The 54,966-nt window shown below is 74.5% G+C and carries 53 protein-coding genes and 1 pseudogene; 26 read left to right on the top strand and 28 right to left on the bottom strand.

Annotated features, from left to right (window positions below; all coding sequences use genetic code 11):
- Positions 1–293, bottom strand: a pseudogene (acnA, locus tag BM051_RS26275) (aconitate hydratase); the annotation flags it as partial.
- A 326-nt stretch (positions 294–619) separates the two neighbouring features.
- Here acnA and BM051_RS26280 point away from each other — a divergent pair.
- Positions 620–1,975: a dihydrolipoyl dehydrogenase family protein gene (locus BM051_RS26280; protein ID WP_092536125.1), complete on the top strand. Its 1,356-nt coding sequence runs from the start codon at positions 620–622 to the stop codon at positions 1,973–1,975.
- Positions 1,976–2,071: 96 nt separating this feature from the next.
- Entirely contained in the window at positions 2,072–2,464 is a 393-nt protein-coding gene (locus tag BM051_RS26285; RefSeq protein ID WP_092536128.1) for a YybH family protein, read from the top strand.
- A gap of 321 nt (positions 2,465–2,785) precedes the next feature.
- Here BM051_RS26285 and BM051_RS26290 read toward each other — a convergent pair whose 3' ends face one another.
- Together BM051_RS26290 and BM051_RS26295 are read right to left on the bottom strand one after the other, a co-directional pair.
- Positions 2,786–3,454: a response regulator gene (locus tag BM051_RS26290; RefSeq protein WP_092536131.1), complete on the bottom strand. Its 669-nt coding sequence runs from the start codon at positions 3,452–3,454 to the stop codon at positions 2,786–2,788.
- Positions 3,451–4,602, bottom strand: coding sequence for a sensor histidine kinase (locus tag BM051_RS26295; RefSeq protein ID WP_092536134.1), 1,152 nt, complete (start codon positions 4,600–4,602; stop codon positions 3,451–3,453). Before BM051_RS26295 ends, BM051_RS26290 begins: the two co-directional genes overlap by 4 nt.
- A 190-nt stretch (positions 4,603–4,792) precedes the next feature.
- On the opposite strand from BM051_RS26295, the gene BM051_RS26300 reads away from it, so the two are divergent.
- The 5 genes from BM051_RS26300 to BM051_RS26320 all read left to right on the top strand — a co-directional run bounded on the left by BM051_RS26300 (position 4,793) and on the right by BM051_RS26320 (position 10,170).
- Positions 4,793–5,431, top strand: a complete 639-nt coding sequence (locus BM051_RS26300) for a YHS domain-containing protein (protein ID WP_092536137.1) — start codon at positions 4,793–4,795, stop codon at positions 5,429–5,431.
- A gap of 732 nt (positions 5,432–6,163) precedes the next feature.
- A complete protein-coding gene (locus BM051_RS26305; protein WP_092536140.1) occupies positions 6,164–7,558 on the top strand; it encodes an MFS transporter in 1,395 nt (464 codons plus the stop codon).
- Positions 7,559–7,685: 127 nt separating this feature from the next.
- Positions 7,686–8,273, top strand: coding sequence for an NADPH-dependent FMN reductase (locus BM051_RS26310; RefSeq protein ID WP_092536143.1), 588 nt, complete (start codon positions 7,686–7,688; stop codon positions 8,271–8,273).
- A gap of 20 nt (positions 8,274–8,293) precedes the next feature.
- Positions 8,294–9,313, top strand: coding sequence for an ATP-binding cassette domain-containing protein (locus BM051_RS26315; RefSeq protein WP_092536146.1), 1,020 nt, complete (start codon positions 8,294–8,296; stop codon positions 9,311–9,313).
- A complete protein-coding gene (locus BM051_RS26320; RefSeq protein ID WP_092536149.1) occupies positions 9,310–10,170 on the top strand; it encodes an ABC transporter permease in 861 nt (286 codons plus the stop codon). Before BM051_RS26315 ends, BM051_RS26320 begins: the two co-directional genes overlap by 4 nt.
- Positions 10,171–10,213: 43 nt before the next feature.
- Here the strand turns inward: BM051_RS26320 and BM051_RS26325 are convergent, their stop codons facing one another.
- The gene (locus BM051_RS26325) at positions 10,214–13,447 is read right to left on the bottom strand and encodes an ATP-binding protein (RefSeq protein WP_092536152.1); all 3,234 of its coding nucleotides are present in this window, start codon (positions 13,445–13,447) and stop codon (positions 10,214–10,216) included.
- Between the two features lie 165 nt (positions 13,448–13,612).
- On the opposite strand from BM051_RS26325, the gene BM051_RS26330 reads away from it, so the two are divergent.
- Positions 13,613–13,816, top strand: a complete 204-nt coding sequence (locus BM051_RS26330; protein ID WP_092536155.1) for a hypothetical protein — start codon at positions 13,613–13,615, stop codon at positions 13,814–13,816.
- A 137-nt stretch (positions 13,817–13,953) separates the two neighbouring features.
- Here BM051_RS26330 and BM051_RS26335 read toward each other — a convergent pair whose 3' ends face one another.
- On the bottom strand, positions 13,954–14,574 hold the full coding sequence (locus BM051_RS26335; RefSeq protein WP_092536420.1) for a TetR/AcrR family transcriptional regulator: 621 nt from the start codon (positions 14,572–14,574) through the stop codon (positions 13,954–13,956).
- Between the two features lie 164 nt (positions 14,575–14,738).
- Here BM051_RS26335 and surE point away from each other — a divergent pair, with 164 nt between their 5' ends.
- The 5 genes from surE (at position 14,739) to BM051_RS26355 (ending at position 18,969) form a co-directional block, all read left to right on the top strand.
- The gene (gene surE / locus BM051_RS26340) at positions 14,739–15,671 is read left to right on the top strand and encodes a 5'/3'-nucleotidase SurE (protein WP_166677859.1); all 933 of its coding nucleotides are present in this window, start codon (positions 14,739–14,741) and stop codon (positions 15,669–15,671) included.
- Positions 15,672–15,737: 66 nt separating this feature from the next.
- The gene (locus BM051_RS26345; protein ID WP_092536161.1) at positions 15,738–16,613 is read left to right on the top strand and encodes a LysR family transcriptional regulator; all 876 of its coding nucleotides are present in this window, start codon (positions 15,738–15,740) and stop codon (positions 16,611–16,613) included.
- Between the two features lie 86 nt (positions 16,614–16,699).
- On the top strand, positions 16,700–18,292 hold the full coding sequence (locus BM051_RS30130; RefSeq protein WP_243859853.1) for a carboxylesterase/lipase family protein: 1,593 nt from the start codon (positions 16,700–16,702) through the stop codon (positions 18,290–18,292).
- Between the two features lie 2 nt (positions 18,293–18,294).
- A complete protein-coding gene (locus tag BM051_RS30135) occupies positions 18,295–18,708 on the top strand; it encodes a Clp protease N-terminal domain-containing protein (protein ID WP_341770879.1) in 414 nt (137 codons plus the stop codon).
- Positions 18,709–18,777: 69 nt separating this feature from the next.
- Positions 18,778–18,969 (top strand): PspC domain-containing protein, encoded by a 192-nt coding sequence (locus BM051_RS26355; protein WP_092536167.1) that lies wholly within the window; start codon positions 18,778–18,780, stop codon positions 18,967–18,969.
- A gap of 65 nt (positions 18,970–19,034) precedes the next feature.
- On the opposite strand, the gene BM051_RS26360 is transcribed toward BM051_RS26355, so the two are convergent.
- Both BM051_RS26360 and BM051_RS26365 read right to left on the bottom strand, forming a co-directional pair.
- Positions 19,035–19,550, bottom strand: a complete 516-nt coding sequence (locus BM051_RS26360; RefSeq protein WP_092536170.1) for a lytic polysaccharide monooxygenase auxiliary activity family 9 protein — start codon at positions 19,548–19,550, stop codon at positions 19,035–19,037.
- 414 nt (positions 19,551–19,964) lie between these two features.
- Positions 19,965–20,360 carry a winged helix-turn-helix transcriptional regulator gene (locus tag BM051_RS26365; RefSeq protein ID WP_092536173.1) on the bottom strand — a complete coding sequence of 132 codons (396 nt, stop codon included), beginning with the start codon at positions 20,358–20,360 and terminating at the stop codon, positions 19,965–19,967.
- A gap of 856 nt (positions 20,361–21,216) precedes the next feature.
- Between BM051_RS26365 and BM051_RS29275 the strand changes: the two genes are divergently transcribed.
- Positions 21,217–21,375 (top strand): hypothetical protein, encoded by a 159-nt coding sequence (locus BM051_RS29275; RefSeq protein ID WP_166677860.1) that lies wholly within the window; start codon positions 21,217–21,219, stop codon positions 21,373–21,375.
- An 835-nt stretch (positions 21,376–22,210) separates the two neighbouring features.
- Here BM051_RS29275 and BM051_RS26375 read toward each other — a convergent pair.
- The 14 genes from BM051_RS26375 to BM051_RS26440 are packed head-to-tail and all read right to left on the bottom strand — an operon-like array spanning position 22,211 to position 36,029.
- Positions 22,211–23,230: a methyltransferase gene (locus BM051_RS26375; protein ID WP_243859855.1), complete on the bottom strand. Its 1,020-nt coding sequence runs from the start codon at positions 23,228–23,230 to the stop codon at positions 22,211–22,213.
- A complete protein-coding gene (locus tag BM051_RS26380) occupies positions 23,227–23,760 on the bottom strand; it encodes a cupin domain-containing protein (protein WP_092536179.1) in 534 nt (177 codons plus the stop codon). The genes BM051_RS26375 and BM051_RS26380 overlap by 4 nt, the downstream gene beginning before the upstream one ends.
- Before the next feature lie 21 nt (positions 23,761–23,781).
- Complete coding sequence (locus tag BM051_RS26385) at positions 23,782–25,023, bottom strand: beta-ketoacyl synthase N-terminal-like domain-containing protein (protein ID WP_243859856.1); 1,242 nt, start codon at positions 25,021–25,023, stop codon at positions 23,782–23,784.
- Entirely contained in the window at positions 25,023–26,708 is a 1,686-nt protein-coding gene (locus BM051_RS26390) for a polyketide synthase (protein ID WP_092536185.1), read from the bottom strand. Before BM051_RS26390 ends, BM051_RS26385 begins: the two co-directional genes overlap by 1 nt.
- Positions 26,705–27,463, bottom strand: a complete 759-nt coding sequence (locus BM051_RS26395) for a polyketide synthase (protein ID WP_092536188.1) — start codon at positions 27,461–27,463, stop codon at positions 26,705–26,707. The genes BM051_RS26390 and BM051_RS26395 overlap by 4 nt, the downstream gene beginning before the upstream one ends.
- Positions 27,460–28,203 (bottom strand): enoyl-CoA hydratase/isomerase family protein, encoded by a 744-nt coding sequence (locus BM051_RS26400; protein ID WP_092536191.1) that lies wholly within the window; start codon positions 28,201–28,203, stop codon positions 27,460–27,462. Before BM051_RS26400 ends, BM051_RS26395 begins: the two co-directional genes overlap by 4 nt.
- The gene (locus BM051_RS26405) at positions 28,200–29,432 is read right to left on the bottom strand and encodes a hydroxymethylglutaryl-CoA synthase family protein (protein ID WP_092536194.1); all 1,233 of its coding nucleotides are present in this window, start codon (positions 29,430–29,432) and stop codon (positions 28,200–28,202) included. The genes BM051_RS26400 and BM051_RS26405 overlap by 4 nt, the downstream gene beginning before the upstream one ends.
- Positions 29,429–29,704, bottom strand: a complete 276-nt coding sequence (locus BM051_RS26410) for a phosphopantetheine-binding protein (RefSeq protein ID WP_092536197.1) — start codon at positions 29,702–29,704, stop codon at positions 29,429–29,431. The genes BM051_RS26405 and BM051_RS26410 overlap by 4 nt, the downstream gene beginning before the upstream one ends.
- A complete protein-coding gene (locus BM051_RS26415; protein WP_092536200.1) occupies positions 29,701–29,994 on the bottom strand; it encodes an acyl carrier protein in 294 nt (97 codons plus the stop codon). Before BM051_RS26415 ends, BM051_RS26410 begins: the two co-directional genes overlap by 4 nt.
- Positions 29,984–31,057 (bottom strand): 3-oxoacyl-ACP synthase III family protein, encoded by a 1,074-nt coding sequence (locus BM051_RS26420; protein ID WP_092536203.1) that lies wholly within the window; start codon positions 31,055–31,057, stop codon positions 29,984–29,986. The genes BM051_RS26415 and BM051_RS26420 overlap by 11 nt, the downstream gene beginning before the upstream one ends.
- The gene (locus BM051_RS26425) at positions 31,054–31,710 is read right to left on the bottom strand and encodes an SRPBCC family protein (protein WP_092536206.1); all 657 of its coding nucleotides are present in this window, start codon (positions 31,708–31,710) and stop codon (positions 31,054–31,056) included. Before BM051_RS26425 ends, BM051_RS26420 begins: the two co-directional genes overlap by 4 nt.
- A gap of 2 nt (positions 31,711–31,712) precedes the next feature.
- Positions 31,713–33,470: a thiamine pyrophosphate-binding protein gene (locus BM051_RS26430; protein ID WP_092536209.1), complete on the bottom strand. Its 1,758-nt coding sequence runs from the start codon at positions 33,468–33,470 to the stop codon at positions 31,713–31,715.
- Positions 33,460–34,644, bottom strand: a complete 1,185-nt coding sequence (locus BM051_RS26435; protein WP_092536212.1) for an aminotransferase class I/II-fold pyridoxal phosphate-dependent enzyme — start codon at positions 34,642–34,644, stop codon at positions 33,460–33,462. Before BM051_RS26435 ends, BM051_RS26430 begins: the two co-directional genes overlap by 11 nt.
- Positions 34,641–36,029, bottom strand: a complete 1,389-nt coding sequence (locus tag BM051_RS26440) for a coproporphyrinogen-III oxidase family protein (protein ID WP_243859857.1) — start codon at positions 36,027–36,029, stop codon at positions 34,641–34,643. The genes BM051_RS26435 and BM051_RS26440 overlap by 4 nt, the downstream gene beginning before the upstream one ends.
- Positions 36,030–36,670: 641 nt before the next feature.
- Between BM051_RS26440 and BM051_RS26445 the strand changes: the two genes are divergently transcribed.
- Together BM051_RS26445 and BM051_RS26450 are read left to right on the top strand one after the other, a co-directional pair.
- Positions 36,671–37,990 (top strand): cytochrome P450, encoded by a 1,320-nt coding sequence (locus tag BM051_RS26445; protein WP_092536217.1) that lies wholly within the window; start codon positions 36,671–36,673, stop codon positions 37,988–37,990.
- A gap of 40 nt (positions 37,991–38,030) precedes the next feature.
- A complete protein-coding gene (locus BM051_RS26450; RefSeq protein ID WP_092536220.1) occupies positions 38,031–39,377 on the top strand; it encodes an FAD-dependent oxidoreductase in 1,347 nt (448 codons plus the stop codon).
- Here the strand turns inward: BM051_RS26450 and BM051_RS26455 are convergent.
- The 3 genes from BM051_RS26455 to BM051_RS26465 all read right to left on the bottom strand — a co-directional run bounded on the left by BM051_RS26455 (position 39,374) and on the right by BM051_RS26465 (position 42,997).
- Positions 39,374–40,600, bottom strand: a complete 1,227-nt coding sequence (locus BM051_RS26455; RefSeq protein ID WP_092536223.1) for an MFS transporter — start codon at positions 40,598–40,600, stop codon at positions 39,374–39,376. The two genes, BM051_RS26450 and BM051_RS26455, sit on opposite strands and share 4 nt — an antisense overlap.
- 679 nt (positions 40,601–41,279) lie before the next feature.
- On the bottom strand, positions 41,280–42,299 hold the full coding sequence (locus BM051_RS26460) for a polysaccharide deacetylase family protein (RefSeq protein WP_243859858.1): 1,020 nt from the start codon (positions 42,297–42,299) through the stop codon (positions 41,280–41,282).
- Between the two features lie 284 nt (positions 42,300–42,583).
- Positions 42,584–42,997, bottom strand: a complete 414-nt coding sequence (locus BM051_RS26465) for a nuclear transport factor 2 family protein (protein ID WP_092536226.1) — start codon at positions 42,995–42,997, stop codon at positions 42,584–42,586.
- A gap of 89 nt (positions 42,998–43,086) precedes the next feature.
- Between BM051_RS26465 and BM051_RS26470 the strand changes: the two genes are divergently transcribed.
- Positions 43,087–43,527, top strand: a complete 441-nt coding sequence (locus BM051_RS26470; RefSeq protein ID WP_092536229.1) for a MarR family winged helix-turn-helix transcriptional regulator — start codon at positions 43,087–43,089, stop codon at positions 43,525–43,527.
- A gap of 186 nt (positions 43,528–43,713) precedes the next feature.
- Here BM051_RS26470 and BM051_RS26475 read toward each other — a convergent pair whose 3' ends face one another.
- Positions 43,714–44,379, bottom strand: a complete 666-nt coding sequence (locus BM051_RS26475; protein ID WP_092536232.1) for an ArsR/SmtB family transcription factor — start codon at positions 44,377–44,379, stop codon at positions 43,714–43,716.
- A 73-nt stretch (positions 44,380–44,452) separates the two neighbouring features.
- On the opposite strand from BM051_RS26475, the gene BM051_RS26480 reads away from it, so the two are divergent.
- From BM051_RS26480 to BM051_RS26495, 4 genes are all read left to right on the top strand, one after another.
- Positions 44,453–45,814, top strand: a complete 1,362-nt coding sequence (locus tag BM051_RS26480; RefSeq protein WP_092536429.1) for a rhodanese-like domain-containing protein — start codon at positions 44,453–44,455, stop codon at positions 45,812–45,814.
- Positions 45,811–47,076 carry an MFS transporter gene (locus BM051_RS26485; protein WP_092536234.1) on the top strand — a complete coding sequence of 422 codons (1,266 nt, stop codon included), beginning with the start codon at positions 45,811–45,813 and terminating at the stop codon, positions 47,074–47,076. Before BM051_RS26480 ends, BM051_RS26485 begins: the two co-directional genes overlap by 4 nt.
- Complete coding sequence (locus BM051_RS26490; RefSeq protein WP_092536237.1) at positions 47,073–48,209, top strand: cysteine desulfurase family protein; 1,137 nt, start codon at positions 47,073–47,075, stop codon at positions 48,207–48,209. Before BM051_RS26485 ends, BM051_RS26490 begins: the two co-directional genes overlap by 4 nt.
- 118 nt (positions 48,210–48,327) lie before the next feature.
- On the top strand, positions 48,328–49,167 hold the full coding sequence (locus tag BM051_RS26495) for an SAM-dependent methyltransferase (protein WP_092536240.1): 840 nt from the start codon (positions 48,328–48,330) through the stop codon (positions 49,165–49,167).
- On the opposite strand, the gene BM051_RS26500 is transcribed toward BM051_RS26495, so the two are convergent.
- Positions 49,157–49,453, bottom strand: a complete 297-nt coding sequence (locus BM051_RS26500; RefSeq protein ID WP_134046384.1) for an SNARE-associated domain-containing protein — start codon at positions 49,451–49,453, stop codon at positions 49,157–49,159. The genes BM051_RS26495 and BM051_RS26500 overlap by 11 nt on opposite strands.
- Positions 49,454–49,544: 91 nt before the next feature.
- Positions 49,545–50,156 carry a class I SAM-dependent methyltransferase gene (locus BM051_RS26505; protein ID WP_092536247.1) on the bottom strand — a complete coding sequence of 204 codons (612 nt, stop codon included), beginning with the start codon at positions 50,154–50,156 and terminating at the stop codon, positions 49,545–49,547.
- A 128-nt stretch (positions 50,157–50,284) separates the two neighbouring features.
- On the opposite strand from BM051_RS26505, the gene BM051_RS26510 reads away from it, so the two are divergent.
- Together BM051_RS26510 and BM051_RS26515 are read left to right on the top strand one after the other, a co-directional pair.
- The gene (locus BM051_RS26510; protein WP_092536250.1) at positions 50,285–51,460 is read left to right on the top strand and encodes a sensor histidine kinase; all 1,176 of its coding nucleotides are present in this window, start codon (positions 50,285–50,287) and stop codon (positions 51,458–51,460) included.
- On the top strand, positions 51,457–52,095 hold the full coding sequence (locus BM051_RS26515; protein WP_092536253.1) for a response regulator transcription factor: 639 nt from the start codon (positions 51,457–51,459) through the stop codon (positions 52,093–52,095). The genes BM051_RS26510 and BM051_RS26515 overlap by 4 nt, the downstream gene beginning before the upstream one ends.
- A 6-nt stretch (positions 52,096–52,101) precedes the next feature.
- Here the strand turns inward: BM051_RS26515 and BM051_RS26520 are convergent, their stop codons facing one another.
- The gene (locus BM051_RS26520) at positions 52,102–52,881 is read right to left on the bottom strand and encodes a putative protein N(5)-glutamine methyltransferase (protein WP_092536256.1); all 780 of its coding nucleotides are present in this window, start codon (positions 52,879–52,881) and stop codon (positions 52,102–52,104) included.
- Positions 52,882–53,093: 212 nt separating this feature from the next.
- Here BM051_RS26520 and BM051_RS29280 point away from each other — a divergent pair, with 212 nt between their 5' ends.
- From BM051_RS29280 to BM051_RS26530, 3 genes are all read left to right on the top strand, one after another.
- Positions 53,094–53,258, top strand: a complete 165-nt coding sequence (locus tag BM051_RS29280) for a hypothetical protein (protein WP_166677861.1) — start codon at positions 53,094–53,096, stop codon at positions 53,256–53,258.
- Positions 53,255–53,971 (top strand): YwaF family protein, encoded by a 717-nt coding sequence (locus BM051_RS26525; protein ID WP_092536259.1) that lies wholly within the window; start codon positions 53,255–53,257, stop codon positions 53,969–53,971. The genes BM051_RS29280 and BM051_RS26525 overlap by 4 nt, the downstream gene beginning before the upstream one ends.
- A gap of 191 nt (positions 53,972–54,162) precedes the next feature.
- The gene (locus tag BM051_RS26530) at positions 54,163–54,576 is read left to right on the top strand and encodes a hypothetical protein (protein WP_092536262.1); all 414 of its coding nucleotides are present in this window, start codon (positions 54,163–54,165) and stop codon (positions 54,574–54,576) included.
- Positions 54,577–54,966 lie beyond the last annotated feature (390 nt).

A 54,966-nucleotide genomic window follows, 5' to 3' on the forward strand; every position in this document is an offset into this window, starting at 1 on the left:
TCCACCACGCACGGCACCCCGGTGAAGTCCTGCATGATCACCCGCGCCGGGGTGAACTGGATCTCCACCGACGGATCCGCCGCCGGATCCCACCCCGCCAGCGCCCGCACGTGCTCGGCGGTGATGTTCACCCCGTCCTCGGTCCGCAGCAGGTTCTCCAGCAGGATCTTCAAGCTGTACGGAAGCCGCTCCGACCCCGCCACCCGATCCAACCGGAACACCTCGTACGAGGCCTCACCAACCCGCAGCACATCCCGCGCGCCAAAGCTGTCCTTACTGGCAGGTGCAGTCACGTCTCACTCCATCGGGCGACTCGGAGGGCACCGAACAGAGAGGGCGTACCCGGAATCGGCGGAGCTCATGCGTCCCGACCGGCCGTGGACCCACCGGCTGAACGCGCGGCACATCACCGAGGACGACATCCTCACGGCCGCCCGGTCCCGCCAGGGGCTCGCGCGGATGGACCAGGTCCGCTTCGCGGTGCTGGAGACCTCCGGGTCGACGGCATCGTCCCGGCGACGACCGGGAAGACCGGGTAGTCCGCCCCGCTCCGGATGCCCGGGACCGGCCTCGCCGGGAGAATGGGCCGGACCGGCTGGCGGCAGGGAGGGGACTTGCGATGCCAGAGAGCGTGGACGTGGTGGTGGTCGGGATGGGTCCCGGCGGTGAGGCGCTCGCCGGGCGCCTCGCGGAGGCCGGGCTGTCGGTGGTGGCGGTCGAGTCGCGGCTGGTGGGCGGCGAGTGCCCGTACTACGGGTGCGTGCCGAGCAAGATGATGATCCGGGCGGCGAACGCGCTCGCCGAGGCCCGCCGGGTGCCGGCGCTGGCCGGGGACGGCAGCGTGGCGCCGGACTTCGGGCCGGTCGCGCGGCGGATCAGGGCGGAGGCCACCGACGACTGGAACGACCAGGTGGCGGCGGACCGTTTCACCGGCACGGGCGGGCGGCTGGTCCGCGGCACGGCCATGCTCACCGGCCCCCGCACGGTACGGGCGGGCGAGCAGGAGTTCACCGCACGCAGGGCGGTCGTGCTGAACAGCGGCACCGAGCCCGCGGTCCCGCCGATCCCGGGGCTGGCCGGCACCCCGTTCTGGACCAACCGGGAGGCGGTGGCGGCCGAGGAGGCGCCGCGATCGCTGGTCGTGCTCGGCGCCGGGGCGATCGGCCTCGAGCTGGCCCAGGCGTTCGCCCGGTTCGGCACGCGGGTGGCGGTGGTCGAGGCCGCCGACCGGGTCCTGCCGCCGGAGGAGCCGGAGGCCGGCGACACCCTCGCCGGGGTGCTCACCGGGGAGGGGCTCGCGCTGCACACCGGGGCCCGCGCCGAGCGGGTGGACCACGACGGCACCGGGTTCACGGTGGCGTTGCCCGACCGGGAGTTACGGGCCGAGCGGCTGCTGGTGGCGACCGGGCGGCGCACCGACCTCGCCGGGTTGGGGCTGGCCCGCATCGGGGTCGACACCGACCGGCCGTTCGTCGAGCCGGACGAGCGGATGCGCGTGGCCGACGGCGTGTACGCGATCGGTGACATGACCGGCAAGGGGGGCTTCACCCACGTGTCGATGTACCAGGCCGCGATCGCCGCCAGGGACATCCTCGGTGAGCCGGGGCCGCCGGCGGAGTACCACGCCGTGCCGCGAGTGACGTTCACCGATCCGGAGGTCGGCGCGGTCGGGCTGACCGAGGCGCAGGCCAGGGACCGCGGGCTCACCGTGCGCACCGCGGCGGTGACCGTGCCGACCTCGGCCCGCGGCTGGATCCACGGGCCCGGCAACGAGGGGTTGATCAAGCTGGTCGAGGACGCCGAGCGGGGCGTGCTGGTCGGCGCCACCGCGGTCGGGCCACACGGCGGCGAGGTGCTCTCCGCGCTGGCCGTGGCCGTGCACGCCGAGGTCCCGACCGAGCGGCTGCGCGCGATGATCTACGCCTACCCCACCTTCCACCGCGCGATCGAGGACGCGCTCGGCCGGCTCCACTGAGTCCGCCGGTGGAGGGACCGGCCCGGATCAGCGGCTGCCCCGATCACGTGGCCCGCTGTGCTCGGCGTCACGCGGTCGGGTTAGGCTGTGGAAGTCATGACGACAGTGCATGACTCTCTCGCCGAGCACATCGCTCGGTTCACCGCCGCCTTCAACACCGGCGACGCCGCCGCCCTCGACCAGCTGTACGACGAGGCCGGCGTGCTCGTCCCGTTCCCCGGCCACCTCGTCACCGGCCCGCGCCGGGCCAGCGCCTACGAGCCGCTGCTCGCCCTGGGCCTGCCGATGCGCGCCGAGCTGCGACACGCCTACGTGGCCGGCGAGGTGGCGCTGATCGTGGTGGACTGGTCGATCCGCGGCACCGCGCGGGACGGCACCGCGCACGACATGGCCGGCACGGCGGCCGACGTGGTGCGCCGCACCCCCGACGGGCAGTGGCGCTACCTGGTCGACAACCCCTTCGGCACCGCGGCCCCACCCACCCCGTGACCCTGCGCCGAGATCGGTGCCGCCGTCACCGAAGCCGGCGCCACCTCGCGCAAATGCCCACTGTCCATTGTGTCCGAACGTCGGAGATCGGGACGGGAGTGGGAGCCCTCGTGCGGCGCTCCCACTCCCGTCCGAGGTGCGGCGTACTCAGTCGGCTCAGGTGCAGGTGGACCCGTTCAGGGGGTGAAGCCCGCCGGCCGGTGTGACGTGCGAACCGGTGAGTGGGCGGCTTCATCCTGAGGCTGGGAGCGCTCGCAGGTACGTGAGGCGTCGGTGCGATGTCAAGGAGCCGGGATGCCGCCGCGACGAGCCGGACGCTGGTCAGCTCGCCGGCCCGCGCGGGGTGACCAGGCCGCTCTCGTAGGCGAACACCACGAGCTGGGCGCGGTCGCGGGCGCCCAGCTTGCCCATCGCCCGGCTCACGTGCGTCTTCGCGGTGGTTGGGCTGATCACCATGTGCGCGGCGATCTCGTCGTTGGACAGGCCCCGTGCCACCAGCGCCACCACCTCGCGTTCCCGCCGGGTCAGCACGTCCAGCCCCGGTACCGGCTCCGCCCGCGGCGCCCGCGCGACGAACTCGCCGATCAGCCTGCGGGTGATGGTGGGGGAGAGCAGCGCGTCCCCGCGGGCCGCGACCCGGACCGCCTGCACCATGTCCGCCGGCTCGATGTCTTTCACCAGGAACCCGGTGGCGCCGGCCCGGAGCGCGGCGAAGACGTACTCGTCGAGCCCGTAGTTGGTCAGGATCACCACGCGCACGCCGGCGAGGTCGGGGTCGGTGGCGATCCGCCGGGTGGTGTCGATGCCGTCGAGCACGGGCATCTGGATGTCGACCAGCGCCACGTCCGGCCGGTGCCGCGCGGCCAACTCGACACCGGCTCGCCCGTCCGCGGCCTCGCCGATCACCTCGATGTCGTCCTCGGCGTCGAGCAGCGCGCGGAACCCACCGCGGATGAGTGGCTGGTCGTCGACGAGCAGCACGCGGATCACGACGAGGCCCCGAGCGGCAGCTCGGCGTGCACGGTGAACCCGCCGTCCTGGCGGGCGCCGGTGTACAACCGCCCGCCGAGCGCGGCGACTCGCTCACGCATGCCGGTCAACCCGGTGCCCGGGGCCGCGACCGAGCCCGGGGTCGCGGCCCCGTCGTCGTCCACCCGCACCGTCAGGGTGTCCGCGCCGTAGCCGAGGCACACCGTCGCCGTCGCCGACCCGGCGTGCCGGCCGACGTTGGTGAGTGCCTCCTGCACGATCCGGTACGCGGCCCGGTCCACCTCGTCGGGCAGCGGCCGGGGCTCGCCGTCGACGGTCACGGTGGCCGGTACCCCGGCGGCGACGGAGCGCCGGACGAGGTCGGCCAGCCGGCCTAGCCCGGCGAGTGTTGCCCGGTCGGCGGGATCGCGCAGGACCTCCAGCGTGGCGCGCAGCTCCCTGGTCGCCTCGGTCGCAGCCTCCCGCACCGCGAGCAGCGCCTCGGGCACCTCGGCGCCGCGCTTGCGGGCCAGGTGCACCGCCACCCCCGCCTGCACCTTGATCACCGAGATGCTGGAGGTGAGCGAGTCGTGCAGCTCCCGCGCGATTCGCAGCCGCTCCTCCCCGGCGCGGCGCAGCGCGACCTCCTCCCTGGTGCGCTCGGCCTCCGCGGCGCGACGCTCGACCTGCTCGAGGTAGGCCCTGCGGTGCCGGGTGACGGCGCCGGCCACGGCGGCCACGACGAACCAGCCGACCGGCAGGATGGCGTCCTGGACGGCCTTCGCGTCGAGCGTGCCGCCCGCGGCGGCCAGGTTACCGGCCACCGCGAGCACGGTGAGCGCCAGCACCACGGCGATCGCCAGCGCCCGGTGGCCGGCGGCGACGGCGGTGTAGATCGCGACCAGCACCGGCACCGTCGCGATCGGACCCGGCTCCACGCGGACGGTGTAGCCGAGGACGCAGACCAGGCTGACCAGCAGCACGATTCGGGGCGCCCGCCGGCGCGCGGCCAGCACGAGACCGCCGGCCAGCGCCAGGCCGCTGTCGAGGGCGAGGTCGAGCGGTGCGCGCGGCCCGGCGGCGAGCACTCCGTCGAGGAGCACGAGGGCGGCGACACCGCCGGCCAGCGCGAGGTCCCCGTACCGGCGCCACCCCACCCCGAACCGCATAACGGGAACCCTAACCGGGTGACCGGCGGATGTCGTTCTCCGCTTGGCGTACTTCCCCGGAAGTAGTCGCCGGTGGCCCTGCGCCGCCGGGACCAACGCCCACTGCCTTCGCCGAGACGACGACATCCCACGGCGCGGCGAGCAGGATTCGACGGCGAGGAATCGGACGACGGGAGAGGAAACGAACGCCATGATGTTCATCGAGGTCTTCGCCGTGCGCGGCGCACTGGACGACGAGCGGCGCCGGCGCATCGGCGAGCGGCTGGTGACCGACCTGATGCCGGACACCGGTGACGCGCCGGCCGAGGTGATGGAGGCCGGCCGGTCGATCACGCAGGTCGTGTTTCACGAGCCGGTGGACTGGTACGTCGGCGGCGCGCGGGCCGATGCCTCCGCGCCGCGCTACCTGGTGCGGGCCAGCGTGCCCGAGGACTGGCGGGAGCAGATGGGCGAGCACCTCGTCAGGGTGTTCACCGCGGTGCTCGCCGACGTGGACGACGACCCCGACCGGCTGTACCGGCAGCCGGACGCGTGGATCCACGTGGTCGGCGTGCCCGAGGGCGGGTGCGGGGTGCGCGGCGAGGTGGTCGGCTCGCTCGACATCGTCAAGATGATCACCAGGTCGTACCGGGACTCGCCGGACCGGTTCGACCGGGAGGTGCCGCCGGGCCGCGGTCTCGACCCGGTGTGCGGCATGGTCGTCCCGTTGGAGCACGCGGTCGTCACCCGGGAGCACGAGGGCACCACGTATGCCTTCTGCAGCAAGGGCTGCGCCGACGTCTTCGCCGAGGAGACCGGGGTTACGGAGACCAGGAACGCCACGGTGTGAGGGAGCTCCGGCCCGCCACCTCCGACCTTCCCGCGGTGGTCCGCGCCAGATCCGGTCTGGCGGACCACCGCGGCTCGTCTGCGCCCCAGGGGTGACGCCACGACGAGCCGAGGAGGCCGATGCCACTGAACCCAACCACCCGCCACCGCGGATCGGGCCGCACGGCGGCGAGATCCTCTCCACGCTGGCCGTGGCCGTGCACGCCGAGGGCCCGAGCCGCCCACCAACCGGCGGCCATGTCCGCCCTCCTCGTCCGCGGCGGAGCCGGCCCGCTGCCGTCGCCGACCATCGCGGCTGGTGCACCGTCTCAGCCGGTCGGTTCAGCACCATGACCCGAACGTCGGCACGCCCGGGAGTGCTGGGGCAGCAAAAGATGCGCTGTACGGGTGATAGTCGCGGTGGGCCGCGTTTTCGCCGCCGCCGATCGGTAAACCTGGGGAACGCCGGGGATCTGCTGGGGAGAAGGCATGGGAATCCACGCCAGGCCGGTCCGCGTCCTGCTGGCTGACGACGAGGAGGTGGTCAGACGGGGATTCAAGTCCCTTGTGGACGTCGAACCCGGGATGGTGGTGGTCGGTGAGGCGGCGCACCAGGCGGAGGCCCTCGCCCTGTGCGCCACACTGCGTCCGGCCCTCGTCGTCGTCGAGATCACCATCGCCGACCACGGGATCGGCGACCTGGTCGCCGCCCTGCGCCAGCCGGTCGTGCCGGTGGCGAGCGCGGGGTGGTGGGGTGACCGAACGCGGAGGACGGCCGGCGCAGCGTCTGGTTCACCTGCTGGCCGGCGTCCAGTTGCTGGTGATGCTCACCGTGAACGTCCCGATCGTCGCCGTCCCGGTGATCCAGCGGCAGATGGGCGTGGCGCCGGTGCACAGCCAGTTCATCGTGACCACCTACGCCCTGGTGTGGGGCGCCCTGCTGCTGCTCGCCGGGCGGGTGGCCGATCTCGCCGGCCGGCGCCGTCCGCTGCTCGCCGGCCTGCTCCTGCTCGCCGCCGGCAGCGGCCTCGGGGCGGCCGCGCCGGCCACCCCGGTGTTGGTGGCCGCCAGGGCGATGCAGGGCGGTGGCGCCGCGCTGGCCGGCACCGCCGCGTTGTCGCTGCTGGTGACGCTCTTGCCGGACGGGCCGGCGCGGCGCCGCGCCTTCGCGCTGTTCGGCCAGATGACGGCGGTGGGCTCGGTGGCGGGGCTCGTGCTCGGCGGCGCGCTGACGGATCTGGTCGGCTGGCGCGCGATCTTCCTTCCCTCGCTGCTGCTGGCCGGCGCGCTGATCGGCGGGGCCGCCCGGTGGGTACCCCCGGATGCCAGGTCGTTCTCCTGGCCCGAGTTCGACCTCCCCGGCGCGGCCACCGCCTCGGCCGGCATCGGCCTCCTCGTGTTCGCGATCAGCCGGGCCGAGCAGTCCACGGAGAAGGCCCTGGCGGGTGGCGCCGTGGCGGCGGCGCTGCTGGCCGCGTTCGCGCTGCTCGAACGGCGCGCCGCGCACCCGCTGCTCCCGCTGTCGCTGGTGACCAGGCGGAACACCGTAGCAGCGCTGGTCGCGACGGTGCTCATCTGGAGCTCCTTCGCCTCACTGTTCTTCCACCTCGCGTTCCTGCTGCAGCGGGCGCTGCACTACACCCCGCTGCAGAGTGCGTTGGCCTACCTGCCGGTCACGGTCGCGACCGCGCTGTCCGGGCGGGTCGCCGCCGCCGGCCGGTTGAGCCCTCACCTGGGCCTGGTCACCCTCGGCGGTGGCCTCGCCATCGCCGCCGGCTCGGCCACGGTGAGCGCGGCCGGCGCCGGAGGCGGCTTCCTGTGGCCGGTGCTGCCCGGGCTCGTGCTCGCCGGAACCGGTCTCGGCCTGGCCATCGTCGCCATTCAGATTCTCGTGTTCCGCGGCGCCGCCGAACGTTCCAGCGGTGTGCTCGCCGGGCTGTTGACCACCGCCCAGGAGACGGCCTCCGCGGTGGGTACCACGGTGTTCGCCACGCTGGCGGTGGCCATCGGCGGGCTCGGCGGCATCACCACCACGCTGTTCTGGGGTGCCGCCGCCGCGCTGGCCGGTGGGCTGCTCGGCGCCCTGCTGGCGCCGCGGCAGGGTAGCCGGTCCCTGCCGGCCCGCCCGTCGGGCGAGAGCCAGCCCTGAGTCGCCGGCTCGCGTCCGCCACCGCCGACCTTCCCCGCGCGGTGGTCCGCCAGATCCGATCTGGCGGACCACCGCGGCTCGTCTGGCGCCCCAGGGGTGACGCCACGACGAGCCGAGAGGAGGGCCGATGCGGGCGAACCCGATCGACCCCGCGCCACTGCGGGTGGCGGTGATCGTCGGCAGCACCCGGGAGGGCCGGGTCGGGCCGAGCATCGCCGGCTGGCTCACCGAGCGGGCGGCGCGGCGGACCGACGTCGATCCGAGCGTCGTGGACCTCGTCGACTTCGCCTTCCCGGCGCGGCTGCCGGGCACGCCGACGCCGGCGATGACCGCGTTCACCGCGCGGATCGCCGCCGCCGACGCGTTCGTGGTCGTCACACCGGAGTACAACCGCAGCTTCCCCGCCTCGCTGAAGCAGGCCATCGACTACGGCTACGACGAGTGGCGGGCCAAGCCGGTCGGGTTCGTCGCCTACGGCTGCCGCTCCGGCGGCCTGTTCGCCGTGGAGCAGCTGCGCGGCGTCTTCACCGAGCTGCACACGGTGACGATGCGCGACGCCGTGTGCCTGCACCTGCTCGACGGCACCGTCGACGACCGGTGCCGGCCCCGCGACGGCGGGGACGTGCACCGGTCCGTCATCGCCATGCTCGACCAGCTCGTCTGGTGGGGCCGCGCGCTGCGGGCGGCGCGCGCCATTCATCCCTACGTCTCCTAGCGACCGAAAGGACACCCCGAATGAACCACCGCACCCCCGACCTAGCGATCGAGACGTCGGGTCTGGTCAAGACGTTCGGCAGCACCCGTGCCGTGGACGGCGTCGACCTCAGGGTGCCCGCGGGCACCGTGTACGGCGTGCTCGGCCCCAACGGCGCCGGCAAGACCACCGCCGTCAGGGTGCTCGCCACCCTCCTTCGCCCCGACGGCGGCGAGGCCAGGGTCTTCGGGCACGACGTGCTGCGGGAGGCCGACGCCGTGCGCGGCCGGGTCAGCCTCACCGGCCAGTACGCCTCCCTCGACGAGGACCTCACCGGCACGGAGAACCTCGTCCTGCTCGCCCGGCTCATCGGCCACCGCAAACCGGCGGCGCGCCGGCGCGCCGAGCAGCTGCTGGAGGCCTTCGGGCTGAGTGAGGCCGGCGGGCGCCAGGTCAAGACCTACTCCGGCGGGATGCGCCGGCGGATCGACATCGCCGCCAGCATTCTCAAGACCCCGGACCTGCTCTTCCTCGACGAGCCCACCACCGGGCTGGACCCGCGCAGTCGCAGCCAGGTGTGGGACATCGTGCGGCTCATCGTGGCCCAGGGCACCACCGTCCTGCTGACCACCCAGTACCTGGACGAGGCCGACCACCTCGCGTCCCGGATCGCGGTGATCGACCACGGCAAGGTGATCGCCGAGGGCACGCCCGGCGAGCTGAAGTCGAGCGTGGGCGCCGGGTCCGTCCAGGTCCGGTTGCGCGATTCGGCTCAGCGGCCCGAGGCCGAGCGAGTGCTCGCCCGCGTCCTCGGCGACGGCTCCGGCGCGGTGCAGCGCGACCCCGACCCGGTGCGGCTGACCGCCAGGGTCGGCGGCGAGCAGACCGGTCACGAGGCGGCCGAGCTGGCGGCCCGCGCGCTCACCGAGCTGACCAGGGCGGGCGTCGCCGTCGACGACTTCTCCCTCGGGCAGCCCAGCCTGGACGAGGTGTTCCTCGCCCTCACCGACTCCCCGGCCACGACCCACGACAGTGACGACACGAAGGAGGTTGCGGCGTGACCACCGCGACGACGACCCAGGACAGCCGCGTCCCCGCGGCGCCCTACGTTCCCACGGCCGAGAGCCTCGACGCCGTGCTGGCGGCGGGGGAGCAGCCGCCGCGGCCCAGCGCTCTCGCCGCCTCGGTGGCCTTCGGCTGGCGGGCCGTGCTGAAGATCAAGCACGTCCCCGAGCAACTGTTCGACGTCACCGCGTTCCCGATCATGATGACGTTGATGTTCACCTACCTGTTCGGTGGCGCGCTCGCCTCCTCCCCGGAGCAGTACCTGCAGTACCTGCTGCCCGGGGTCCTGGTGATGAGCGTCGTGATGATCACCATGTACACCGGCATGGGGGTGAACACCGACATCGCGAAGGGTGTGTTCGACCGGTTCCGCACGCTGCCCATCTGGCGGCCCGCGGCGCTGGTCGGGGCGCTGCTCGGGGACATGCTGCGGTACATGATCGCCTCGGCGGTGATCCTGACCCTGGGCCTGATCCTCGGGTTCCGGCCGGGCGGTGGGCTGGCCGGGGTGCTCGCCGGCGTCGGCCTGCTGCTGCTGTTCTCGTTCGCGTTCTCCTGGATCTGGACGATGTTCGGGCTGCTGCTGCGCACCGAGAAGTCGGTGATGGGGGTCAGCATGCTCGTGCTGTTCCCGATGACGTTCCTCAGCAACGTCTTCGTCGACCCCGGCACCATGCCCGGCTGGTTGCAGTCCTTCGTGGACGTCAACCCGATCGCCCACCTCGTGGCCGCGGTGCGCGGGGTGATGGCCGGGACCCCGGACGCCGGTGAGATCACCTGGACGCTGGTGTCCGGCGGGATCCTGCTGGTGGTCTTCGGAACGCTGACCATGCGGCTCTACAACCGGAAGTGACGCCGGCTCCGGGGGGGTCTCTGGGGGTCGGGGTCTCCTGGCGTCACCGGCGCCAGGAGACCCCGCCGTCCGGGGCGTAGCGGCAGCTCGCCCCGGTGGAGACGCTGGCCCGCAGGTGCTCGGCCAACTCGGGGTGCCGCTCGTCCAGGCGGCGCAGGACGTCCCTGATCCGGGCGGTGACCGCCTTGCGGGCCCGCTCCGCCTCGTCGCCGAGGCGGCGGGGTCGCCCGCCCAGCCCGGCGGCGGTGCGCAGCTCGTCCAGCAGCGCAGCGCGCTCCCGGTCCAGCTCGGCGGCCCGATCGTCGGCGCCCCGTTCCACCGCCCGGTCGATCTCGTCGTCGAGCACCGCGAGCCGGCGCCGGTACCGCGCCTTCGCCTCGTCGTCGAGCACGGCGTCGCCGCCCATCCGGCGGGCGGCGACGACGACCTCGCCGCCCGCGGGGTCGAGCAGCCGCACGGCGGGGATGTCCTCGCCGGGGTGGCCGAGGAGGGTGTGCAGGTCGCGCAGCCCCTTGGCGTCGGGCAGGTGCACGGTGCGGCCGGCCCAGGTGAGTGTCCACACGCCACCGCTGAACCGGAACTCGGTGGCGGGAGCGGCTTCGGCCGTGGTGCTCGTCAACGGTGAGTCCGTATCGGACGACAGCCGGGAGACCCGTTCGGTGACGTGTCGCAGGTCGAGCGCGGCGGCGTCCCGCTCCACCGCGGCCAGCAGCGTCCTGGCGCGGGCGAGGTCGCCGTCCGCGGCGCGGCCGAGCAGCGCCTCCACCAGCCCCAGCCTGGCCTCGACCGACCACGGCCGCGCGCCGAGCCGGTCGGCCGACCGGTACGCCTCGGTGAACCGGTCGACCGCGGAGTCCCACCGGTGCTCGCCGGCGTCGAGTCGCGCCAGCCAGAGCATCACCGGTCCACTGATGTCGCACCCGTACAGCGAGACCATCCACTGGCCGGCGTACGGCTCCAGTGCGGTCCGGGCCCGCCGGCGCAGGTCGGCGTCGGCGGCGGCGGCCGCGACCTGGGCCTGGAACCGCAGCCACAGCGGTTGGAACGGGCCGGGGAACGGCCGGTCGCCGGGCGGCGCCGCGGCGAGGTGCCGCAGCGCGGTGTCCGCGTCGCCGCGCTGCGCGGCGGTGATGCCCTCGATCAGTGCGGGGAACGGGTAGTGGCGCTGGTCGGGGGAGCGGTGCAGCTCGGCCAGCTCGGCGAACCGGCCCTGCTGCAGCAGCCGGGCCCAGCGCAGGTGGTGCCGGACGAACGCGAAGTGCATGTCGTCGGCATCGTCGGGCACCTCCTCCTCCCCGCGGGCCAGCAGGGTGGCCGCCTCGGCGAACTCTCCGCGGAAGGCGGCGATGATGGACTGGTCGAGCAACGCGGCGAAGCGCATGCGGGTCTGCGCGCTGCGCTCGGTGAGCGCGACGAACGCGCGCAGCTGGTCGGCGTAGGCCGGGTCGCCCAGCTCGAGCAGCGCCACCCAGCGCAGCGAGGTGGCGAACTGCTCCATCTCCGCGTCGCCGGTGCGCCGGCCGATGTCGGCCAGCTCCCGGGTGAGGTCCACCCGCTCGGCCGCCGACCCGAGCCCCCAGATGGTGTCGTGCAGGGTCCACAGGCTGAAGCCGAGCGCCTCGTCGTCGCCGCCCTGCCGGGCGAGCAGGCCCAGGTGGACGGTCAGGTCGCGGGCGAGCTGGTCGAGTGACCGGCCGCCGTCCGGGGTGGGGGCGTCGGGCAGCAGCGCGCGGTAGGCCTCGGTGACCAGCTCGGCCTTCAGCGCGGAGTGGTCCTCGCGGTTCCCGGTGCCGTGCACGGTCAGCGCCACCCTGGCGAGCAGCTCCGGCTCGCCGGCGGCCCGGGCCACCCCCACCGCGTGGGTGAGCACGGTCCACGCCTCGTCCTTCGCCTCGAGGTGGTGGTACAGCTCGTGGGCGAGGCCGAGCGCGGCGAGCACCCTCCGGCGTGGCTCGGTCGGGCCCGCCAGGTCGAGCGCGCGCCGGTAGTGGCCGACCGCCTCGTCGAACGCCATCCTGGCGCCGGCGTCGCGGGCGGCCGCCGTCAGGAGGTCGGCGGCCCTGCCGGGCTCGAGGTCCGGGCCGGCGAGGTAGGCGTGCCGGGCCAGCTCGCCGGGGAAGAGGCGGTCGGCCAGGTCCGGCGCGGTGTCCGTGGCACGGATGACGGCGGCGTGCCGGCCGCGCCGCTCGGCCTCGTCGAGGGTCTCGTACAGCGTCTCGCGGACGAGGTCGTGCGCGAAGGAGAACCAGCCGCCGCCGTCGGCCACCACCAGCCGGGCGGCCACCGCCTGGTCGAGCAGGCGGTCCACCTGGGCGACCGGCGAGGTCACCGTGACCGCGAGGACCTGGCGGTGGAACCGCCCGCCGAGCACGGCCGCCGCCGTGAGCAGCCGGGCGACCGCGGCGGGCAGCAGGGACAGCCGGCGCCGCACGGCGTCGCGCACGCCCGGCGCGACCGCGGTGACCGGCCCGCCGCTGTGCCACAGCCGGGCGGTCTGCTCGACGAAGAAGGGGTTGCCCCCGGTGCGGCGATGGACCTCGGCCACGAGGTCCGGGTCCGGCTCGGTGCCGACGGTGCGGGTGATCAGCCGGCCGACCTCGTCCGGGCCGAGCCCGGTGAGGGTCACCGTCCGCGCCTTCGCCAGCAGCGGGAGCACGAGCGGGCGCAGCGGGTGGTCGGCCGCCTCGACCTCCGCGTCGCGGTAGGTGCCGATCAGCAGCAGCCGCTCGAACCAGGTGTGCTGGGCGACGAACTCCAGCAGCTTGAGCGAGGCGGGGTCGGCCCAGTGCAGGTCGTCGAGCACGACCATCACCGGCCGGCGCTGCGCCAGCGACACCAGCGCCGTGGTGACCGCGTCGAAGAGCCGGAAGCCCCCGACGGCGTCCACGCCGTCGGGGTGGACCGTCTCACCGAGCAGCACCCCGAGCGCGCCGTCGGTGGACCGCTCGACGGCGGCCCACTCGGCCGGGTCGGCGGCCCGCCGCAGCCCCCTGGCGACCTGCATCCAGGGCCAGTAGCCCGGCGCGCTGTCGGAGTCCCAGCAGGATCCGCTCAGCACCAGCGCGCCGCGCCGGCGCGCGTCGTCCGCGGTGCCGGTGACCAGCGCCGTCTTGCCGATGCCGGCCTCGCCGGTGACCAGCACGAGCCCGCCGTGGCTGTCCACCACGCGGTCGAGCTCGGCGCGCAGGACGGCAACCGGATGGTCCCGGCCGATGAGGCTCGGGGTCACCTCGGGCCGGGTGAGGTCGGTGCGGGGTTGGGCGAGGTCGGCACACATGACAGGGGAGAACGTACCGAGTGCCGGCGACGAAACGGGGCGCCTCGGCGGGGTTCCGGGCCGGCGAACACCCTCTGTTCGTCGCGAACTACGGAGGGGTTGCGGTTTCGCCACGTCCACGTATTCGCGATGCCGGCATCCGCACGAAGGCGCACACTCGAAAGGATGAACGCGAACACGATCCTCGTGGTGGTGGGGCTCGCCGGCGTCTACCTGCTGACCGTGGCGATGTGGCCGTACCGGGCGTGTGGCGGCTGCCAGGGCGGCAAGGTGCGGTCGCCGTCCGGCCGGCACTGGCGCCCGTGCCGCCGTTGCGGTGGCACCGGCCGCCGGCGCCGCTGGGGCGCGCACCTGATCGGCCGCAGGTAGCGACAGCCGGCCGCGGCACCCGTGTGCCTGTGTCCGCGGTCCGTGCACGGGTGCCCGCGCCGCACGACGCGAACACGTGGTCACGGAGCGCGGACACGTGGTCATGGAGCGCGGACACAGCGGTATGCGTGTCGGCGCTACCCCGGTTGCCGCGACGGCGGGGTGAACAGCCGGTCCAGGTGGTAGCGCAGCACCGCCTCCGCGGCCTCGGGCGTGCGCTGGCCCACCAGCACGCTGGTGCCGAGGCCGTGGTTGAGCGCCAGCAGCCGGGCAGCCTCGGTCGCCGGGTCGGCCCCGGCGACCAGCTCGCCGGCGGCGCCGGCCCGCCGCAGCGCGTCCGCGACCTGCCGCTCCACCCGGTTCGGCCCCTCCACGAAGGGCTGCGCGGCCAGCTCGGGATCGGTCATCGCCAGCACCGCGTAGGAGGTCCACACCAGGTGGAAGGCGCGCCGCTCGCCGTCGGCCGGGAGCGCCTCGGCCAGCAGCGCCTCGACGAACGCGCGCGCCGGCGGCGGGTCCGGCAGCCGGGCCAGCCGCGCCAGCCACCGCTCGTGGCCGCGCCGCTCGAGGTGCCGCAGCGCCGCGTGCATCAGCTGGCCCTTGCTCTCGAAGTAGTACTGCACCAGCCGGAGCGACACCCCGGCCTCGGCGGCCACCGCCCGCATGGTCACCGCGGGCAACCCCTCGCGCGCGGCCAGCCGGACGAGCGCGTCGGCGATCCGCGCGCGGCGCTGGTCGTGGTCGACCGTTCTCGGCACCACACCTCCCGGGACTGTCGTGGCACAGCTGTACCACATCCGTCTCCCGCGGGCAGCGGACGTCATGCCGATCCGGCATGACGGCCAGGCCGAACCGGACTTGGACACGGCGCCGCCGGCGGGTTGCGATGGGAGGGCCCCTGCTTCCTCCCCCTGGAGTTCCCATGACCTCGCGCTGGACATCGTCCGTGCCCGCGCTGGCGGCGGCCGTCCTCGCCGCCGGCGTCCTCACCGGCCCCGCCGTGGCCGCCACGCCCGTGGCCGGGCCGTCCGGAGCCGACGCCGCCCTCGACATCCTGCTCACCAACGACGACGGCTACCGGGCCCCGACGCTCGCCGCGCTCCGGCGGGCGCTGACCGCCGCCGGCCACCGGGTCACCGTCGTGGCACCGTGCGACGACCAGTCCGGCATCGGGACGAAGCAGGTGTCGAACTACCCCCGCGGCGTGCCCACCCCGGCGAACACCATCACCGCCACCCAGCCGGCCCCCGACGTGTGGGCGGTGTGCGCCTCGCCGGGCGACGCGGTGCTGTTCGGCGTGCGCAACGTCCTGCCCGCTCCACCCGACCTCGTGGTCTCCGGCGTCAACCCCGGCCAGAACGCCGGCGCCGTGACCAACCACTCGGGCACGGTCGGGGCGACGATCATGGCCGGCGAGCTGGGTATTCCGGCGGTCGCGGTGAGCGTCGAGATCGACCCGACCACCGACCCGCCGGCGGTCGGCTCGGTGCCCGACGCGGCCGCCTACACGGTCCGGCTGGTCGAGCGGCTGCGGGTGACCGCGGCCGGCCGGCCGTTGCTGCCCCGCCACGTGACCCTCAACGTCAACTACCCGGTCGCCGCCGAGCCGAGGGGAACACTGGTGACCAGGACCGGCCGGCTCGCGTTCGTCCGCCCGAGCTTCGTGCCCACCGACCTCTGCGCCGACTGCTACCTCGTGCGGCCGGAGCTCGACCTCGGCCCGGACCCGGTGCCGTGGTCGGACAACAACGCCCTCGCCACCGACCACATCGCGGTGACGCCGCTCGACGGCGACTGGACCGCCGCCGAGGAGGTCCGGTCGAACCTGCGGCACCGGCTGGCCGCGCTGCGGTGATCCACAGGTGATCCACAGTGGACAACGCTGCTGGTTCCGCGGCCCGGCGCCGGCTATCGTCCGGGGATGACGCTCCAGCAGCTGCGGTACCTGGTCGCCGTCGCCGACCACGGCACCATCACCGCGGCGGCGGCGGCCCTGTACGTGGCGCAGCCCGCGCTGTCCCGTGCCGTGCACGCGCTGGAGCGGGAGCTCGGCGTCACCCTGCTCACCCGGACGGGACGGGGAACCGCGCTCACCGCGGAGGGGCGCCGCGTCGTCCGGCTCGCCAGGAGCGCGCTGGACGTGGTGGACCGGATCGCCGGCGGCGCCCACGGCGAGCGGGAAGGGAAGCCCGCGACGCTGCGGGTCGTCGCCACCCCGACGCTGGCCGCCCACCTGGTCGGCGAGCTGGTGCCCGCCTTCACCCGGCGTCATCCGGGAACGCGGGTCGAGGTGCTCGGTCGGGACCCCCGGGAGCGGGTGGTGGGCGCCCTGCGTGACGGCGACGCCGAGCTCGGCCTCGTCGACCTGCCGGTGGACGGCGGGGTCACCACACACCACCTCGGCGAGCACGAGGTGGTGCTCGCCTCGCCGCCGGGCACCGACCTGCCCGACCCGGTGCCGCTCGACCGGCTGGACGGCCTGCCTCTCGTCGTCCCACGGCGGGGCAGCCCGCGGCGCGGGGAACTGGAGGAGCTGTTCGGCATGCTCGGGGTGCGGCCGGCGTCGGCGGTGGAGACCGACGAGCGGGCCGCCTGGGTGACCGTTGTCCTCGCCGGCGGGGCCTCGCTGCTGTGGTACCGCGACATCGCCGCCCGCGCCTTCGGGCCGCGCGCGGAGATCCGTTCCCTGCGGCCCCGGCTGACCCGCGCGGTCGGCCTCGTGCATCCCCGCCGGCCGCTGGCGCCGGCCGCGCGCGCCTTCGTCGCACTCACCGAGACCCGGTGGCCGGCGGCGTGAAACCGGTTCCCGCGGCCGACGCGTTCTGGTAGGGAGGGGAGGAGTCCGGGCCCGCCGCACGTCCTTACCTCGCTCGGGAGGCGGAGATGAGACGTCCGAAGGCAGTCCTGTTCCTCGCGGTCGTGGTGGTGGCCGCGCTCGCCGGCGCCGTGCCGGGGGCCGCGAAGCCCGCCCCGGCTGGCCCGATCGCGGTCACCGACCGGGGCCTGGTGCGGGGCGCGGTGGACGACGGGGTGCGCCGCTTCCAGGGCATCCCCTACGCCGCGGCACCCGTCGGTGAGCTGCGCTGGCGGTCACCGCGGCCGGCGCGGCCGTGGCCGGGGGTGTACGACGCGACCCGGCCGCGCAGCCAGTGCGCGCAGCCGGCCTCGCCCGTCGGCGGCGTGCCGAGCTACGTCGAGGACTGCCTCTACCTCAACGTCACCACACCGAAGCGGCCGCGCCGGCCGCTGCCGGTGATGGTGTGGCTGCACGGCGGCAGCAACGTCAGCGGTGCCGGGCACATTTACGACGCGGGGACGCTGGCGAGCCAGGGCGACGTGGTGGTGGTGACGGTCAACTACCGGCTCGGGGTGTTCGGCTGGCTGGCGCACCCGGCGTTCGAGTCCGGTGCCGACCGGGCCCGGCAGGCGGGCAACTACGGACTGCTGGACCAGCAGGCCGCCCTGCGCTGGGTGCGGCACAACGCCGTCTTCTTCGGCGGCGACCCGCGCAACGTGACGTTGTTCGGCGAGTCCGCGGGTGCGTTGGACAGCTGCGCGCACCTGGTGTCCCCGGCCGCGGCGGGCCTGTTCCACAAGGCGATCCCGCAGAGCTACAGCTGCACCGACCCGTTCCGCACGGAGGAGGCCGCCCAGGCCGAGGCGGCACGGTTCGCCACCGCGCTCGGCTGTGCTGGTGAACCAGGGGCCGCCGACTGTCTGCGGGACCTGCCCGCCCGCACGTTGGTCGACCGCTTCCAGTCGGCGGGGATGAGCGCGGTCCCGGTCGCCGGTGGCGACGATCTGCTGCCGCGGCAGCCCCGGGAGGCCATCGAGCGCGGCCAGATCCACCGGGTGCCCGTGATGCACGGCAACACCCTCGACGAGATGCGGCTGTTCATCCCGCTCCAGTTCCCGGAACCGATCTCGGCGGAGCAGTACGCGGCGGTCGTCCGGGAGGACTTCGGCGCGGCCGCGGAGGAGGTGCTCGCCCGCTACCCGGCGGAGGCGTATCCGTCCCCGCGGATCGCGCTGGCCACGGTGTACAGCGACAACGGAACGCCGTTGTCGACGTGCCAGCACCTGGACGCCTATCGGGCGCTCGCCGCGGCCGGGGTGCCCGTGCACGCCTACCAGTTCGCCGACCGGACCGCGTCACCGCTGGTCGACGTGCCCGGTTACGAGGAGGGCGCCGAGCACGGCACCGAGCTGAACTACCTGTGGCCCAACTTGCTCGGCCCACTCGACGGGGCGCAGCGGCGGCTGTCGGACGCCATGGTCGGGTACTGGACGTCGTTCGCGCACACCGGCACCCCGGCGGCGCCGGGCGCCCCCGACTGGCCACGGTTCCGCGACTCCGGCGACGTCCTCTCCCTGGACATCGGCTCCGGCGGGATTCGGCCGACCGACGTCGCGCGCCAGAGCCACTGCGCGTTCTGGGCGGACCTGAACCGAACCGAATCGTCCACTTTTGGTTGACGGTGCGCGCCCGGAAGGCGGTGCTCGCCGCGCAGGAGGAGGCCCGCGCCGCCGGCAACGCCGAGATCGAGCCCGCGCACCTGGTGCTGGGGTTGCTCAGCGAGCCGGAGGCGCTGGGCGCGCGGGCGCTCGTCGCCCAGGGCGTGGACCTGGCGGCCGTGCGGTCGGCCGCCACCGCCGCGCTCCCACCCGCGGCGGGCGAGGTGCCGGGGCTGGTCCCGTACACCGCGCGGTCCCGCAAGGTGCTGGAGCTGACCTTCCGCGAGGCGTTGCGGCTCGGCCACGACTACGTCGGCACCGAGCACGTCCTGCTCGCGCTGCTGGAGTTCGAGAACGGCGACGGCGTGCTCGCCGGTCTCGGTGTCGACAAGTCGGCCGCGGAGGAGCACATCGCCGCCGCGCTCGCCAACCGCTGAGCCAAAATCCGGGACACCTCCGGGTGGTCCCCGATGCGGCTGGGCCGTAGCCCGGGGATCGTGGAGGTCATGAGTACGACGACGTTGAGCCGGCCGCGGGACGGCCGGATGATCGCCGGGGTGTGCGCCGGGCTGGCCGACCGGATGGGCTGGAAGCGGCGGAACGTCCGGCTGCTGTTCGTGGTGTCCTGCCTGCTGCCCGGCCCGCAGTTCCTGATCTACCTGGTGCTGTGGGTGGTCCTCCCGGACCGTGGTTACTGAGTGGCCACGGTGGCCCGAAGGGGGAGCGGCCGGGTGCCCGTGGCGCGCGGGCACCCGGCGTTTCCCTAGCCGACCTGGAGGTCGACGCAGGCGTAGAACGCGTTGGGCGTGTCGGCGATGTTCCAGATGGCCAGCACCTTCTGCCGGCCGCTCACGCCGCCGAGGTTGACCTGGTGGGAGACGGTGGGCGGCGGTTGGGTGTTGCCGCCGCTGAACACCGCGATCCGCTGGTTGCCCAGGTAGTACTCGTAGTTGCTGGTGCGGTGCCGGGCGGTGAAGGTCCAGGTGAAGGTCACCGTCCTGCCGACCCGGGTGGCCCGCCAGCCCTTGTTGTCGTCGTCGAGCTCGGCGAACCGGGCGTTGCCGCCGCTACAGCTGCGCAGCCCCTTCGGCCCTTCGACGCTCTGTGGCTCCCACTTGATCTGGCCGCAGGACACCCATCCCTGGGCGCACTGGGCCTGCCGGCTCGGCGGGGAGGACACGTAGCCGTGCGCGTTGGCCACACCCGGCAGGGCGGTGGCGATCAGCGGAGCGATGCCCACCCCGACCGCCGCGGCGACCAGCTTGCGCTTTCCCTTCATGGCAACTCCTTGTGGGTACGTCCCGTTCCCACGTGGACGGCCAGGAGCCCACCGCAGGGGGAGAACGGGAGGCGGAGGGCGGCGGCGACCCTTCCGGAACACGGACCACCGGCACCCGCCGCGAGTGCCGAACCTGACCGGCTCGGCCGGCGAAGGAGAACATCGTCGGGCATGACTCCCCCTTGCCGCACTCGAGTGGGCGAGCGAGGGGCGCTCGCCGCTTCGGCTGCGATTCCGGGTACCGATGTGGTCTAGACCATAATCCGATCGGGTGGAATCGTCAATCCAACGAAAGTTGGGGCGCGTGCCGGTCCGGGTCAGCGGATGTCTGACGCCTTTTGTCCTGAGTGGACTATCGGGCGATAGCGCCTCCTCCTCGCTGGCGCCCGGCGGGCTGCTGTGTCGCGAGCTCGCTCACGTCGCGGCGCCCGGTCCGGCCTCCACGTCGACGTCCGCGGCGTGCAGGCGCTCGCCGCAGCGCGCGCAGCGCAGCTCGGCGTGGGTCAGCTCGCCGCAGGCGCGGTGCCGCAGCAGCACGGGCGGGCCGGCCTCGCCGGCGGTCCAGCGGTCGCCCCACGTGGTGATCGCCATCAGCACGTCGCACAGCTCGAGGCCCTTCCGGGTGAGGACGTACTCGTAGCGGGGCGGCCGGGTGGTGTAGGCCGTGCGCTCCAGCACGCCGTGCGCCACCAGCCAGCGGAGCCGCTCGGTGAGCACCTTCCGGGAGATGCCGAGATCGCGCTGGAGGTCGTCGAAGCGACGGATGCCGACCCAGACGTCGCGGTTGGCTGTCCCGAGCAGTCGCCACAGTCATGATCAGTGGAACGTTCGCGATGTTCTGGTTCGCCTCCAAAACAGAGTCCAGTTCTGGGCCATAAAGGTCAGCTCCGCTTCCCTGGTCCGCAATAACTGCTGCCCAGGCAACCGGATTAGCGTGGATATGGTTCATTAGCTCCGCCGCGAGCTCAAACTCTCAGAACCGGCTACTACAACCCGAGTCCGGCCCGCTTCACTTAATGGACCCGACGAAGCAGGAGCCCAACCCCTACACCTATGCCGACAATGATCCCATCAACAACAGCGACCCCACCGGAGCAAGCTTCTTCGAACAAGAGCCAAATAGGGACATATTTGCCACAACCACGTTCACGGTCGCGGTCGCGGTCGCGGTCGCGGTAACAATTTTAGGGGCTGCGTTGCCGGGAGTGGGATGGGGCTTCGCTCTTGGTGGCCTCTCTGCTGCGGTAAGTGTAGCTGCCTGGCAGGAGGACGCTTAACTTGAGAACAAGACATCGGATATGGATGGTTGTTTGGTTCATGGCTTCGGCGGCCTGCTTTGCCTTGGCGGCCGTAGTTGAGAGCGAGGTGACCAGGCTGGTTCTCCTAGTGTCTGGCCCGGCTGCGGCGACCGTTGCCCTTCTCGTGTACAAGCGGAATATCGATTGGGATCCGTAGTGGATGGGACCGCCTGATTTGAAACGTTCAATTGAAATGCGTGCGATACTGGGCGGAGGAAGTCGATCAGAAGTTCGCACGCCGCGCTCAGCGCTGGAGCGTTCGGCACGGTGGGGGGCGGATTCCGTTTCCTGGGGTCTCTGAGGAAGTGTCGATGCCCACCTCTCGGTCTCGTCGGGAGCGGCGCCGCCGCTGGCTCTACTGTGTCGCTTTGCCGTGCTATCTGCTCGCGCTGTCGCTGGCTCTCCTCTACGGGGAGCGAGTACGCTGGCTGGTCATCGCGCTCGGGCCGCTCGGTGCGTTGTTGCTCGTCGAGCTCGCCCGAGAGTTCGTGGGCGCCAGGAGGCGAGCGAAGAACGGTAGGGGGTGACCAGGTCCCTGGGACGGCACGAGCGCGAGTTCATGCCGACACCCCGGGTACTGCTGATCAGCGGAGTCATCCGGATACGGAGGGCCTGTCACGTGTCGAGGTGGTGAGAAGGTTGGCTGAGCGGAAGAAGAGATGGTACCGCGGTCCAGTCAATCGCTCGTTGCGCAGCAGGCTCTCGCTCCTGGTGGCTACCCTGCTTGCGCTCGGCGTGATGCTCGCTGGATCGCTAGGTGTGATGGCGACTCCTTTGGTGCTGATGGTGAGCGCAATTATCGTACTTTTGGGAATAACTCTGTCCGTCTATTTCGATAGGTTCGCGAAGTGAGATCGGCGTGGTGGTGATGTTGGTGTCGGCATGGTTTTCACCCTGACTCGGGCGCCGGTGCCACAGCCCGAGTCGGGGTCGCTTCAACCAAGGGAAGCCACTGGATGTCGAAACGAGCAATGGTTGGGTTGGGAGTACTGCACGCTGGTTTGCTGTTGGTTGCCCTGGCCGTGGCGGCGCTTCTTCGAGAGCGACTTCCGTGGTTGTTGAACTTCGTCGCCGTTTGGGGCACGTTTCTGGTCGGTCGGTATGAACTACGTCTATTTGGTGTATCGACGCGGGTCCGATCGGGACGAGTAGAGAGAGAAGTAGGGTAACCACCGGGTGCCGCCGCCACCAAACCCGATGTGGGTCGTTGGTTCGATCGTCGTGAGGTGAGGCGAGCGCGACAGGTGATGCGAGTTGGTGGTGCGGGCATGCGCTCGTGCGCCACCCGACGCGGACGCTCCCATCCGACTTCACGACTCCAGCAGGCACCGGAGAAGGAGGTGACGAGGCCCGCGGGAGCCGCTAGGCCGGCACGGCCTCGACGACGCTCAGCGGGCACGCGGTCGGCGTCACGCCGGTGCAGCGCAGCCCGGCCGCGGACAGCAGCGCCGCGTACTCGGCCTCGGTGCGCTCCCGCCCGCCGAGCACGACGAGCAGCGTGAAGTCCATCGCCTTGCCCGGATGGTCCCCGTCGCCGGCGGGGAGCACCCGCTCCACCAGCAGCAGCCGGCCGCCGGGCGGCATCGCGGCCCGGCAGATGCGCAGGATGTCCACCGCCGCGTCGTCCGGCCAGTCGTGGACGATCGACTTGAGCAGGTAGACGTCGCCGCCCCCGGGCACCTCCCGGAAGAAGTCCCCGCCGGTGAACGTCAGCCGGTCCGCCACGCCCTCGGCCGCCGCGTGGGTGCGCGCCGCCTCGGCCAGGTGCGGGCGGTCGAGCACCACACCGGTGACCCCGGGGTGCCGCCGCAGCACCGCGCCGAGCAGGGTGCCGCTGCCCCCGCCCACGTCGACCACGTGCCGTGCCCCACCGAGGTCGACCGCGTCCAGCAGCGCGGCCGTCTCCAGCCGGCTGGCGTCGGCCATCGCCGCGTGGAACAGCGTCGCCTGGTCCGGATGCTCCTGCAGGTACTCGAACAGCGGCGCCCCGTAGGTCCGCGGGAACGCCGGCTCCCCCGTTCGCAGGCTGTGCAGCGCGTCGGCGTAGACCGGCAGGAACAACCGCGCCGACAGCAGCGTCGCCTTCACCGAGTGCGGATGGTCACCGCGCAGCGGCCCGCCCTCCGTAGTCAGCGCGAACCGGCGCGGTGCCACCTCGGTGAGCACCCCGCACCCGGCCAGCAGCCGCAGCAGGCGGTACAGCGCCCCCGGATGCGTCGCCGTCGCCGCGGCGAGGTCGTCGGCCGTACGGTCACCGTCGCCCAGCAGGTCTGCGACGTCGAGCTCCGCGGCCAGCTGGAGGGCCCGCGCCCGAACGAACCCGTCGTGCAGTTGCCCCAGCAACGCCACGCCAGCCGAACCCGCCACGCTCTCCGCCGTCACCTCCCGGCCCTCCCCGAGCCCGGGTGACCGGTGCCGCCAGGGCCGCCGGGACCCGCCATGCCCGGCGGCGGCGCGATGGTCATCCCGTACTCCGGGGCCAGCTCCACCGCCGCGCGCAGCCGCTCCGGTGTCATCGGCGGCGGCGCCGACCCCGGCTCGGCCGGCGTGCCGGCCCGGACGAAGTACTCGTCCATCCCGCCGGGAACGTAGGTGGTCACCGTCCGGCCCACCTCGTCGCCCACGTTGCGCACGGCGTGCACCGTGCCCCTGGGGATGAACACGACGTCGCCCGGCCCGGCCACGACCTCCCGGTCCCCGAGCTGGAACGCCAGCCGGCCGGCGAGCACGTGCACGGTCTCGTCCTCGTTGCCGTGGGCGTGCGGCGGCGGTCCCTCGCCGGGCGGCACGGTGATCTCCAGCATGCTGGTCGCGCCACCGCTGTCCCGGCCGGTCAGCTTCACGGTGTGCAGGCTGTCGCCGATCCACACCGCCGGGCCGTCGCCCGCCGGAAGGTGTCGAGGTTCGGTCATGACTCACTCCTCAGTAGGGACTCATTCGGACGTGCGAAGGACGAGCGCGGCGTTGATGCCGCTGAACGCGACGCTGTGCGAGACCGCGACCCGCGGGGTCGCGGCGCACCCGGCCGGGCCGACCAGGCCCAGCCCGGGGTCGAGCGGGTCGCGCAGCCCCGGGGTGCCGTGCACGAACCCGCCGCGCAGCTGCAGCACGGTCGCCACCAGCTCGACCAGCCCGGCCGCGCTCAGGCAGTGCCCGGTGACCGGCTTGGTCGAGTTCACCAGCGGCCGCCCGGACCGACCGAACACCTCGGCCAGCGCCGCCGCCTCGGCCGCGTCACCCTCGACCGAGCCGGTGCCGTGCGCGTTGACGTAGTCGACCTCGCCCGGCGCGACACCGGCGGCGAACAGCGCGGCGCGCAGGGCCGCGGCCTGGCCGGCGGGGTCGGGCCGGGTGCCGCGCCGCGCGTCCAGCCGCTGCCCGCCGCCCGCGACGGCGGCCAGCGCCGGCACCCCGCGGCGCCGCGCCCGCTCCGGCCGTTCCAGCACCACCGCGGCGGCGCCCTGCCCGGGAACGAACCCGCGCCGGGCCCGGTCGAACGGCCGGCACAGCGACGCCGGGTCCACCCCGCCGGCGGACCGGGCCATGGCGCCGCTGTCGGCGAAGGCCCGGCGTTCCGCGGCGGACAGCTCACACACCGGGGCGACCACCAGGCAGGCGGGCAGCGCGCCGGCCGCGACCAGCCGGGCGGCGAGCAGCGCGGCCACCGTGCCGCTGGCCGACGCGGCGCCGGCCGTCCAGCCCTCCGCGGCCACGCCGGTGGCCTCACTGACCGTGCCGACGGCGTCGGTGTCCAGGTGGGTGAGCGCGTGCGAGGGCCGCACGCTGGCCGGCCGCTCGGCGAAGGCGCGCAGCACGCCGGCGTGGTAGTCCAGCGCGAGGTTGTTGCCGGCCACCACGAGTCCCGTCTCCGCCAGATCGGAGGCGGTGAGCCGGGCGTGCCGGACCGCGGCGACGCCGACGCAGGCGGCGGTCCGGGCGGGCAGCGCGGCCCTGCGGGTGGCCGCGCGCAGCCGGGTGGCCGCGGCCGGGTCGCCGGCAAGGTGGCGGGCCGACCACCCGGCGACGGAGAAGTCCGGCAGCCACGCGCCCACCGGGGGACCGGTGAAGCCGGACCGGCCGGCGCGTAGCGCGGCGGTGAACCCCGCCAGGTCGTCGGCCACGGCGGTGAGCACGCTCGCGCCGGTGATCACCACCTCGTCCCGCCGGGCGGCCATCAGTGCCGTCCCGGGGCGAAGCCCCACGCGGTGCGGCGGAAGGGGTAACCGGGCAGCACCACCCGTCGCGGTGGCGGGTCCCACCATCGCCGCCAGTCGACCTCCGCGCCGTCCAGCCACGCGGCGCACTCGGCGGGTGGCTCCGGGTCGGCCGGCGCGCGCAGCCCCCGCCGCAACTCGGCCAGCGACCCGGCCGGGACGATCCGCCGGCGGGGCAGGTGCTCCCGGCCGGTCTGCAGCGTCCAGGCGATGCCGGGGAAGTCGTTCGGGTCGGCCGTGTCGAGGGCCTCGGCGAGCCGGGCCGCGACCCTGGCGAGCCCGGCGGCGTCGGGCGCGCTGATCGGCACCGGCAGTGTCGCCGCCACGGGGCGCCCGGGGTCGGCCGCCGCGGGCGCCTCCTCCAGCACGACGTGCCCGTTGGAGCCACCGAGCCCGAACGAGCTGACGCCCACCACGCGCGGCGTCCCGGTCGCCGGCCACTCCACCGGTGCCGCCGCCGGGTCCGGCGGCTTCTCCCGCACGTCCAGGTCGGCGTCCATGGCGAGCACGCCCGCGCTGGCCGGGATCCGCCCGTGCCGCAGGATCAGCACGGCCTTGGCCAGGCTCGCCGCACCGGCCGCGCCCTCCAGGTGGCCGAGCACCGATTTGACCGACCCGATCCACAGTCGCCCCTCCGGCCCGGCGAAGCGGGCCGGCGGGCCACCCGGCCACTCCGCGCAGAGCCGGCGCAGGCCGTCGAGCTCGCGACCGTCCAGTTTGGTCCCGGGCGCGTGCGCCTCCAGGTAGCCCAGCGCGGCCGGCTCGAGGCCGGCCCGCGCCAGCGCCCCGCGCAGCAGCCTGGCCTGCGCGGCCGCGTCGGTCTGCACCGGCCCGCCGCCGCGGCCGTCGTGGTTGACCACCGCGCCGCGGACCACGGCGAGCACCGGGTCGCCGGCGGCGAGCGCGTCGGCCAGCCGGCGGAGCACGAAGCACAGCGCGCCCTCCCCGCGCACGTAGCCGTCGGCGTCCGGGGCGAACGGCCGGCACCGGCCGGTGGGGGACAGGGCGCCGAGGTGAGCCAGCGCGCCGGAGAGCCACCCGTCGACGCACACGTTCACCGCCCCGACCAGCGCGGTGTCCACCGCGCCCTCCCGCAGGCTGCCCGCGGCCAGCGCGAGTGCGGTCAGCCCGCTGGAGCACGCGGTGTCCACGGCCAGGCTCGGGCCACGGAGGTCGTAGTGGTAGGACAGCCGGTTGGCCAGGTAGGTGTCCACCGCGCCGACCATCGAGTACCGGTCCACGGTGCCGGTGCGCACCATCGCGTCGCGGAAGTCGCTGGTCGCCGACGCGACGAACACGCCGACCTCCCGGCCGGCCAGGTCGCTCGGCGGGATGCCCGCGCACTCGAAGGCGTGCCACGAGGTCTCCAGCAGCAGCCGCTGCTGCGGGTCCAGCCACGCGGCCAGCCGCGGCTTGACCGCGAAGAACTCCGCGTCGAAGGAGTCCACATCGGACAGAAGGGCGGCGGTGCGCCCGCCGGGGCCGACGGTCTCCCCGGCGTAGCCGGCCAGCCGCTCCTCGGGCACCGGCCCGAACATAGGCCGCCCCGCGGACAGGGTCCGCCACAGCTCGGCGAGGTCGGCGCCGCCGGGCACCCGGCAGGCCATGCCCACCAGCGCGAGTGGTTCGGTCGGGGGTGTGGTCATCGGGCGATCTCCTCCGCGTCGCCGTACCGCCGCCGCACCAGGCGGTGGAACTCCGCCGAGTGCCAGGACCGCTCGTGCGGCCCGGACTCCGCGGCGATGGCCGCGTCGCTGCGGGCCAGGGTCTGGGTGGCCAGCTGTTGCTTGAGCAGCTCCACTGTGGACCGGGGCGCGCGGGCGATGCCGCGGGCGAGGTCCAGCGCCTCGGGCAGCACCCGGTCGTGCCCGGTCACCCGCAGCGGCGCGCCCCGGTCGCGCAGCTCGGCGCCGCGGTAGCCGCGCGCGGTGTAGAGCAGCTCCGTGCCGAGCACCGGCCCGAGCTTCGCCGGCAGCAACCAGGTCGTGCCGTACTCCGGCACGAGGCCGTAGTTGAGGTAGTTGGCGGCGTAGTAGGACCGTTCGGACAGCACCGGCAGGTCCGCGTACAGGCCCTGGGTCAGCCCGCCGCCCAGCGCGTGCCCGCGCATCGCCGCCACCACGGGCAGCGGGCAGCGCAGGAACGCGCGGACCGCCGGCTCGACGTTCTCCCGTTCCGGCCGCAGCAGGTACTCCCGGCTGGCCCCGGTGGCGAACACCGCCGGCGTCCCGGTCACCACCACGACCCGCACCGCGGGGTCGGCGACGGCCCGGTCCAGCGCGGCGCGCAGCGCGGCGGTCAGCGTGGGGGACAGGGCGTTGCGCCCGGCCTCGTCGGCCATGGTGACCAGCGCGACCCGTCGGTCCACCCGCACCGACACCGGGCCCGCGGTGGCGCTCATCGCCGCGTCCCCTGCCGGCGCAGTGCGTCGACCCTGCCGACGAACGCGGGATCGGTGACGGCTCGGCGGAGCAGCGCGGTGGCCTGCCGGGGATAGTCCGCCGGCACCGGGCGCAGCGCCCGCCGGCACGCCTTCAGCCCGGCGACGGCCGGCCGGGAGCTCCGCCGGACCAGCAGGAGGACCCGGTCGGTGGCCGCGCCGGCGTCGGTGACCAGCTCGTCGGCGAGGCCGAGCTCGACCGCGCCGGAGGCGTCCACCTCCGCGCCGCCCAGCGCCAGCCGCATCAGCCGGTGCTCTCCGGTGCGGGCCAGGACGAAGGGCAGGATGAACGCCGGCACCAGCCCGAGCGCCAGCTCGGTCAGCCGGAACGTCGCCCGCGGCCCGGCGAGGACGAGGTCGGCGGCGCCGGCGAGTCCGACGCCCCCGCCGGTCGCCGGCCCCTCGACGACCGCGACGGTGAGGAGCGGGCTGTCCGCCCACGCGGTCAGCAGCGCCCAGAACGCGGCGCTCACCCGCTCGGCCGCGTCCGGATCGCCGGCGAGGTCGGTGAGGTCGACGCCGGAGCAGAACGCGTCCCCGGTGGAGGTGAGCACCACGGCGCGGCAGCGCGGCGCGCGTTCCGCGGCCCGCAGGTGGCACAGCAGCGCGGTGATCGCCGGCTCGGTCAGCGCGTTGCCCGGTTGGCACAGCCGCAGGTGGGTCACCACCCCGCGGTGCTCGATCGCGACGCCGGCGGTCATCGGGCCGGCAGCCAGGCGTAGGCCCGGCGGTGGTCGCGGATCCCGGTGAGCACCGCTCGCGGTCGGTCGCCGGCGCCCCACCCGGCCAGCTCGTCCGGTTCGGGCCGGGCGTCCCGAGCGCCGAAACCGGTGGCGCGCGACCGGTCCACGGCCGCGTCGTACTCGGCCACCGGCAGCGGGGTGCGGGCGGCCAGCTCGCGGTCGATTCCCAGCGCGGCGAGCCGCTCCCTGGCGCCGGGGACCACGCGGGCGGCGAGGAACTCGGCGGCGCAGCCGGAGCCGTAGCTGAAGACGCCCAGCCGGTCGGCGTCGTCCGGCCCGAACAGCACGGCGCTGAGCACGGCGAGCAGCGTCGTGGCCGAGTAGATGTTGCCGACCCGCTCGGGCAGGCGCAGCGACGGCGCGACCCTGCGGTCGAAGTCGCCCGGCACCGCGCCCGGCCCGGCGCCGGTGAGCTTGCGCAGCGCGCTCCGGTGCGCGCCCCGGACCATGCCGGGGAACGGGGTGTGCATGGCCAGCAGGTCGAACGAGTCGAGCAGGTCGGCGCCCGGGTTGCGCGCGGCGTAGTCGGTGAACGCGCCGACCAGGCAGTCCAGGTAGGACAGCAGGGACAGGTCGGTGTCCATCACGTCCACATCCGCGGCCGGGCGGAAGAAGTCCGCCGCGGCGTAGCCGTGGCACCCGGCCGGTCCCGGGTCGAGGGTCAGCAGCCGCGGGTGCTCGGTGACCAGCGCGGCGACCGCGCCGACGCCCTGGCTGGGTTCCATGTAGGTGCCGCGGCCGGGCACCGGGACGTCGGCGGCCACCACCAGCACCGTGCTGCCGGGCTCGGTGGCGACCAGCGCCGCGGCCAGCCGCAGCGCGGCCACCCCTCCGTGGCAGGCCTGCTTCACCTCGACCAGCCGGCAGTGCCGGGGCAGCTCGAGCAGCTCGTGCACCGGGGCGGCGGCCGAGCGGGAGAGGTCCACCGCGGACTCGGTGGCGACCAACACCCCGCGGATCCGGGACCGCTCGGCGGCGGGCAGCGCGTCGACCACCGGCCTGGCGGCGGTCGCGGCCACCGCCACCACGTCCTCGCCCGCGGCGGCCACGCTCTTGTGCCGCATGCCGAGGTTGGCCAGCCGCGCCGGGTCCAGCCCGCGGGCGGCGAACAGCTCGGCCACGTCCACCACGGCGCTGCCGCAGTAGACGCCGACCGCGTCGACGCCGACGGGGATCCGCTCGCTCATCCGCGCCGGCCTCCCGGCGTTCCGGCCCGGCCCAGCTCGGCGACCAGCGCGTCGACCAGCCCGCCGATGTCCCGCACGCCGGCGAACGTGTCGGGGCGCAGCTCCAGGCCCAGCGCGTCGAGCGTGCCGACCACGACGTCGAGCCGGTCCAGCGAGTCGCAGCCCAGCTCGCGCATGCTCCGGTCGGGCCGGATCGCCGCCGGGTCGACCTCGGGGCACACCGCGCGGATCTGCGCCCGCACCACGGCGAGCACCTCGTCCCGACCGGTCACGACACGGCCCGGCGCGCGACGAGCGTCCTGCGGACGTGCTCGGCGAACGCTCGCGGGGTCTGCCGCTCGTAGAGCGACTCCACGGTCTCCGCCACGCCCAGCCGGTCCTTGACCATCGCCACGAACTCCACGGCGATGATCGAGTCGAGTCCGAGCGTCTCGAACCCGGCGTCCAGGTCCACCTGGCTCACGTCCAGGTACAGCACCTCGGCCAGCGCCGTGGCGACGGTGCCGGTCACGTCCGACTCCCGCGACTCCCCGGTCGGCCGGTTCCCGCTGTCACCGCTCATGCTCGTTCCTCCCTACTCGCCACACCGCTTTGTCACTGGAATCACCGGAGTCGCCGCCCCAGCGGACCACCGCCGCCGCGGCCAGCTCGCCGGCGCCGGCGAATCCGGCCAGCACCAGCAGCGACCCCGGGCGCAGCCGGCCGGCGCGCAGGGCGTGGTCCAGGTTCACCGGGGCGCCGGCGCCGAAGAGGTTGCCGTAACGGTCGAAGGTGTCGAAGTGTCGTTCGGCCGGAATGCCGAGGTCGCGCGCCCAGTTGCGGAGCAGCAACCGGTTCGGCTGGTTGGTGATCAGCAGGTCCACGCCGGCGAGGTCGACGCCAGCCTCAGCGCACGCCGCGCGGACCACCTCGGGCACGATCTTCGTGCCCCGCTCGACGACGTTCTCCGCCTTGCGACCGTCGAACCGGATGTCCATCTCCGCCGTGCCCGGCTCCCAGTACAGCCGGCCGTCGTCGAGGGTGATGCCCACGTCCGGGGCGTACTCGGGGTAGTGATGCACGGCGGTGGCCAGGATCGGCGACGCGGGCCGCGCGCCGGCGCGCAGCAGCACCACCGCGGCGCCGTCGCCGGGCACCGAGGCGTGCGCCGACACCCGCACGGTCGGTTGGGTGAAGATCCGGCCGGCGGTCTGCGCGACGCACAGCAGGGCGCTGTCCGCGCCGGCGCGCTGGAGCAGCGTGGTGGCCAGGTCGAGCAGGTGCGGCAGCACCGCGCAGTGTCCATTGTGTACGTCCACGATGGTCGTCGGGTGCAGCCCGGCGCGGCGGGCCACCTCCGCCCCGGAGCCGAGGAACGGCACGTCCGGCAGCCCGTTGTAGGTGAGCAGCACGTCGACGCCGCGGACGGTGTCCCAGCCGTGCCGGCCGGCCAGCGCGCCGATCGCGCGCTCGATGAGGTCGGCACCCGTCTCGTCCCGCCGCGCGTACCGGCGGAACTCCGGCGCCCGGAACATCGGGTGGCGCAGCAGCGGATCGTCGGGCCGGGCGTGCCGCTCGAAGAACTCGCGGCCCACCTCGTGCTCCGGCAGGTGGCTGGCCGCGTCGACGATGCCGACCGGCCTCATCGCGCGGCCGCCTCGGTGCGCCCCGCAACGATGGGGATGCCGTTGCGGTGCCGGTGCTCCAGGATCGCCCTGAGGTTGTCCAGCTCCACCTGGTGCCCCGGCGCGAACTGCGACCACAGGTCGCCCACCCACAGGGTGCGGGACGGCGGGGCCAGCTCGGGGTAGGGGTTCTCCGCGTAGTAGGGGTGGTGGCAGTTGGTCCACAGCAGCACCGAGCCGGGGCGCTTGAGCACCACCTCGGCCGGCACGATCCGGAACAGGTACACCATCCACAGGTCGTCACCCTGGTCCCAGGCGGAGTGGTAGTCGACGGTCAGCGCCTCGGGCCGCGCGTCCACCCGCATGTAGATCCTGGTGTCCTCGCCCACGGTGTCCCACCCGGTGAACAGCCCGGGCCGGTCGGCGACCGGTTCCACCTCCCGCACGCTGTAGGTGAACTCCTCGTGGCTGTACACGTCGGCCAGGTAGGTGAACACGTCCTCCGGCGGGCAGTCGATGTGGGTCTCCAGCGTGCAGAACCGGCCGTAGACCTCCTCCCGCGAGTAGGTCTCCCTGGTCGCGGCCGCCACCCGGCGCATCAGCTCGTCCCTGGGCACGTTCTCGTACCGGACGAGGCCGGGGATCTCGGCCAGCCGCCGCTCGGTGTCGCGCATGGTCAACTCGTCCCCTCGGTCGGGCCGGGCGGGGTCACGCCGGCGAAGGGCAGGTAGGGCGGCAGCTCGTCGAGCCGGGTCTCCACCGACACCAGGCACGGCCCCGGCAGGGCCGCGGTGTCGGCCAGGAACGTCGCCAGCCCGGGCAGGTCGCGCACGGTCCGCGCGGGCAGCGCCGGGAACAGCGCGGCGGCGCCGGCGCCGATGTCGCACGGGCGGAACCGGTTGTACGGGCTGCGCAGGCCGTGGAACAGCTCCTCGCGGGAGGCGCACGCGGCGTGGCCGTTGTTGTTGAGCACCACGAAGGTGACCGGGAGGTCGTGCTCCACCGCGGTGTGCACCTCCATGCCGTGCATGAGGAACGACCCGTCGCCGGCGAGCACGAAGGTGCGCCGGCCGGTGCCCACCGCCGCCCCGATCCCCGCGCCGTAGCTGAACCCCATGCCGCCCATCCCGAGCGCGAGCAGGTAGTGGCCGGCGCGTGGCGCGGGCAGGAAGTGCAGCACGCCGCAGCCGGTGTTGCCGGCGTCGGACACCACCACCGCCGTCTCCGGCACCGCGGCCGCGATGGTCTCGACCACCTCGCGCAGCGCGATCCGGTCCGCGGTGGAGCGTTCGTGCGGAAGGTGGGCCAGGCCGGGGTGCGCCGGCACCGGAGCCGGGCCGTGCTCGGCGACCAGCCGGGTGGTGACCGGCGGCAGGGTCACCCCCGGGTCGCCCGGCACGATCACCGGGTCGTCGCGACCGTCCACGAACGGCGGGTCGGGGCCGAAGGACACCACGGTGACGCCGGTCAGTGCGCCCTCCAGCCCGGCACTGGCCACCTGCGGCAGCCGGGTGCCGACCAGCACACACACGCCGGCCTCGGCGAGCCGGTGCGCCACGCTGGGATGCCCGTTGGCGCCGGCCACCCCGACGAAGCGGGGGTCGGTGTTGTCGAAGGCGTCCTTGGCGTCCGGCTCGACGGCGACCAGCGCGCCCGCCGCCGCGGCGAAGTCGGCCAGCTCGGTCCTGGCACCGGCCAGGACGACCCCGGCGCCGGCGATCACCAGCGGTGGGGTCCCGGCCGCGCGGGCGGCGCCGAGGACCCGCACCGCGCGCTCGTCCGGCGCGGCGGGCGTGCGGGCGGTGGACGTGGAGTCGGTGGGCGCCGGTGGCACGGAAGTCACGGAAGTCACGGAAGTCACGGAAGTCACGGAGGGCACGGGCTCGGGGACGCTGGCCCGCTGGACGTCCTTGGGCAGCAGCAGCACCGCCGGCCCGGCGGGCGGGCCCAGCGCCGCGGCCAGCGCGGTCGGCAGCAGGTCGGTGAGCTCGGCCGCCTTGTCCACCCGCGCGCAGAACCGGGAGACCCGCGCGAACAGCGCGGCCCCGTCGAGCGAACCGGCCAGCCCGCTCGAGTCCTGGAACGCGCCGCGTCCCTCCAGCGTCGTCGGGGGCTGGCCGACCAGCGCGAGCAGCGGCACCCCCGACGCGTACGCCTCGCCCAGCGCCGGCACCAGGTTCAGCGCGCCGCCGCCGGAGGTGACCGCCACCGCGGCGAGCCCGGCCCCGGCGCGGGCGTGCCCGCAGGCCATCGCGCCGGCGGAGAACTCGTGCTTGGCGACCACCGCGCGCGGCGTCCCGGTCCCGCGGGCGATCGCGGTGAAGACGTCCTCGATGTTCGCGCCGTGCATGCCGAAGACGTGCCGCACGTCCGCGGCCGCGAGGAACGCGACGACGTGCTCGGCCACCGTGCGCGGCCCCGGCTCAGCGGCCATCGGCGAGCACCTCCGCCAGGATGGTCAGGCCACGCTCGATCGCCGCCGGCGGCGCGGTGACGCCCAGGCGCAGGCTGGCCCTGGCGTGCGGGAGGTCGCGCAGCCGCGGCAGGAAGAACGGCGCCGAGGGAGCGACCAGCACGCCGCGGTCGGCGAGCTCGTGGAACAGTTCCCCGGTGGTGGTGCGCAACTCGGGCAGGTGCAGCCAGCGGAACTGTCCGCCGTCGGCGGTGTGCGTCCGGTACGGCACGGTCAGCCGGTCGGCCAGCACGGCGTCGACCAGCTCGTGCCGCTCCCGGTAGGCCGCCCGCAGCTCGGTCGCGCACAGCTCCACGAACCGGCCGTCCGCCAGCAGGGTCGCGGCGACCACCTGCACCAGCTGCGGGGGGAAGGTGGCCACCCGCGCCTGCACCTCGGCCAGCTCGGCGACGATCGGCGCGGGAGCGAGGACGAACCCGAGCCGCTCGCCGGCCAGCCCGGCCTTGGCGAAGCTCTGCACCAGCACGACGTTGTCGCCCCACGGCAGGCCCAGCTCGCGGAAGGCGAGCCCGGGGATCGGTGGCGCGTAGGCGTTGTCCAGCACCAGCAGCGCGTCGGCGGCCGCGCACTCCCGGACCAGCCCGGCGAGGACGTCGTCGTCGACCACGGTGCCCGCGGGGTTGCCGGGCCGGGACAGGAACACCGCGCCGATCTCGCGGTCGACGGCGCCGGCCGGCGGCAGGTAGCGGAACTCGCGCGGGCCCACCTCGCACACCCGCGACGGCACCATCCGGTAGTCGACCTGGGTGGAGGTGCGGTAGCCCGGGTACTCCGGGCCGAACAGGAGCGCCGCCCGGCCCCGCCGGGCGAGCAGCTCGGACAACGCGTGGAACGCCGCCTGCGCCCCGGGCACGACCAGCACCTCGGCCTCGGTGACCGGCAGGCCGAAGCGGTCGCGGTAGAGGGCGGCGATCCTGGCCCGCAGCACGGCGTCGCCGCGCACGCCGTGGTACTCGCCGAGCCGCCGGTCCACGTCGGGCCGCGCGAGCGCCTCGGCGTAGGCCCGCCGGACGGCGGCCCGCAGCGCCGGACGGGCCAGCGGCATCCCGGTCGCCAGGTTGGCCGTCGCCCCGTCGACGTCGAGCAGGTACGGGACGATGTCCCGCCACTCCTCGACCCCGCGCACCGCCGTCATCGGCCGGCCCGGTCGCGATAGTGGTCGACGATCCCGCCCGGGACGTCGATGCGGCCGATGGGGGAGTAGTCGTAGCGGTCCAGCGGGTCGGCGGCCGGGGTCAGGATCGTCCCGTTCACCTCGGCGACCTTGGCCAGCACCTCGTCACTGGCGAACAGGTGCCCGATGCCGTCGACCACCGTGCAGCCGAGGTCGGTCAGGGTGAACCGGCTTTCGTCGATGTCGACCAGGTCCTGCTCGGCCAGCCGATCCAGCAGCGGGCCGAACAGCTGGCGCCCGTCGACGCCGAACACGCGTTCCAGGTGGTCGAGGTCCACACCACCGGAGCGGATGCCGAACATGATCGAGCGGCGCAGCCGCTCCTCGGCGGGGAGGGTGTGGCCGCGCCACACCGGCGAGTTCCCGGACTCGACGTCGGCGAGGTAGCGGCCCGTGTCGCAGACGTTGTAGTACTGCGTGCCACCCACGTAGCCGAAGCTGCTCACCCCGAGGCCGACCAGGTTGTCCTCCTCGATCGCGTCGAACTTGCGCTCCTGCTGTCGCGAGTGGACGGCCCCCTTCGCGTAGTAGAAGACCGGACCCCTGGTGAACTCGGCGGCGGTCAGCAGGTACTCGGCCATGAAGTGCATCCGCAGCCGGTCGAGCTCGTCCGGGAAGATCTCCGGCTCGCGGATGTAGTGCCGGGTGATCGGGTCGGACCGCTTGAACATCAGCGGGAAGATGTTGAACTTCGTCAGCCCCAGGCCGAGCAGCTCGACGATGGTGTCGTACCAGTTGCGGAGGTTCTGCCGGGGCAGGCCGAAGATCAGGTCGACGTTGACGTTGTCGATCCCGCGGTCGCGCAGCATCTCCAGCAGCCGGTACACCTCGGCCCTGCCGTGCCCGCGGTTGAGCTTGCGCAGCACGTCCTCGTCCATCGACTGCACGCCGAACACCCAGCGGTTCACCCCGCCCTCGACCATGGCGTCCAGCCGGTCGGCGTAGTCGGGCTGGCGGACCACGCCGGGGTGCAGCTCGAAGGTGATCTCGGTGTCCGGGGTGGTCGCCACGGTGCGCCACAGGTCGCTCGCCAGCGCACCGAGTTGGTCGGCGCTCAGGTAGGACGGGGTGCCGCCGCCGAAGTACACCGACGAGGCACACAGCCCACCGGGCGTCCCGGCGGCGACCGCGGCGCCGGCCATGGCAATCTCCCGGCGCAGCGCGTCGACGTACCGGCCGACCCTCGAGGTCGACGAGTTGATCTCCTTGTGGAAGTGGCAGAAGGTGCAGTACTGCTCGCAGAAGGGGATGTGCAGGTAGATGTTCTGCGCCGGACTGATCCCGGAGAACACCTCGTCGGCGCCGATGTCGTGCAGGTACTTCAGCGGTGGGTACGTGCCGATCAAGTAGTATTCGAGTGGCGTGCGGTATACGCCCAGCGCGCGCCAGTCGGTTAATGGGATGGAACGGACTCTCGCTTCGGCGTATTGTGTCGCCGCCGCGAAGTCCGGTAACCGGTCGCCCCGTTCCGAGGCGGCCGTTGGGAATGCGCCAGAATTGCTCACCAGGACCCCTTTGTGTGCTGCCGGCGCCGCGTGCGTCCGCCGTGGGCGTGTCCCGCCACGAGGCGTGCTTCGGTCGCCGATCAGGGCGATGAGCTGCGCTGGCCACCGCCCGATGGCCTGGAACCCGTCCCGGAACGAGCCGCCGTAGGGCAGGCGTGGTGCCGGTTGCGGCTCGCGACCGATTCCAGTGGTGAATGGAAGATGTCCGTTATGACCCCAGTTTCCCCAGTGTGTACTGTTCCCCAGTTTCTTCCCGGGTTTCCCCGGTTGTGTTCGCCCGGTTGGCAGTGCTGGTCCGAAGCTAGCACGCGCCGAGAAATGACGTCAAGGTGACGCATTCGGCTGGTCGGGTGTTTCTTGACGGGTCGATCGGGGGCCGGTTAGCCTCGAATCCGGCCGAGCGGACCGAAAAATTGTTTTTCGTATTTCCGCGGCGAGGTGTCGGCGGGGTGGTCCCGCGTGGGGTGGTGAGGAGGCCAGGAGTGAGTTCCAGCCAACCGGGGGCGGCCGGCGCCGCCCGGTGCCCGGTGTCCGGGGTGGCCGCGGGGTTCGACCCGTTCACCGCCGAGTACCAGGACGACCCCGCCGGCACGCTGCGGGCGGCCCGCGATTCGGAGCCGGTCTTCCACAGCCCCGAGCTCGACCACTGGGTGGTCACCCGGTACGCCGACGTGCGGGCGGTGTTCGCCGACCACCGCCGGTTCTCCGCGGCCAACGCGCTGGACCCGATCACCCCGCTCGGCGCGGCGGCCAGGGCCCGCCTCGCCCGCTACGGCTTCGCGCCGGGGCCGGTGCTGGTGAACGAGGACGAGCCGGTGCACCGGCGCCGCCGGCGGGCGCTCGCCCCGCCGCTCGCCGCCGAGCGGGTGGCTCGGCTCGAGGGGCGCGTTCGGGACCTGGTGACCCGGTACGTGGACCGGTTCGTCGCCCGCGGGCACGCCGACCTGGTCGACGACCTGCTGTGGGACGTGCCGGCCATCGTCGGGCTGCTGGTCACCGGCGTGCCGGACGAGGACATCGACCGCGCCCGGAACTACGCCATCAAGATGGGCCTGTTCACCTGGGGCAGGGCCGACGACGAGCACCAGGTCGAGATCGCCGAGCAGGTGGGCCGCTGGTGGCGGCTGTCCGGGGAGCTGGTGGACCGGCTCAAGCGCGAGGGCGGCGAGGGCTGGGTGCCCACCGCGATCGACGTGCACCGGCGCGACCCGGAGCTGGTGGGCGACAACCACCTGCAGAACATGATGATGAGCGGGCTGGTCGCGGCGCACGAGACCACCACCAACGCCGCCGGCAACGCGCTGCGGCACCTGCTGGCCCGGCCGGCGGCGTGGGCGGCGCTGTGCGCGGACCCCGCCGCCATCCCCAACGCCGTCGAGGAGTGCCTGCGGTTCGCGCCGTCCGTGTTGTGCTGGCGGCGGCGGGCGCGCGTCGACGTCGAGGTGGGCGGCGTCACCATCCCCGCCGGCGCCGCCGTACTACTGGTGATGGCCTCCGGCAACCGTGACGAGGCCGCCTTCACCGATCCCGACACGCTGGACATCACGCGGTCGAACGCCAAGCGGCACCTGGCCTTCGGCACCGGCAACCACGCGTGCCTCGGCGCCCCGCTGGCCCGGCTGGAGCTGCGGGTGATCCTCGAGGAGCTGACCCGGCGGCTGCCGCACGCCCGGCTGGTCGAGGGGCAGGACTTCGGCTACCTGCCCAACGCGTCGTTCCACGGCCCGCGGCACCTGCGGGTCGAGTGGGACCCCGCGGCGAACCCGCTGCCCGCCGACCGGCCGCGGGGCCATCGCGGTTGAGACCGACCGCGGCCGACCCGCCGCGGCAGAGAGGAGAGCCATGGCCACCCCGATCGCGGTCGTCGGCGCGGGCGTCGCCGGTCTGTGCACCGCGCTGCTGCTCGCCCGCCAGGGGCGCGACGTCGACCTCCTCGACCGGGACACCCCGCCCCCGGACGAGCTGGCCGAGCTGGGGGAGTGGCAGCGCCCCGGCACCCCGCAGGCCCAGCACCCGCACGTCTACCTGGGACTGTTCCGCCGGCTGCTTCGGGAGAACCTGCCCGACGTGCACGGCGACCTGCTCGCGGGCGGCATCGAGGAGCTGCCGTTCTCCGGGAACCTTCCCGGCGCGGAGGAGGATCTGGTGATGATGGCGGCCCGGCGGAGCACCCTGGAGTGGGCGCTGCACCGGGCGCTGCGCAAGGAGCACCAGATCCGGTACCGGCCCGGGGTGTCGGTCCAGGCCGTCGAGGTCGCCGGCGGGCGGGTGCGCGGCCTGCGCACGGCGCGGGGCGTGGCCGAGTACGACGTCGTCGTCGACGCGACCGGGGCGCGGTCGCGGTTGGCGGTGCCGTTCCGCGGGGTTGTCGCCGAGGCCGAGTGCGGCAAGGTCTACAACACGCGGTTCTACCGGCTGCGGCCCGGCGTGCCGCGGCCACCGCTGCGGTACGGGTCGGTGACCGTGGTGGACGGCCTGGGCTACGGCGCGGCGCTGTTCTGCCACGACCTCGGCTACTTCTCCATCGACATCGGGCGGCTGCCGGAGGACGAGACGCTGAAGCGGCTGCGCGACCCGGACGCGTTCGAGCGGGTGGTGGCGCTGTTCGCGGCGTTCCGGCCGTGGACCGAGCACTGCGCGCCGGTGGGCGAGGTGGTGCCGATGGCCGGGCTGCGCAACGTGCTGTACGACCTCGCCGACGATGCCCCGGTTGGGTACTTCCCGGTGGGCGACACGGTGTGCGTGACCGATCCGACGTTCGGCCGCGGGATGGCGCTCGCGCTCGCCCAGGCGGTGCCGCTGGCCCGGGCGCTGGCCGCCGGCGGGGGTGGGGCCGACCTGAACCGGCGGACCACCGCGGCGGCGGTCGAGCTGACCCGGCCGTGGTTCGACGACGTCGTGCTACAGGACCGGGCCCGCACCGCGCTGTGGCGGGCGGCGGTGGCCGGGCGGCCGTGGCAGGACCTGCTGCCGGGCATGCCGCCGAACCCGTTCCTGATGATCGACGCGGAGGACCGGGACCCCGAGCTCGGGCTGCTCGGCCGGCGCTACGTCAGCATGCTGCACGGCACCCTCGACACCGCGGACGTGCGCCGGCGGATCGCCGCGGTGGCGGACTCGCCGGCGCCGGGCCAGGCGCCCGCGCACGCGCCGTCCTACCCGGCCATCGTCGAGGCGTTGGCCGGCTAGCGGGCGTCGCGACGGGAGGCGCTACCGGCACCTCCGCGTAGGCCGGCGAGCCCGAGGGTGCCGGCGAGCAGCAGCAGGGCGCCGCCGAGCGCGTAGACGACCTGGATGCCGAGGAGGTCGGCGGCGAGCCCGCCGAGGCCGATCGAGGCGAGCCGCCCGGTCTGCCACAACAGGTCGAAGGCGGCGAAGACCCTGCCACGGCTGTGCTCGGGAACCTCGGCCTGGAGCAACGCGTGGTAGGTGACCATGCCGGTGGACGTGCCGACGCCGTAGGCGGTGAGCGCGACCATCGCGGTGGGCAGGCTGCGGGTGACCGCCAGGACGAGGTCGACGAGCCCGCGCAGCAGGTACGGACCGAAGATCAGGGCCGGGCGGCGCGGGTCGGCGGTCAGCACGGTCAGCAGCAGCGGGCCGAGCGCGGCACCGACGCCGATGGCTCCCATCAGCAGGCCGAAGCCGCCCGCGCCGGTGCCGAGCCGGCGTTCGGCCAGCACCACGAGCAGGGCGCTGGTCGCCCCGGCGGAGAGGGCGGCCAGCAACTGGACCACGGCCAGCAGTCGGAGCAGTCGGTCGCGAACCACCAGCCGGGGGCCCGCCACCACGCGGGCGACCCAGGAGGCCGAGGACACGGCCGCCGGGGAGCGCGGCGGGCGCAGGCCGGTGAGCGCGAGTGCCGAGCCGGCGAAGGTGGCCGCGTTGAACCAGAAGGCCGGATCCGTTCCCCACGCCGCCACCATTGCCCCGGCCAGCGGGGCGAGTGCGATCTGGGAGACCACCGCGGCGGACCACAGCCCACTGTTGGCCGCGACCAGCTCGTCCTCGTCCACGAGGGCGGGCACCGTGGACGCCGACGCCGGGTTGAAGAACACCGAGCCGGCGGACAGTCCGAACGCGACGGCGAAGACGGTGACCACGTGCTGGTCGACCAGCGGCAGCGCCACGGCGAGCAGCATCCGCGCGACGTCGGCCAGCACCATCACCCGAACGCGCGGCAGCCGGTCCACCACGGCGCCGGCGACCGGAGCGAGCAGGAGCACGGGCAGGATCTCGGCGATCACCACGCCGCCGACGCCGAGGCCGGACCCGGTCAGCCGGAAGACGAGGACGATCAGGGCGACCGTCGTGACCGTGTCGCCCCACCGCGAGATCGTCTGCGCCGCGAACAGCCTGCGGTAGCCGGGGTTGCGCAGCACGGTGCGGAGCCCGCGCCGCCGGGCCGCCATCACGGCGCGGTCCCGGACCAGGCGGCGGGCGGGAGGCGCCCTCCGGGCGGGCGCCGGGCGCGGGGAACGGCGGGCATCGCCCCGACCGTAACGACGCGACCCGGCCCGCGCCCGCGCGGCGGTCGGCTACGCTCGCCCGCCTCCGGCGGGCCGGAGGCGGGCGCGATCCGCGTCGAGCACCGTGGCGAGGGGCCGGTGGTGGGCCCGGTCGTCCGGGTCGGCGACGTGGTCGTGGTGTCGCATCGCGCCGCCGAGGAGGACGGTACGGCGTCCCGGGCCACGTGTTCGTGGAGAGCCGTCGGCATGTCGCCGCGCTCGCCGAGCTGACGCCGCACGAGCTGTGAGCCGTCGGCGACGTGGTGTGGCGGGCGGCGCGCGGCCGGGGGCCGAGCTCGACCCGCGGTGCGTCCGCTCCGCCGTCGGGAGGCGCAGCCTCGCCCAGTTCCACCAGCACGTGTTCGTCCGCCGCCGGGCACTGTCGACCTCGTCGCCTGGATGAACGGGCACCGCTGGCGCGGCGTAGCGCGGATCCCGTCCGTCGATGTGGCCGATCTGGGCCCGGCCGCGGCATGACGTCCGCCGAGCCTGGCGAGACGCCCTGGCGACGTCGGCTCGGGGCCCGACTCGGACGCTCCACACGGCCGCCGGGTGTCGGGGTCGCCGCGGCCGCCTCGGGCCGTCAGTACGGCGCGGCCTTGGCGCGGAACTCGGCGGCCAGCTCGGTGTCCAGTCGCCGGGGAAAGGAGATCCGGTCCGGGTCGCCGTCCGACGTGTAGCGCGCCGACGGCAACTGGTCCAGCCAGCTGGCGGACCCGAACTCGGCCTCCGCGCCCGTGCTGCCCTGCGACCGGATCCGGGGAACGCGCAGCGGATCGAACTTCGCGGCGAACGGCGACGGGGCTGGGTTGGCCCCGACGAGCATGACCCCGCGGTAGTCGTAGGAGTCGCCGCGCCGCGCGAGCTCCGGATCGTCCGGGTGCACCCCGAACGGCAACGCCAGCGTCACCGGCGCCGCCTCCGGCACCGCCTGCCGGATCAGCCGGTCACCCTCCGCGATCTGCCGCCGCGCCTGCTCGGCGCCGAGCCGACCCAGGTTGGCGTGCCCGGCCGTGTGATTGCCGATCTCGAAGCCGTGCTCGTGCAACCAGCGCAGGCTCCGCGCGCCACCGGGCTCCTCGAAGGGGTCGGCGTTGACGTAGAACGTGGCCACCGGGGTGAACCCGGGATGGTCCCGGGCGACCTCGAGCAGGATGGCCACCGCGGTCCCCGGCGCGGGCTGCCCGTCCGGGCCGAGGGCGAACTGGCTCGCCGTGCCGTCGTCGAACGTCAGCACCACGGGATGGGCACCCGCGGGCAGCTCGATCCGGCCGGACACGAAGTCGGCGGCCGTGACCGGCACGTAGCCCTCCCGCGCCAGCCGCTCCAGCTCGGCCCGGAAGTCGGCCGGACTGCGGTCGTAGGGCGACGCGGGCTCGGGCACGATCCGGTGGTACATGAGCACCGGAACCAACCCGAGCTCGTTCGCGCCGACCTCCGCGGGATCGGGGGGCGGGCTCGCCACGGCGGCGTCGGTCGGCGGTGGAACCTCCGACGGCGGAACCTCCGGCGGCGGCGCCGGTCGCGGTCCGGAACAGGCCGCGAGCGAGAGGGCGACCGCCCCGAGCAGGGCGGTCATCCGGCGGCCGAGCACGCGGTTCATCCTTCGCACGGTAGGCACGCCGGCACCCGCTCGCACGCGTGCTCACCCGAGCGGTGGATCTTCCGCACCGCCCCGCGGCCACGGCAGGTCGGCCCGCCGCCACGCCAGCCTCCCCGTCGGCGAGCCGGCGGGGAGGCTGGCGAGCAGGCGGACGGCGGCGTGGGCGAGCACCAGTCGGCGCCCCGGCAGTCGGTGATGATCTCCTGGTCCGCGGGCAGGTCGAGATGGTGCTCACCCCCGCCGCCACTCCCGCTGAGCCGAGCGGACGTGCCCGGGTGCCGTCGTCAGTGGTCCCGGATCCAGGCGGGCGTGATCCGGGCCTCGCGGACCCGCCAGCCCTCGGGCGTGCGCGTCGCGGTGTAGTCCAGCCGCACGCCACCACTCCGGTGGGGCGGCTCGCCGTCGCGGTAGAAGTACACCAGCTGGTTCGCCGACGCCTCCGCCCGCTCGCCGTCGACGCTCACCTGCACGTCACCGTGCACGTGCTGGGTGCGCTCACCCTCGACCTGGGACCGGCGCAGGAACGCGAGCACCTCGTCGATTCCGCGCAGCTCCCCGCCGCGCGGCGAGTGCACCACCACGTCGTCGGCGTAGACGGTCCGCGCGAGCTCGTGACGTTCCTCGTCCAACAGGCGGGCGAGGCGGGTGAACAGATCGGTGATCTCGAGTCGGTCGGTGATGTGGTCGGAGGCGGACATGAGATTCTCCTCATTGTTGGCGTCGCCAATGTTGGTGAAGCCAACGGTAACAGAAGTCGTTGGTCATGCCAACGGTGTACGGTGATCGCGTGGACGAGATCCCCGCGCGCCTTGCCACGAAGCCGAGCTGGCTGATCACCCAGCTGGCCGTGCATGTCCGGCGGTTGGTGTTCGACGGCTTCGCCGAGGCGGGGGCGCGCGGGTACCACTACCGCGTCCTGGCCGCGCTGCACGAGTTCGGGGCGGCGAGCCAGGCCGAGCTCGCCCGCCGGTGCGGCATGGACCGCAGCGACGTGGTGGCGGCGGTCAACGAGCTGGCCGAGCAGGGTTGCGTCGAGCGGAGGCCGGACCCGGACGACCGCAGGCGCAACACGGTGACCCTCACCAAGGAGGGTGAGCGGCACTTGCGACGCATGGACCGGGTGCTCGACAGCGTGCAGGACGAGCTGTTCGAACCGCTGTCGGCCGAGGACAGGCGAACCCTGACCCGGCTACTCACCCGGCTGCTCACCCACCACAAGCCGGGCTGACCACCGGTCGGAACGGCCGGCGCTCGACCTCAGCGCCTCTCCCGGTCGGCGGTGCCAGTGGTCAGCGCCCTCCTGCCGGAAAGCGGCCGGCCGACACGGCCGAACAGGTCTTTCCGGAAGGAGGATCAAGGGTGGTCACCCAAAGCCGAGCTTCGCGGGCCACGGCCGTGCTGGGCCATCGCGACCTCACCCCGGCGCGCCGGTGGCGACCGGGAGGTCGGCGAGCCGCCATTCCAGCATTCCGTCGGCGAGGCGGCGGGCCGGGCGGCCGTGCTCGCTGAGCAGGCGGACGGCGTCGTGGGCGAGCACGCAGTAGGCGCCCCGGCAGTAGGCGACGATCTCCTGGTCGGCGGGCAGGTCGGCGAGCCGCTCGGGCAGTTCGTGCAGCGGTACCGACACCGCGCCCGGGATGTGCCCCGCCGCGTACTCCTCGCGCGGCCGGACGTCGATCACCAGCGCCCGCCCGGCGCGGACCCTGCGCAGCAACTCGTCCCGGTCCACCTGCTCGGTGTCCGGGCCCAGGTAGGCGGCCTTCGCGGCCTCGGCGTCGGGCAGGTGGGCACAGGCCACCGCGCGGACCAGCGCGTAGAGCGCGGCCACGTCGACTCCGGCGAGCCGGTAGTAGACCTTCGTCCCGTCCCGGCGGGTCGCCACGAGGTTGGCGTGCCGGAGGGTCCGCAGGTGCGCCGACGCGGTGGTCAGGTTCAGCTCGGCCGCGCGGGCCAGCGACTCCACCGTCCGCTCGCCCTGCGCGAGCAGGTCCAGCAACTCCAGGCGCTTCCCGCTGCCCAGTGCCTTGCCGACCCGGGCGAACTGGTCGAACAGGGCCGTCTTGGCCGCTCGGTCACCCACCTGTTCCTCCCACGACGGGTATATTCCAATAATCCATAGAATAGTGTACGACAGCGAGACGAAGGAGGCGGTCATGGGTGGAGTGGACCTGATCCCGCTGGTGGACGAAGGGCTGGGCAACGCGGCCTACCTGGTGGACCTCGGCGACGGCAGGGCGCTGGTGGTCGACGTCAGCCTCGACCTGCGCGGCGCGTGGCGCGCGGCCCGCGGGCACGGCCTGACCCTGGCCTTCGCCGCCGACACCCACCTGCACGCCGACTTCGTCTCCGGCGCGCGGCAACTGGCCGCGACCGAGGGGGCCCGCGTGCTGGCCTCCGCCGAGGGGCACCGGGAGTTCGCCCACACCGGGCTGCGCGACGGGGACGAGGTCGACCTCGGCGGCCTGCGGCTGCGCGCGCTGGCCACCCCCGGGCACACCGACGAGCACCTGTCCTTCCTGCTGCTCGACGGGAGCACGCCGCTCGGCGTGTTCACCGGCGGTTCGCTGCTGGTCGGCGCCGCGGCGCGGACCGACCTGGTCGCGCCGGAACGGACCGAGGAGCTGGCCCGCCGGCAGTACGCGTCGCTGCGCCGGCTGACCACCCTGCCCGACGACGTCGCGGTGTGGCCCACCCACGGCGCCGGCTCGTTCTGCACCGCGCCGCCGGACACCCGGCGCACCAGCACCATCGGCAGGGAGAAGGAGACCAACCCGTTGCTGCGCCTCGACGACGAGGACGCGTTCGTCGCCGCGCTGGTCGGCTCGCTCGGCAGCTTCCCGCCGTACTTCCACCGGCTACCCGAGGTGAACCGGCGCGGCCCCGCCGTGCTCGGCGGCGCCCCTGAACTGTCCACCATGGACCCGGCGGCGGTGCGGGCACTGCTCGCCGAGGGTGCCTGGCTGGTCGACGTCCGGCCGGTCGCGGAGTTCGCCGCCGGGCATGTCCCCGGGGCGGTGTCGATCCCGCTGCGCCCGGCGTTCGCCTCCTGGCTCGGCTGGCTCGTTCCGCCCGACGTGCCCGTGGTGATCGTGCGCGGTGCCGACCAGGACCCCGCCGAGATCGCGTGGGCCGCGGCGAAGATCGCCTACACCACGCTGGTCGGCGAGCTGGCCGGTGGCCTGCCCGCCTGGCGCGCCGCGGGGGGCGCCACGTCCAGCACGGCACTGGTTGGCCCCGAGCGGGTGGGCCGCGCTCCCGTGCTGGACATCCGGCAGGCCGCCGAGTACGCCGCGGGCCACGTCCCCGGCGCCCGGCACCTGGAGCTGGGCGAGCTCCCGGCGCGCACCGGCGAGCTGCCCAGGGAGCCGGTGGTGGTGATGTGCGGGCACGGCGAACGGGCGATGGGCGCGGCCAGCGTGCTCGAGCGGGCCGGTCACCGAAACGTGGCCGTGCTGGCCGGCGGGCCCGCCGACTGGGTACGGGCCACCGGCCGCTCGCTCGAGGTCGGCGGATGACGGTGCGGTCCCGGCCGGCACCACCCCGGCTGGGGTTGCGCGCCAACCTCGCCCAGTTCGGCCTGCTGGTCGCGGTCAACGCCCTGGTGGGCGGGGTGTTGGGGCAGGAGCGCAGCGTGCTGCCGGTGCTGGCCGAGCGGGAGTTCGGGCTGACCGGCTACACGTTCCTGCTCACCTACGTGTTCGCGTTCGGGGTCACCAAGGCGGCCACCAACTACGCCGCCGGCGCGCTCGCCGACCGGTGGGGCCGCCGGCCCGTGCTCCTGGTGGGCTGGGTGGTCGCGGTGCCGGTGCCGCTGCTGCTGATCTGGGCGCCGGACTGGGGCTGGGTGGTCGTGGCGAACGTGTTGCTCGGGGTCAGCCAGGGGCTGACCTGGTCGACCACGGTGATCATGAAGATCGACCTGGCCGGGCCCGCGCGGCGGGGTCTGGCCATGGGGCTCAACGAGGCGGCCGGGTACGCCGCGGTCGCGCTCACCGCGCTGGCCACCGGCTATCTGGCCGCGCGGTACGGGCTGCGCCCCGCGCCCTTCCTGCTCGGACTCAGCTACGCCGTGCTGGGGCTCGGGCTGACCGCGGCGCTGGTGCGGGAGACCCGGGAGCACGCCCGCGCCGAGGCCGCCGCGCACCCCACCGGCGCCGTGTCCGCCGCGCTGACCAGCCGGGAGGTGGCCGGGCACACCAGCCTGCGCGAGCCCGCGCTCTCGGCGGCCAACCAGGCCGGCATGGTCAACAACCTCAACGACGGCCTCGCCATGGGGCTGTTCCCACTGCTGTTCACCGCCGGCGGGCTGACCGTGCCGGACATGGCGGTGCTGGCCGCCCTCTACCCGGCCGTGTGGGGACTCGGGCAGCTCGGCACCGGACCGCTGTCCGATCGGTGGGGCCGCAAGCACCTGATCACCGCGGGCATGCTCACCCAGGCCGCCGCGCTGGGGCTCGTCGCCGTGGCCGGCACGTTCGCACCGTGGGCGGTCGCGATGGCCCTGTTGGGTGCCGGCACCGCACTGGTGTACCCGACGCTGCTGGCCGTGGTCGGTGACGTCGCCCATCCGGCGTGGCGGGCCCGCGCCGTCGGTGTGTACCGGCTGTGGCGGGACGGGGGCTTCGCGGTCGGCGCGATCGTCTCCGGTGTCGCCGCCGACCTCTGGGGCCTGCGGGCGGCCGTCTGGGTGGTCGCCGCGCTCACCGCCGCCTCCGGCCTCGTGGTGGCCGCCCGCATGTACGAGACCCACCCGCGCGGACACAGGAGCACCGCATGACCGGCACCGAGCCGATCTATCTCGACCACAACGCCACCACGCCGGTCGATCCCCGCGTCGTCGAGGCGGCCCTGCCCTACCTGACCGACCACTTCGGCAACCCGTCCAGCGGCCACGCGCACGGCCGGCGGGCCGCGACCGCACTGGCCGGCGCGCGGGCCGCGGTCGCCGAGCTGGTGGACGCCGCCGCGCCGGACGAGATCGTGTTCACCAGCGGCGGCTCCGAGGCCGACACGCTAGCCGTGGTCGGTGCCGTGCTGGGGCGGGGCGGCCGCGGCCACGTGATCACCCAGGTGACCGAGCACCCGGCCGTGCTGGCCGCGTGCGCCGCCCTCGCCCGGTGGCACGACGTCCGGGTGACCCACCTCGGCGTGGACGGCACGGGCCTGGTCGACCCGGCGGAGCTGACGACCGCGCTGACCCCGGACACCGTGCTGGTCTCGATCATGCACGCCAACAACGAGACCGGCACCGTGCAACCGGTCGCCGAGCTGGCCGCGCTGGCCCACGCGCACGGGGCGCTGTTCCACACCGACGCCTCGCAGACCGCCGGCAAGATCGGTGTCTCGGTGCGCGGGCTCGGCGTCGACCTGCTCACCGTCACCGGGCACAAGATGTACGCGCCCAAGGGGATCGGGGCACTGTACGTCCGAACCAAACTGGAGTTGGAACCGGTGGTCCCCGGCGGCGGGCAGGAGCGCGGCCGGCGGGCGGGCACCGAGAACGTGGCGCTGGCCGTCGCGCTCGGCGCGGCCGCCCGGCTCGCCGACCCAGGTGCGGCCCACCGGCAGCGGCGCCCGCGCGACCTGCTGCACGACCGGTTGGCCGCGACACTCCCGGGGCGGGTCCGGCTCAACGGCCACCCCACGCTGCGGCTGCCGAACACGCTGAACGTCAGCGTCGACGGCGTCGGCGGGGACGAGCTGCTCGCCGCCACTCCCGAGGTGGCCGCGGCCACCGGATCGGCCTGCCACGAGGGCGATCCGCGGCCTTCGCCGGTGCTGACCGCCATGGGGCTGTCCGCCGCGCGGGCCCGCTCGGCGCTGCGGCTCACCGTGGGCCGGTGGACCAGGGAGGCGGACGTGGAGCGGGCCGCGCGGCTGCTCGCCGGTGCCGCGGCCGGTGTGCGCTGAGCGCCGGACGGTCGCGCGAGGTTCGTCCGGTCGGCCGGTAGGCAGCAGGTGACCGGCCCGGCACACTGGGGAGTCCACTGGTGGGGAGCAGTGACCGAACGGGCAAGGGGAGAGTCCGATGGGGGAACACGCGTGGGAGGCGCCGGCCGCGGTGGACCGGCCCAGCTCGGCCAGGGTGTACGACTACCTGCTCGGTGGCCGGCACCACTACGCCATCGACCGGGTCTTCGCCGAGCAGCAGCTGGCCAAGATCCCGGACATCCGCGACGCGACGCGGTCCAACCGCGCCTTCGTCGGCCGGGCCGTGCGGTTCGCGCTGGACCGCGGGATCCGGCAGTTCGTCGACATCGGGTCGGGGCTGCCCAGCCAGGGGCAGGCGCACGAGGTGGCCGACCGGGTCGCGCCGGAGGCCGGTGCGCGGGTGGTCTACGTCGACAACGAGGACATCGCCGTCGCGCACGCCCGGATCCTGCTGCTCAGCGGGGCCGAGTCGGGGGCGACCGACCCGGAGCGGCACAAGGCGGTGTACGCGGACTTCCTCGAGCCGCACGACCTCTGGCGGAAGGTGCTCGACACCGGGGTGATCCGCCCCGACGAGCCGACCTGCCTGCTGGTGACCGCGATCCTGCACTTCGTGCCGCCCGAGCGGGAGCCGGAGAAGGCGCTGGCCTACTACCGCGACCAGGTGCGGCGGGGCAGCGTCCTGGTGCTCACCCATGGGTTCGACGAGCTCGACGAGCGCTCGGCCCGCGAGGTCGCCGCGAACTACGCCAGGACATCCACCCGCGTGCACCTGCGCAGCCGGGCGGAGCTCACCGCGTTCTTCGGCGACTGGGAGCTGGTCGAGCCCGGGGTGGACTGGGTGGTCCGGTGGCGCCCGGACGGAACCGAGGCCGAGTGGTGGGGCGACGCCCCGGCGCGGTCGCGCTACCTCGCCGGCGTCGCGGTCAAGCCCTGACCGACACCGACCGGCCGCGCAGCGGGACCGTCCCCAGCACCACCAGCCCGGCGAGCACGAGCACCGTGCCCACCCGCTCGTAGGCCTCCCCGGAGAGGTGGCCGACCAGCACCGCGGCGGCGCCCCACACCGCCGCCGAGGGCGCGCTCCGCCGGGCGAACGTGCGGCAGGGCAGGCCGACGCCGGCGGCCAGCCGCGGGGTCAGCGTCCTGGCACCGACGACGAACTGGCCGAGCGCGCGCGGGTCCGCCGTGGGTGTCCAGCAGCCCGCTCGCCCCGGCAGCACCACGCCGACAGCAGCCCGGACTCGGCCACCACCAGCCCGGCGGTGCACAGCGGGACGAGGACCGCCGGCACCCCGGCCCACAGCTCGGCCATCACGCTGCTCCGCGGGGCCGCCGGCAGACGACGACCCGCGCCGGCGGCAGGTTCCGCCACACCGCCTGGCTCACCAGCACCTCGTCGAACACGTGTCGCACCAGCCGGTGGAACCGTCGGGCCCCGGTGAGCGCCCCCGCGTGCAGGTAGCCGAACGTGCTGAACGCGGCGCCGGGCGCGAGCACCCCGCCCACCTGGGTGAGGATCCGGAGCTGGGCGTCCGGCCCGAACAGCGACCACGGCAGCCCGCTGACCACCGCGTCGGCCCTCGTCACGCCGTGCTCGGCGAGCAGCCGGCCGAGGTCGCGGGCGTCGCCGCGGACCACCTCCACGCCGGGGTGGGCCCGCCGCAGGTGCTCGACCAGGCGCGGGTCGACCTCCACGGCGAGCTGCCGGGCACCCGCGGGCAGCCGGCGGCGGATCGCGGCGGTCACCGCCCCGGTGCCGGAGCCCAGCTCGACCACGACCGGCGCCCCGGTGCTGGGCGCCACCGCGGCGAGGACGTCGGCGAGCGCGGCGGAGCTGGGCGCCACCGCACCGACCGTCACCGGCCCGCGCAGCGCGGCGGCGAGGAACACGCGGCGGTCCCGCGACTTCTGGCTTGCGTTCATGCGGCCACTGTCGCCGCGGCGCGGGCAGCCCGCCTCGGTCCGCGGGCCGCGCCCACCGGCCCCGGGGAGGAGCCGGCCTCCTGCTGTGGGAGGAGGCGTGCCCGGCGTCCGGCACTTACCTTTCCACCGTGCTCACCACTCGCCAGCCGAGGGTCTTCGGCGTCCCGGTCGTGCCGATGCGGCTCGCCCCGCTGGTCGTCGTGCCCGCGGTGCTCACCCTGCTCACCTCGCCGTACCTGCCGACGACCGCGGTGGACTGGGTGCTGTCGATGTCCTCGGCGGCGCTGTTCGTCGCCGGTGGCCGGTGGCCGCTGCCCGTCGCGGTGGGACAGTCGGCCCTGTTCGCCGCCGTGACGCTCACCGGGGCGCTGAACTCGTTCGTGGTTCCCGGGCTGGCCGCGGTGGCGCTGGTCGAGGTGGCCATGCGGCGTCGGGAGGCGCTGCCGGTGGTGGTCGGCGGCTCCGCATGGGCCGGGGCGGTGCTGGTCGGCCTCGTCGACGTGCTCGGTGGACTGTGGACGGTGGCGACCCTGCTCCGGCTGGTGCTGCTGGTGGGCGGGCCGATCCTGCTCGGCCGGCACCTTCGGTCGCTGCGCGAGCTGGCCGCCACCTATCACGAGCAGGCGCTGGCGGCCGAGCGCCGGCGGGCCACCGAGACCAGGCAGGCGCGCACCGAGGAGCGGATGGCGATCGCCCGCGAGCTGCACGACCTGGTGGCCCACCACGTGGCGTCGCTGGTGCTGCGGGTGGGGGTGGCCCGGCACGTGGTGCCGGAGCTGGACCCCAGGGTGGCCAGGGTGCTCGACGACGTGCACGCCACCGGCACCTCGGCGCTGGCCGACCTGCGCCGGCTGGTGGCGGTGCTGCGCGACCCGGCGTCGGTGGAGGTGCCGCTGGTGGAGCCGGGCGACTTGGCGCCGGCGCTGGACGCCGTGCTGGAGCGCACCCGGCGGGCCGGCCACCCGGTGCTGGCCGAGATCGACGCCGAGGCGTCCGAACTGGACGCCGTGCGCCGGCTGGCGGTGCTGCGGGTGGTCCAGGAAGGATTGACGAACGTGCTCAGGCACGCCGGACCCGGTGCGCGGGTCCGGGTCGCGGTGCGCCGGGACGCCGGCGACACCGTGTCGGTGGAGATCGACGACGACGGTGCCGGCGCGACGGTGTCGCCGGGAGACGGGCACGGGCTGGTGGGCATGCGGGAGCGGGTGGAGCTGGTCGGCGGGACGTTGACGGCCGGGCCGGCGGAGCGGGGCTGGCGGGTTCGGGCGGTGCTACCGCCGGCTCCGGTGGAGGCGGCGCGGTGATCCGCGTCCTGCTCGTCGACGACCAGCGGCTCGTGCGGGCCGGGTTGCGGATGCTCTGCGAGTCCGCCGGTGACCTGCTCGTGGTGGGCGAGGCGGCGGGCGGCCACGAGGCGGTGCGGCTGGTCGAGCGCGAGGTGCCGGACGTGGTGCTGATGGACCTGTGGATGCCGGGCATGGACGGGATCACCGCGACCGAGCGGGTCCTCGGGCTGCGGCCGGGGACCCGGGTGCTGGTGCTCACCACGTTCGACGACGACGAGCACCTGTACCGGGCGCTGGCCGCCGGCGCGTGCGGGTTCCTGGTCAAGGACGCGGCACCGGCGGACCTGCTGGACGCGGTCCGCAGGGCGGCCGGCGGGGATAGCCCGTTCAGCCCGGGGGTGCTGCGCCGGCTGGTGGGGCAGGCGGTGCGCTCCCACACCACCGGCCCCGAGCCGGAGCCGCTGCCCGCGCTCACCGACCGGGAGCGGGAGGTGCTCGCCCTGGTCGGCGCCGGGCTGTCCAACGGTGAGATCGCCGAGCGGCTGCACCTGGGGGTCACCACGGTGAAGACCCACGTGGCAAACCTGATGACCAAGACCGGCAGCGACAACCGGGTGCGGCTGGCGGTACTCGCCGTGCGGGCCGGGCTCTGACCCCGCCTATCCCGGCATGGTCCCGCTGACGACGGTGCCGGCCAGCTCGGCCGACCCGGTGACCTCCGGTGCCAACCCGTGCCGGGCGAACGCCTCGGCGGTTCGCGCCGCCTGGTGCCGGCCGGTCTCCACCAGCAGGTGGCCACCGGGCGCCAGCCAGCGCGGCGCCGCGCCGATCACCCTGCGCTGGACGTCCAGCCCGTCCGCGCCGCCGTCGAGCGCCGCCCGCGGCTCGTGCACGCGGGCCTCCGGGGGCAGGAACCCGAGCTCGCCGGTGGGAACGTAGGGGGCGTTGGCCACCAGGACGTCGACCCGGCCGCGCAGGGCGGTGGGCAGCGGGTGGTCGAGGTCGCCGAGGTAGGCGTGGCCGGTGCCGGCGAGGTTGCGGCGGGCGCAGCGCACCGCGGCCGGGTCGATGTCGACGGCGTGCACCTCGGCCCGGCCCAGCGCCGCGGCGATCGCCGCGCCCACCGCGCCCGACCCGCAGCACAGGTCGACGACGACCGGGACCTCGGTGGCCCGGCCGGTCGCCAGCGCGGCGGCCCGGTGGACGAGGAACTCGGTACGCCGGCGCGGGACGAAGACCCCCGGCGCCACCGCGATCCGGAGGCCGGCGAACTCGGCCCAGCCGAGGACGTGCTCCAGGGGCAGCCCGGCCACCCGCCGGTCCACCAGCGTGCCCAGCTCGGCCGGCGACCGCGCCGCGGCGCGCAGCAGCCGGGCCTCGTCCTCGGCGAAGACACAGCCCGCCGCCCGCAACCGGGCGACGGTGTCGAGTTCTGTCATCGGGCCTCCGCGGCGGGTGTGGGACCTGCCCTGGCAGGGCGGCTCGCCCTCATCGTGCCGGCCCGGTGGTGCCGTCGTCGCCATCGGGGTCGCGCGCGTCCCCGACGCTGGTCGCGCCGCCGGCGTGGCGGTGGTCAGCGCCGTCGGCGGGCACTGGCACTGGCCGTGCTGTGCCAGAATCGGCGCACCGACCGGCGCCGAGAGGACACCGCATGACCCGCGACACCGTCGCCGCGGATCGGACGGCCGTGGCCAGCCGGACCGGCCCGCGGCGCGGCGAGAGCATCCGCGGTGCGGTGCTCGACGCCGCGAACGGCCCGTTGCGTGCCGTGCTCACCCACGCCGCCGCGATGTCCCGGGGGGCGGACCTGGCGTGACGATCGCGGCCGAGCGCTTCTCCGCCTACGGGTGGTCGCACGCCGCGGTGCTGCTCGCCTTCGCGATCGGTGCCGTGGTGCTGGTCCCGCTCGGCCGCCACCACGGGCACACGCCCACGGGCCGGCGGGTGGCCAGGGTCGTCGCCGCGGTGGTGCTGGTCGTGCAGGCGGTGGTGCTGGTGCACACGATCGTCGCCACCGACACCCGCCTGGCCGAGGCGATGCCACTGCACATCTCCGACCTCGTCGCCGTCTGCGCCGCCTACGCGCTGTGGTCGTCGCGCCGGTGGGCCTTCGCGCTGACCTACTACTGGGGCCTGGCGCTGAGCACCCAGGCGTTGGTGTCGCCGATCTACCGCGGACCGGACTTCCCGGACCCCGAGTTCCTGGTGTTCTGGGGCATGCACCACGCCGTGGTGTGGGTGGCCGTGTACCTCACCTGGGGGCTCGGGTTGCGCCCCGGGTGGGCCGACTACCGCCGCACGGTGGCCATCTCGGTCGGCTGGGCGGCCGTGGCGATGGCCTTCAACGCCCTCACCGGCACCAACTTCGGCTTCCTCAACCGCAAGCCGGAGACACCGTCCCTGCTCGACGTGCTGGGCCCGTGGCCGTGGTACCTCGTGCCGGAGATCCTGCTGGTGCTCGGCGCGTGGGCGCTGATGACCCTGCCCTGGACGTCCCGGCCGGCACGCCCGGCTCGGCCGGCACGGTGAGCCAGGGCCACGGGACGGGCGCGGCTCGACGAGAGACTTGACGATATCTGCACTGGTGGATGTAAATTGGATCAAGTGGGCGCTCGAGATAACCTGTGCCCGAGTCTGACCAGCGCGGGACGAGGAGGGCCGCCGGCGCACCCGGTCCCCCGTCCCGAGCGCGGCGGCTGTCGAGCGGGAGGAGTCGAACCATGGGCTTGGAGCGGATCTGGATACGCACGGTGAGCGACGGGTTGCTGCGCGCCGACCAGGTGATCGGCATCAGCTGCCACCGCACCCCGACGCTGTCCGGCAAGCCGGCCCGCTGGCTGGTCAACGCCGCGCTCGCCGTACCGGCCGGTAGCGGCAACGCCGAGGGGTGGGACATGGCCAACCTGCACCGGACGCTGGCGCAGACCGACCGGGAGCCGCGGCGGGCGCCCGAGGCACTGGCGCGGCTGCTGGCCCAGTTGGCCACCGGCGGGGTGGGCGGGATCATCACTCCCGTGGTGGACAGCGGCGACCGCGGGGAGGTGCGGTTCGAGTTCACCCCGTTCGACGGCCGCAACGGCAACGGGCACTCCCCGGCGGTGATCGGCTCCAGGGACCCCGTCGGCGTCGGCTGAGCCGCCCGCGCGCCGGGTACGGTGACCATGCCGGACCGGGGCGCGCACCCGATCGCGCCCGCGCCCTCGCCGAAGGGGTGCCGCGCCGAGCCACGACTCGCCGCGGCACCCGACCGGTGGCGGCCGAACGGCACTTGAATATCCACCTCGGACGGTGAGGCGGAGCTGTCCGGGCCGTCGACGACACCTCGCATCCGCTCGCCGCGGGGCGGGCCGGTGCCCGCGGGTCACCACTCCCGGTCGCGGCCGTGGCGGGTTGCGCCGGCCGAACGCCCAGGTCGGCGGCTCCAGGCAAGGGTTCGCGGAAACATCCGACCGGTGTTATGACCGAGCTGAGATATCCCTTTTCACCCGGTCGAGTGATACGAATCTCGTGACCAAGACACTCCC

Origin of the sequence: Amycolatopsis arida (genome assembly GCF_900115565.1) — a bacterium.
Taxonomy (GTDB): Bacteria; Actinomycetota; Actinomycetes; order Mycobacteriales; family Pseudonocardiaceae; genus Yuhushiella; species Yuhushiella arida.

Bases quoted from the DNA above. Each gene is read 5' to 3' on its own strand.
- BM051_RS26490 (WP_092536237.1), top strand. From the start codon at position 47,073: ATGACCGGCACCGAGCCGATCTATCTCGACCACAACGCCACCACGCCG.
- BM051_RS26530 (WP_092536262.1), top strand. From the start codon at position 54,163: ATGGGCTTGGAGCGGATCTGGATACGCACGGTGAGCGACGGGTTGCTG.
- BM051_RS29280 (WP_166677861.1), top strand. From the start codon at position 53,094: ATGACCCGCGACACCGTCGCCGCGGATCGGACGGCCGTGGCCAGCCGG.
- BM051_RS26325 (WP_092536152.1), bottom strand. From the start codon at position 13,447: ATGTGTGCCGACCTCGCCCAACCCCGCACCGACCTCACCCGGCCCGAG.
- BM051_RS26495 (WP_092536240.1), top strand. From the start codon at position 48,328: ATGGGGGAACACGCGTGGGAGGCGCCGGCCGCGGTGGACCGGCCCAGC.
- BM051_RS26285 (WP_092536128.1), top strand. From the start codon at position 2,072: ATGACGACAGTGCATGACTCTCTCGCCGAGCACATCGCTCGGTTCACC.
- BM051_RS26425 (WP_092536206.1), bottom strand. From the start codon at position 31,710: ATGCGCGACACCGAGCGGCGGCTGGCCGAGATCCCCGGCCTCGTCCGG.
- BM051_RS26395 (WP_092536188.1), bottom strand. From the start codon at position 27,463: ATGAGCGCCACCGCGGGCCCGGTGTCGGTGCGGGTGGACCGACGGGTC.
- BM051_RS26405 (WP_092536194.1), bottom strand. From the start codon at position 29,432: ATGAGCGAGCGGATCCCCGTCGGCGTCGACGCGGTCGGCGTCTACTGC.
- BM051_RS26435 (WP_092536212.1), bottom strand. From the start codon at position 34,644: ATGACGGCGGTGCGCGGGGTCGAGGAGTGGCGGGACATCGTCCCGTAC.
- BM051_RS26465 (WP_092536226.1), bottom strand. From the start codon at position 42,997: ATGTCCGCCTCCGACCACATCACCGACCGACTCGAGATCACCGATCTG.
- BM051_RS26385 (WP_243859856.1), bottom strand. From the start codon at position 25,023: ATGGCCGCCCGGCGGGACGAGGTGGTGATCACCGGCGCGAGCGTGCTC.
- BM051_RS26520 (WP_092536256.1), bottom strand. From the start codon at position 52,881: ATGACAGAACTCGACACCGTCGCCCGGTTGCGGGCGGCGGGCTGTGTC.
- BM051_RS26505 (WP_092536247.1), bottom strand. From the start codon at position 50,156: ATGAACGCAAGCCAGAAGTCGCGGGACCGCCGCGTGTTCCTCGCCGCC.
- BM051_RS26295 (WP_092536134.1), bottom strand. From the start codon at position 4,602: ATGCGGTTCGGGGTGGGGTGGCGCCGGTACGGGGACCTCGCGCTGGCC.
- BM051_RS26420 (WP_092536203.1), bottom strand. From the start codon at position 31,057: ATGAGGCCGGTCGGCATCGTCGACGCGGCCAGCCACCTGCCGGAGCAC.
- BM051_RS30130 (WP_243859853.1), top strand. From the start codon at position 16,700: ATGAGACGTCCGAAGGCAGTCCTGTTCCTCGCGGTCGTGGTGGTGGCC.
- BM051_RS26280 (WP_092536125.1), top strand. From the start codon at position 620: ATGCCAGAGAGCGTGGACGTGGTGGTGGTCGGGATGGGTCCCGGCGGT.
- BM051_RS26310 (WP_092536143.1), top strand. From the start codon at position 7,686: ATGCGGGCGAACCCGATCGACCCCGCGCCACTGCGGGTGGCGGTGATC.
- BM051_RS26415 (WP_092536200.1), bottom strand. From the start codon at position 29,994: ATGAGCGGTGACAGCGGGAACCGGCCGACCGGGGAGTCGCGGGAGTCG.
- BM051_RS26480 (WP_092536429.1), top strand. From the start codon at position 44,453: ATGGGTGGAGTGGACCTGATCCCGCTGGTGGACGAAGGGCTGGGCAAC.
- BM051_RS26390 (WP_092536185.1), bottom strand. From the start codon at position 26,708: ATGACCACACCCCCGACCGAACCACTCGCGCTGGTGGGCATGGCCTGC.
- BM051_RS26300 (WP_092536137.1), top strand. From the start codon at position 4,793: ATGATGTTCATCGAGGTCTTCGCCGTGCGCGGCGCACTGGACGACGAG.
- BM051_RS26485 (WP_092536234.1), top strand. From the start codon at position 45,811: ATGACGGTGCGGTCCCGGCCGGCACCACCCCGGCTGGGGTTGCGCGCC.
- BM051_RS26315 (WP_092536146.1), top strand. From the start codon at position 8,294: ATGAACCACCGCACCCCCGACCTAGCGATCGAGACGTCGGGTCTGGTC.
- BM051_RS26330 (WP_092536155.1), top strand. From the start codon at position 13,613: ATGAACGCGAACACGATCCTCGTGGTGGTGGGGCTCGCCGGCGTCTAC.
- BM051_RS26430 (WP_092536209.1), bottom strand. From the start codon at position 33,470: ATGGCCGCTGAGCCGGGGCCGCGCACGGTGGCCGAGCACGTCGTCGCG.
- BM051_RS26460 (WP_243859858.1), bottom strand. From the start codon at position 42,299: ATGAACCGCGTGCTCGGCCGCCGGATGACCGCCCTGCTCGGGGCGGTC.
- BM051_RS26400 (WP_092536191.1), bottom strand. From the start codon at position 28,203: ATGACCGCCGGCGTCGCGATCGAGCACCGCGGGGTGGTGACCCACCTG.
- BM051_RS26355 (WP_092536167.1), top strand. From the start codon at position 18,778: ATGAGTACGACGACGTTGAGCCGGCCGCGGGACGGCCGGATGATCGCC.
- BM051_RS26450 (WP_092536220.1), top strand. From the start codon at position 38,031: ATGGCCACCCCGATCGCGGTCGTCGGCGCGGGCGTCGCCGGTCTGTGC.
- BM051_RS26455 (WP_092536223.1), bottom strand. From the start codon at position 40,600: ATGGCGGCCCGGCGGCGCGGGCTCCGCACCGTGCTGCGCAACCCCGGC.
- BM051_RS26360 (WP_092536170.1), bottom strand. From the start codon at position 19,550: ATGAAGGGAAAGCGCAAGCTGGTCGCCGCGGCGGTCGGGGTGGGCATC.
- BM051_RS26380 (WP_092536179.1), bottom strand. From the start codon at position 23,760: ATGACCGAACCTCGACACCTTCCGGCGGGCGACGGCCCGGCGGTGTGG.
- BM051_RS26345 (WP_092536161.1), top strand. From the start codon at position 15,738: ATGACGCTCCAGCAGCTGCGGTACCTGGTCGCCGTCGCCGACCACGGC.
- surE (WP_166677859.1), top strand. From the start codon at position 14,739: ATGACCTCGCGCTGGACATCGTCCGTGCCCGCGCTGGCGGCGGCCGTC.